Source organism: Streptomyces telluris, from assembly GCF_024519335.1.
In the GTDB taxonomy this organism is placed as follows: domain Bacteria; phylum Actinomycetota; class Actinomycetes; order Streptomycetales; family Streptomycetaceae; genus Streptomyces; species Streptomyces telluris.
In genome coordinates this window covers 56,175-113,845 of sequence record NZ_JANIID010000016.1, presented here as the reverse complement: position 1 = coordinate 113,845, position 57,671 = coordinate 56,175, and the positions used below count along the sequence as shown (strand labels likewise).

41 protein-coding genes and 1 pseudogene (2 of these 42 cut by a window edge) are annotated in these 57,671 nt (G+C 70.5%); 23 read left to right on the top strand and 19 right to left on the bottom strand.

All coding sequences use genetic code 11. The features are described from left to right. The 5 genes from acnA to NQU55_RS18770 all read left to right on the top strand — a co-directional run. On the top strand, positions 1 to 1,769 hold the 3' portion of the coding sequence (gene acnA / locus NQU55_RS18790; protein ID WP_168092121.1) for an aconitate hydratase AcnA. The gene continues 946 nt to the left of window position 1, outside the view; the window shows 1,769 of its 2,715 coding nt (coding positions 947-2,715); its start codon lies off the left edge, out of view; the stop codon is at positions 1,767 to 1,769. A 259-nt stretch (positions 1,770 to 2,028) separates the two neighbouring features. Next, complete coding sequence (locus tag NQU55_RS18785) at positions 2,029 to 2,298, top strand: hypothetical protein (protein WP_168092120.1); 270 nt, start codon at positions 2,029 to 2,031, stop codon at positions 2,296 to 2,298. 39 nt (positions 2,299 to 2,337) lie between these two features. Next, the gene (locus tag NQU55_RS18780; RefSeq protein WP_168092119.1) at positions 2,338 to 2,682 is read left to right on the top strand and encodes a hypothetical protein; all 345 of its coding nucleotides are present in this window, start codon (positions 2,338 to 2,340) and stop codon (positions 2,680 to 2,682) included. A gap of 99 nt (positions 2,683 to 2,781) precedes the next feature. After that, entirely contained in the window at positions 2,782 to 4,026 is a 1,245-nt protein-coding gene (locus tag NQU55_RS18775; RefSeq protein ID WP_168092118.1) for a zinc metalloprotease, read from the top strand. Positions 4,027 to 4,097: 71 nt separating this feature from the next. Next, on the top strand, positions 4,098 to 5,288 hold the full coding sequence (locus NQU55_RS18770; RefSeq protein WP_168092117.1) for a serine hydrolase domain-containing protein: 1,191 nt from the start codon (positions 4,098 to 4,100) through the stop codon (positions 5,286 to 5,288). Positions 5,289 to 5,378: 90 nt separating this feature from the next. On the opposite strand, the gene NQU55_RS18765 is transcribed toward NQU55_RS18770, so the two are convergent. Both NQU55_RS18765 and NQU55_RS18760 read right to left on the bottom strand, forming a co-directional pair. Next, the gene (locus tag NQU55_RS18765) at positions 5,379 to 6,434 is read right to left on the bottom strand and encodes an FG-GAP repeat domain-containing protein (RefSeq protein WP_168092116.1); all 1,056 of its coding nucleotides are present in this window, start codon (positions 6,432 to 6,434) and stop codon (positions 5,379 to 5,381) included. Positions 6,435 to 6,553: 119 nt separating this feature from the next. Further along, positions 6,554 to 10,375 carry a GH92 family glycosyl hydrolase gene (locus tag NQU55_RS18760; RefSeq protein WP_256790870.1) on the bottom strand — a complete coding sequence of 1,274 codons (3,822 nt, stop codon included), beginning with the start codon at positions 10,373 to 10,375 and terminating at the stop codon, positions 6,554 to 6,556. A gap of 744 nt (positions 10,376 to 11,119) precedes the next feature. Here NQU55_RS18760 and ngcE point away from each other — a divergent pair. The 3 genes from ngcE (at position 11,120) to NQU55_RS18745 (ending at position 14,604) form a co-directional block, all read left to right on the top strand. Continuing rightward, positions 11,120 to 12,565: an N-acetylglucosamine/diacetylchitobiose ABC transporter substrate-binding protein gene (gene ngcE / locus NQU55_RS18755; RefSeq protein WP_168095217.1), complete on the top strand. Its 1,446-nt coding sequence runs from the start codon at positions 11,120 to 11,122 to the stop codon at positions 12,563 to 12,565. Between the two features lie 166 nt (positions 12,566 to 12,731). Then, on the top strand, positions 12,732 to 13,649 hold the full coding sequence (locus NQU55_RS18750) for a carbohydrate ABC transporter permease (protein ID WP_168095216.1): 918 nt from the start codon (positions 12,732 to 12,734) through the stop codon (positions 13,647 to 13,649). A gap of 1 nt (position 13,650) precedes the next feature. Next, positions 13,651 to 14,604 (top strand): carbohydrate ABC transporter permease, encoded by a 954-nt coding sequence (locus NQU55_RS18745; protein WP_256790869.1) that lies wholly within the window; start codon positions 13,651 to 13,653, stop codon positions 14,602 to 14,604. A 120-nt stretch (positions 14,605 to 14,724) separates the two neighbouring features. Here the strand turns inward: NQU55_RS18745 and NQU55_RS18740 are convergent, their stop codons facing one another. Next, positions 14,725 to 15,237 carry a hypothetical protein gene (locus NQU55_RS18740; RefSeq protein WP_256790868.1) on the bottom strand — a complete coding sequence of 171 codons (513 nt, stop codon included), beginning with the start codon at positions 15,235 to 15,237 and terminating at the stop codon, positions 14,725 to 14,727. A gap of 338 nt (positions 15,238 to 15,575) precedes the next feature. On the opposite strand from NQU55_RS18740, the gene NQU55_RS18735 reads away from it, so the two are divergent. Beyond that, positions 15,576 to 16,316, top strand: a complete 741-nt coding sequence (locus NQU55_RS18735) for an ALF repeat-containing protein (protein WP_168096668.1) — start codon at positions 15,576 to 15,578, stop codon at positions 16,314 to 16,316. Between the two features lie 96 nt (positions 16,317 to 16,412). Here the strand turns inward: NQU55_RS18735 and NQU55_RS18730 are convergent, their stop codons facing one another. From NQU55_RS18730 to NQU55_RS18720, 3 genes are all read right to left on the bottom strand, one after another. After that, positions 16,413 to 17,849 (bottom strand): FG-GAP-like repeat-containing protein, encoded by a 1,437-nt coding sequence (locus NQU55_RS18730; RefSeq protein ID WP_256790867.1) that lies wholly within the window; start codon positions 17,847 to 17,849, stop codon positions 16,413 to 16,415. 347 nt (positions 17,850 to 18,196) lie between these two features. Continuing rightward, complete coding sequence (locus tag NQU55_RS18725) at positions 18,197 to 19,573, bottom strand: trypsin-like serine protease (protein ID WP_256790866.1); 1,377 nt, start codon at positions 19,571 to 19,573, stop codon at positions 18,197 to 18,199. Positions 19,574 to 20,097: 524 nt separating this feature from the next. After that, positions 20,098 to 23,688 carry an ALF repeat-containing protein gene (locus NQU55_RS18720; RefSeq protein WP_256790865.1) on the bottom strand — a complete coding sequence of 1,197 codons (3,591 nt, stop codon included), beginning with the start codon at positions 23,686 to 23,688 and terminating at the stop codon, positions 20,098 to 20,100. Positions 23,689 to 23,962: 274 nt separating this feature from the next. On the opposite strand from NQU55_RS18720, the gene NQU55_RS18715 reads away from it, so the two are divergent. The 7 genes and pseudogenes from NQU55_RS18715 (at position 23,963) to NQU55_RS18685 (ending at position 33,948) form a co-directional block, all read left to right on the top strand. Further along, positions 23,963 to 24,469 carry a hypothetical protein gene (locus tag NQU55_RS18715; protein WP_206329951.1) on the top strand — a complete coding sequence of 169 codons (507 nt, stop codon included), beginning with the start codon at positions 23,963 to 23,965 and terminating at the stop codon, positions 24,467 to 24,469. A gap of 302 nt (positions 24,470 to 24,771) precedes the next feature. Next, positions 24,772 to 25,971, top strand: a complete 1,200-nt coding sequence (locus NQU55_RS18710; RefSeq protein ID WP_168095620.1) for an ROK family transcriptional regulator — start codon at positions 24,772 to 24,774, stop codon at positions 25,969 to 25,971. 261 nt (positions 25,972 to 26,232) lie between these two features. Continuing rightward, positions 26,233 to 27,339: a substrate-binding domain-containing protein gene (locus tag NQU55_RS18705; RefSeq protein ID WP_256790864.1), complete on the top strand. Its 1,107-nt coding sequence runs from the start codon at positions 26,233 to 26,235 to the stop codon at positions 27,337 to 27,339. Positions 27,340 to 27,350: 11 nt separating this feature from the next. Beyond that, positions 27,351 to 28,166, top strand: a pseudogene (locus tag NQU55_RS18700) (ATP-binding cassette domain-containing protein); the annotation flags it as partial. A gap of 182 nt (positions 28,167 to 28,348) precedes the next feature. Continuing rightward, entirely contained in the window at positions 28,349 to 29,680 is a 1,332-nt protein-coding gene (locus NQU55_RS18695) for a sugar ABC transporter permease (RefSeq protein WP_168093448.1), read from the top strand. 446 nt (positions 29,681 to 30,126) lie between these two features. Further along, complete coding sequence (dxs, locus tag NQU55_RS18690) at positions 30,127 to 32,094, top strand: 1-deoxy-D-xylulose-5-phosphate synthase (protein ID WP_256790863.1); 1,968 nt, start codon at positions 30,127 to 30,129, stop codon at positions 32,092 to 32,094. A 345-nt stretch (positions 32,095 to 32,439) separates the two neighbouring features. Then, positions 32,440 to 33,948 carry an amino acid permease gene (locus tag NQU55_RS18685; protein ID WP_168093449.1) on the top strand — a complete coding sequence of 503 codons (1,509 nt, stop codon included), beginning with the start codon at positions 32,440 to 32,442 and terminating at the stop codon, positions 33,946 to 33,948. A gap of 34 nt (positions 33,949 to 33,982) precedes the next feature. Here NQU55_RS18685 and NQU55_RS18680 read toward each other — a convergent pair whose 3' ends face one another. Next, the gene (locus NQU55_RS18680) at positions 33,983 to 34,369 is read right to left on the bottom strand and encodes a PIN domain-containing protein (protein WP_168093450.1); all 387 of its coding nucleotides are present in this window, start codon (positions 34,367 to 34,369) and stop codon (positions 33,983 to 33,985) included. Between the two features lie 142 nt (positions 34,370 to 34,511). Here NQU55_RS18680 and NQU55_RS18675 point away from each other — a divergent pair, with 142 nt between their 5' ends. Next, positions 34,512 to 35,606, top strand: coding sequence for a PLL family lectin (locus tag NQU55_RS18675; protein ID WP_168093451.1), 1,095 nt, complete (start codon positions 34,512 to 34,514; stop codon positions 35,604 to 35,606). Positions 35,607 to 35,781: 175 nt separating this feature from the next. On the opposite strand, the gene NQU55_RS18670 is transcribed toward NQU55_RS18675, so the two are convergent. From NQU55_RS18670 to NQU55_RS18655, 4 genes are read right to left on the bottom strand one after another with little or no spacing between them, the layout of a single operon-like run. Continuing rightward, the gene (locus tag NQU55_RS18670) at positions 35,782 to 36,888 is read right to left on the bottom strand and encodes a C40 family peptidase (protein ID WP_168093452.1); all 1,107 of its coding nucleotides are present in this window, start codon (positions 36,886 to 36,888) and stop codon (positions 35,782 to 35,784) included. Positions 36,889 to 36,927: 39 nt separating this feature from the next. After that, positions 36,928 to 37,410, bottom strand: coding sequence for a poly-gamma-glutamate biosynthesis protein PgsC/CapC (locus NQU55_RS18665; protein ID WP_168093453.1), 483 nt, complete (start codon positions 37,408 to 37,410; stop codon positions 36,928 to 36,930). Then, positions 37,407 to 38,705 (bottom strand): poly-gamma-glutamate synthase PgsB, encoded by a 1,299-nt coding sequence (gene pgsB / locus NQU55_RS18660; protein WP_168093454.1) that lies wholly within the window; start codon positions 38,703 to 38,705, stop codon positions 37,407 to 37,409. The genes NQU55_RS18665 and pgsB overlap by 4 nt, the downstream gene beginning before the upstream one ends. A gap of 4 nt (positions 38,706 to 38,709) precedes the next feature. Further along, positions 38,710 to 40,941, bottom strand: a complete 2,232-nt coding sequence (locus NQU55_RS18655; protein ID WP_240976432.1) for a HAMP domain-containing protein — start codon at positions 40,939 to 40,941, stop codon at positions 38,710 to 38,712. A 223-nt stretch (positions 40,942 to 41,164) separates the two neighbouring features. Here NQU55_RS18655 and NQU55_RS18650 point away from each other — a divergent pair, with 223 nt between their 5' ends. After that, positions 41,165 to 42,238, top strand: coding sequence for a hypothetical protein (locus NQU55_RS18650; RefSeq protein WP_256790862.1), 1,074 nt, complete (start codon positions 41,165 to 41,167; stop codon positions 42,236 to 42,238). Positions 42,239 to 42,477: 239 nt separating this feature from the next. Next, a complete protein-coding gene (locus tag NQU55_RS18645) occupies positions 42,478 to 45,360 on the top strand; it encodes an NACHT domain-containing protein (RefSeq protein WP_256790861.1) in 2,883 nt (960 codons plus the stop codon). Here NQU55_RS18645 and NQU55_RS18640 read toward each other — a convergent pair. Then, positions 45,353 to 45,958 carry a mycothiol-dependent nitroreductase Rv2466c family protein gene (locus NQU55_RS18640; protein ID WP_168094921.1) on the bottom strand — a complete coding sequence of 202 codons (606 nt, stop codon included), beginning with the start codon at positions 45,956 to 45,958 and terminating at the stop codon, positions 45,353 to 45,355. The two genes, NQU55_RS18645 and NQU55_RS18640, sit on opposite strands and share 8 nt — an antisense overlap. A gap of 305 nt (positions 45,959 to 46,263) precedes the next feature. Here NQU55_RS18640 and NQU55_RS18635 point away from each other — a divergent pair, with 305 nt between their 5' ends. Beyond that, positions 46,264 to 47,100 carry a DUF5753 domain-containing protein gene (locus tag NQU55_RS18635; protein ID WP_168094920.1) on the top strand — a complete coding sequence of 279 codons (837 nt, stop codon included), beginning with the start codon at positions 46,264 to 46,266 and terminating at the stop codon, positions 47,098 to 47,100. Next, entirely contained in the window at positions 47,084 to 47,278 is a 195-nt protein-coding gene (locus NQU55_RS18630) for a DUF397 domain-containing protein (protein WP_168094919.1), read from the top strand. Before NQU55_RS18635 ends, NQU55_RS18630 begins: the two co-directional genes overlap by 17 nt. 53 nt (positions 47,279 to 47,331) lie before the next feature. Here the strand turns inward: NQU55_RS18630 and NQU55_RS18625 are convergent, their stop codons facing one another. From NQU55_RS18625 to NQU55_RS18605, 5 genes are all read right to left on the bottom strand, one after another. Further along, complete coding sequence (locus tag NQU55_RS18625) at positions 47,332 to 49,461, bottom strand: 3-hydroxyacyl-CoA dehydrogenase NAD-binding domain-containing protein (protein WP_168094918.1); 2,130 nt, start codon at positions 49,459 to 49,461, stop codon at positions 47,332 to 47,334. Beyond that, positions 49,458 to 50,678: a thiolase family protein gene (locus NQU55_RS18620; RefSeq protein ID WP_256790860.1), complete on the bottom strand. Its 1,221-nt coding sequence runs from the start codon at positions 50,676 to 50,678 to the stop codon at positions 49,458 to 49,460. Before NQU55_RS18620 ends, NQU55_RS18625 begins: the two co-directional genes overlap by 4 nt. A gap of 493 nt (positions 50,679 to 51,171) precedes the next feature. After that, positions 51,172 to 52,449: an HRDC domain-containing protein gene (locus NQU55_RS18615; RefSeq protein WP_168093413.1), complete on the bottom strand. Its 1,278-nt coding sequence runs from the start codon at positions 52,447 to 52,449 to the stop codon at positions 51,172 to 51,174. Between the two features lie 245 nt (positions 52,450 to 52,694). Further along, positions 52,695 to 53,357, bottom strand: a complete 663-nt coding sequence (locus NQU55_RS18610) for a response regulator transcription factor (RefSeq protein WP_030369345.1) — start codon at positions 53,355 to 53,357, stop codon at positions 52,695 to 52,697. Positions 53,358 to 53,874: 517 nt separating this feature from the next. Further along, positions 53,875 to 54,576, bottom strand: a complete 702-nt coding sequence (locus NQU55_RS18605; protein ID WP_168093414.1) for a DUF3000 domain-containing protein — start codon at positions 54,574 to 54,576, stop codon at positions 53,875 to 53,877. 91 nt (positions 54,577 to 54,667) lie between these two features. Here NQU55_RS18605 and hemE point away from each other — a divergent pair, with 91 nt between their 5' ends. Continuing rightward, on the top strand, positions 54,668 to 55,753 hold the full coding sequence (gene hemE / locus NQU55_RS18600; RefSeq protein WP_168093415.1) for a uroporphyrinogen decarboxylase: 1,086 nt from the start codon (positions 54,668 to 54,670) through the stop codon (positions 55,751 to 55,753). Positions 55,754 to 55,852: 99 nt separating this feature from the next. Here hemE and NQU55_RS18595 read toward each other — a convergent pair whose 3' ends face one another. Next, a complete protein-coding gene (locus tag NQU55_RS18595) occupies positions 55,853 to 56,923 on the bottom strand; it encodes an alkene reductase (RefSeq protein WP_168093416.1) in 1,071 nt (356 codons plus the stop codon). A 176-nt stretch (positions 56,924 to 57,099) separates the two neighbouring features. Between NQU55_RS18595 and NQU55_RS18590 the strand changes: the two genes are divergently transcribed. Further along, a complete protein-coding gene (locus NQU55_RS18590; RefSeq protein WP_168093417.1) occupies positions 57,100 to 57,582 on the top strand; it encodes a MarR family winged helix-turn-helix transcriptional regulator in 483 nt (160 codons plus the stop codon). 54 nt (positions 57,583 to 57,636) lie between these two features. On the opposite strand, the gene NQU55_RS18585 is transcribed toward NQU55_RS18590, so the two are convergent. Further along, positions 57,637 to 57,671, bottom strand: partial view of a nitroreductase/quinone reductase family protein gene (locus NQU55_RS18585; RefSeq protein ID WP_168093418.1) — the 3' portion only. 877 nt of this gene lie beyond the right edge of the window; the window shows 35 of its 912 coding nt (coding positions 878-912); its start codon lies off the right edge, out of view — the gene reads right to left on this strand; its stop codon occupies positions 57,637 to 57,639.

Below are 57,671 nucleotides of genomic sequence, written 5' to 3'. Positions count from 1 at the left end.
ACTACCTCAAGCTCACCGGCCGCTCCGAGCAGCAGGTCGCGCTCGTCGAGGCGTACGCCAAGGAGCAGGGCCTGTGGCTGGACCCGGCCGCCGAGCCGGACTTCTCCGAGAAGCTGGAGCTGGACCTGTCGACGGTCGTCCCGTCGATCGCCGGCCCGAAGCGCCCGCAGGACCGCATCGTCCTCGCCGAGGCCAAGGCCCAGTTCGAGCGTGACGTCCTCAACTACGTCTCCACCGCCGACGAGGCGGGCGAGGAGTCCTTCCCGGCCTCCGACGCCCCGGCCGCCTCGAACGGCGTGCCCAGCCGCCCGACCACGGTCACGGCCCCCGACGGCACGACGTACGAGATCGACCACGGCGCCGTCACCGTCGCCGCGATCACCTCCTGCACCAACACCTCGAACCCCTACGTCATGGTCGCCGCGGCGCTCGTGGCCAAGAAGGCGGTCGAGAAGGGCCTGACCCGCAAGCCGTGGGTCAAGACCACCCTCGCCCCGGGCTCCAAGGTCGTCACCGACTACTTCGACAAGGCGGGCCTGACCCCCTACCTCGACAAGGTCGGCTTCAACCTCGTCGGCTACGGCTGCACCACCTGCATCGGCAACTCCGGCCCGCTGCCGGAGGAGGTCTCCAAGGCGGTCAACGAGCACGACCTCGCGGTCACGTCCGTCCTGTCGGGCAACCGCAACTTCGAGGGCCGCATCAACCCCGACGTCAAGATGAACTACCTGGCCTCCCCGCCGCTGGTCGTCGCGTACGCCATCGCGGGCTCCATGAAGGTGGACATCACCAAGGACGCCCTGGGCGCCGACCAGGACGGCAACCCGGTCTACCTCAAGGACATCTGGCCGACCGAGGCCGAGGTCAACGACGTCGTGGCCCACGCCATCGGCGAGGACATGTTCAACAAGTCCTACAGCGACGTCTTCGCGGGCGACGCCCAGTGGCAGGCGCTGCCGATCCCGACCGGCAACACCTTCGAGTGGGACACCGAGTCCACCTACGTCCGCAAGCCCCCGTACTTCGAGGGCATGACGATGGAGACCACCCCGGTCACCGACATCGAGGGCGCCCGCGTCCTCGCCAAGCTCGGCGACTCGGTCACCACCGACCACATCTCCCCGGCCGGTGCCATCAAGGCCGACACCCCGGCCGGCAAGTACCTCACCGAGCACGGTGTCGAGCGTCGTGACTTCAACAGCTACGGCTCGCGCCGCGGCAACCACGAGGTCATGATCCGCGGCACGTTCGCCAACATCCGCCTGCGCAACCAGATCGCGCCGGGCACCGAGGGCGGCTTCACCCGCGACTTCACGAAGGACGACGCCCCCGTCTCCTTCATCTACGACGCCTCGCGCAACTACATCGAGCAGGGCATCCCGCTGGTCGTCCTGGCCGGCAAGGAGTACGGCTCCGGCTCGTCCCGCGACTGGGCCGCCAAGGGCACCGCGCTCCTGGGCGTCAAGGCCGTCATCGCCGAGTCCTACGAGCGCATCCACCGCTCGAACCTCATCGGCATGGGCGTCCTGCCGCTGCAGTTCCCCGAGGGTGCCTCGGCCGAGTCGCTGGGCCTGACCGGCGAGGAGTCCTTCACCTTCACCGGTGTGACCGAGCTCAACGAGGGCCGCACGCCCCGCACGGTCAAGGTCACCACCGACACGGGCGTGGAGTTCGACGCGGTCGTCCGCATCGACACCCCCGGTGAGGCCGACTACTACCGCAACGGCGGCATCATGCAGTACGTGCTGCGCTCGCTGATCCGCAAGTAAGCGGTTCCGGCGGCACAGCCGAGCGGTCGAGGGCCGCACCCCGTCTCGTACGGGGTGCGGCCCTTCCGCGTTTCGGGGACCTGTATCCCTCGTGTACGCCCCTGGCCCGGTACGCGCGTTCGCCCCTGCACCCTCACGGGGCAAACCGTAACTCGACCGGGTGATAGGGGTGTTGGCGAAGTGTCGGACATTCCCCTCCTGGTTAACCTCCCGCGGGGATCGACGCCGGGACGATGTCGCCCCTAGGGAGGGAACAACCATGGGATCCGCCGTCACTTTCGGGGAGCTCGAACGCCTTTCGGGCGAGGAGCTCCCGCCACGGCTCGCGCTGTCGAGCATGTTGTCGGCGGGGACCGACCAGCCGGTCTATCCGGCCATGGTGAAGACCGACCACGGCACGACGGTCGCCTACGCCTGCCAGTACCGGCAGAACGCGGGAAGTCCTCCGCTCCTCGTCTTCCTGGGACTCGCCTCCCAGGACCCCGGCTACACGACGACGTGCATTCCCGCGGCCATCTCCACCCGTTGAGCACTGATCCGCAATCCGTAATCAGAGAAGGGGAATGGAATGGACAACGCCATCAGCTTCGAGGAACTCGACGGCGTCGCGGGCGAGCTCCTGCCCGAGCGCACGGTCATGGGCATCGTGGCCGCCCCGCTCGCGTACGGCCCCGCCGGGGAGGGCGACGGCGGCGCCGGCGCCGGTGCCGGCAGCTCCAGCAGCAGCGCCGCGACGGCCTCGGGCGGCGGCGTCTACGCTCCGCCCGCCTCCGACCACGGCACCACCATGCTGTCGGCCTGCCAGTCCGTGGACCGGCAGCAGCCGGCCGGCCTGCTGAGCTCGCTCAGCCTGCACTCGCAGAACCCGGCCACCGGCCTCCACTGCGTCCCGGCCGCCGTCTCCAGCCACTGATCCACGGCCCGTACGCACCAGGGGAAGGGCCGGCCGGAAGCGCCCGGTCCTTCCCCGCCCCCTGTCCCCTCACGGACGTCCCCCTACGGAGAGCGCAGAATGACGCTGCCCGCGCTGGTGGCCGGCACGGAACTGGTCGGCGAGTTCGAGGACTCCGGCTACCGCGAGCCGCCGCACCTGGTCTGCCGGCCCGACGGGCAGATCGTCCGGCTCCCCCCTCTGCTGTACCAGGTCGCGCGGGCGCTGGACGGCCGGCCCGTCGCGCGGGTGGCCGAGCAGGTCAGCCGGGAGACCGGCCGGCAGTTCACCACCGAACACGTCGTCTACGTCATCGACAAGAAGCTCGCCCCGCTCGGCATCACCACCTACAGCGACGGCTCGCCGCCTCCGCCCGCGCGGAAGAGCGACCCGTTCCTCGCCTTCCGGTTCCGCCTGGCCGTCCTGCCGGAGCGCGCCACGTGGTTCCTGGCCGGGCTGTTCGCGTGGCTGTTCCGGCCCCCGCTCGTCCTGCTCGCCCTGGGCGCCTTCGCCTTCGGCGAGGTATGGCTGTGGATGACCCAGGACACGGGCGCCGCGCTGCGGTCCGTGCTCTCCTCCCCGGCCGACGTCCTCCTCGTCGTCCTCCTGGCCGTCGCCTCCTGCGTGTTCCACGAGATGGGCCACGGGGCGGCCTGCCGCTACGGCGGCGTGCGGCCCGGCGCGATGGGCTGCGGCATCTACCTGGTGTGGCCCGCCTTCTACACCGACATCACCAGCTCGTACCGGCTCGGCCGGGCCGGGCGCATCCGCGCGGACCTGGGCGGGGTCTACTTCAACGCCCTGTTCGTCCTGGGCCTGCTGGCGCTGTACGACGTGACCGGGAGCCCGCTCCTGCTGGTGGCGATCTTCTCCGTGCACGTGGAGATGGTCCAGCAGCTCCTGCCGACGCTGCGGTTCGACGGCTACTACATCGTGGCCGATCTGGTGGGGATCCCCGACCTGTTCAAGTACATCGCGCCGATCCTGAAGCGGGTCGTCCTGCGCCGCCCCGAGGACGAGCGCCTGAAGGCGCTGAAGCGGTGGCCGCAGATCGTGGTCGCGGCGTGGGTCCTGTTCCTGGTGCCCGCCCTCACGCTGCAGCTGTGCATGGTGCTGGTCAACCTGCCGCAGCTGCTCCGTACGGACTGGCAGACGATCACGCTGCTGGCCGGGCACGTGGGAGCCGACGGCTATCCGGTGCTGGGCCTGATCGCGGCGGCCCTGCAGGTCGTCCTGCTCACGCTGCCGGTGGCGGGCCTGACGCTGGCCCTGTGGAGGCCGGTGCGGTCGCTCTTCCGGCTGGCCCTCGGGGCGCTGCGGGGCTGAAGCGCATGCGGGCGCCCGGGAGTGATCACCTAGGATCGAGGGGACTCGAACTCCTGGGGGAATGTGTGACTTTGAGACTCCGCTCCGTCGTGGCGGCGGCCGCGGCCGCCCTCGCCATCGGCCTCGCCGTCCCGCCGGGCGCGGCCGTGGCCGCGGACAGTGCCCCCGCGGGCGCCGCTCCCGCAGCCGCCGCCCCCGCCGGGCTGGACGCCCGAGCCCTGCAGGCGGCGCTGGACAAGCTGACCGCGGCCGGTGCGCCCGCGGCCCTCGCCGAGGTACGGGTCGGAGACCAGCGCTGGTCCGGGGCCAGCGGCGTGCGGGACGTACGGACCAAGCAGTCCGCCCGCCCCGGCGACCGCTACCGCGTCGCCAGCGTGACCAAGTCGATGGTCGCGACCGTCGTCATGCAACTCGCCGGCGAGGGGCGGCTGAAGCTCGACGACCCGGTCGCGAAGCACCTGCCGGGCGTGCTCCCCTACAAGGAGCCCATCACGCTGCGGCAGTTGCTCAACCACACGAGCGGGATCCCGGACTACTTCGACGACCTGTACGCGACCGGTTCGCTCGAAGAGCATCAGAAGAACCGGTTCCGGTACTTCGCTCCGCAGAGCCTGATCAAGAACGCGGTCAAGAGGCCGCTCGCGGACCCCGCGAGCCCGGACCTGCCGTACTCCAACACCAACTACGCCCTGCTCGGCCTGGTGGTGGAGAAGACCACCGGCCACTCGCTCGGCACCGAGCTGACGCGCCGGGTCTTCCGGCCCGCCGGCATGCGCGACACCTCGTACCCGACCGTGAACCCGTTCCTGAGCGGGCCGCACGTGCATGGATACATCAAGCCGGAGAGCGGGCCGCTCTTCGACGCCACGGACTACACCCCGTCGGTGTGGGGCGCCGCGGCCGCCGTCGTGTCGACCAGCGCCGACGTCAACCGGTTCTTCCGCGCGCTGTCCGACGGCACGCTGCTCTCCCCGGCCGGGCTGGCCGAGATGCGCAAGCAGGACGGCAAGTACCCGTACTACACGCAGGGCCTGATGGCCGGCGGCGACCTGTGTCCCGCGAACCCCGGCGAGCTGCTGTGGGGCAACCGGGGCAACGGCTTCGGCTATCGCACCATGTCCTTCAGCTCCCCGGACGGCCGTCGCCAGGTGAGCTTCGGCTGGACGGTGAGCGTGCCGGGCGTGAGCGGTCCGCCGGCCGTGGAGAAGGCCTGGCAGGAGTTCCTGCTCGCCGCCCTCGGCGCCACGTGCGGCCGCGGCTGAGGGACGGGACCGGCGAAGGGCCGCACCCGGTGGGGTGCGGCCCTTCACGTCACATCGCGTCGCGGCGGATCACTACGCCGTCACGGCGCGTCAGTACATCATGCGGAACTGGTTCCAGCCCGAGTTGCCGATCTTCACCTTGTAGTCGTACGGCTGGGCGGCCTTGCCCGTGCCCTTGTACAGCCACAGGGCGCCGTCCTTGTCGCGCGCGATCAGATCGGCCCTGCCGTCCAGATCGACGTCGCCGGTGCCGACCAGCTTGCTGAACTGGTTCCAGCCGCCGCCGACGCGCTGCTTGTAGTCGAACGGCTTGGTGTAGTCGCCGGTGCCCTTGTAGAGCCACAGCACGCCGTCCTTGTCGCGGGCGACGATGTCGGCCTTGCCGTCACCGGTCAGGTCGCCGCGGCCGGCGATCTCGGTGAACTGGCCCCAGCCCGGACCGACCTTCTTGCGGCCGGTCAGCGTGCCGTCCGGGTAGGCGAGGTAGAGCCACAGGACGCCCTCGCGGTCGCGGACGAGGATGTCGGACTCCTTGCCGCCGCCCAGGTTGCCGGGGGACATGAACTGGTCGTACTGGCCCCAGTCGTCCGCCACGATGCTCGCGTTCCCGCCCGCGGGCGCGAAGATGATGTTCTGGTCGTTGTCGCGGACGTACAGGCCGTCGGCGATGCCGTCGCGGTCGTGGTCGACGCGGGCCGCGGAGTTGATCGCGTTCCAGCCGTTGGTGACGTACTCCTTGGGCGTGATGCCGCCCTTGCCGTCGGGCCAGTAGAAGTACAGGTCGTCGTTGTTGACGGCGCTGAGCGGGAGGAAGGGGGCCTCGGCGGTGGGGCCGTCGGCCTTGACGCCCTTGCGCGGGGCCGCGAGGCCCGGGGCGGGGGCGGCCGAGGGGGCCTTGGGGGCGAGGGGGCCGGACTTCGGGTAGTCGCCGGACTTCGCCTCGCCGCGCAGCGCCTCGGAGCGGTGCTTGAGGGACGTGACGGCGGGCAGCTCGGCCGCCCGCTCGGCCGTGACGGTGACGCGGGAGGACTTGGGGCCGTCGGCCAGGGCCGTGCCGGCGGTGGTGCCGACCAGGGCGGCGGCTATCGCCGCGGTGGCGACGCGCTGCACCGCGCGGGAGCGCGGGCGGCCGGGAAGGTGAGCCACGTGGGTTCTCCAAGAGGGTCTCAGTGAAGAGCGACGGCCCCCGTCAGGAACTCCTGACAGGGGCACGCCACTGGATCCACGTGATCGTTTCACACTCTCTTTACAAGTCAATGGCGCAGTTATGCGGATCTCGGCCCCAATAGTTCGATCTCCGCCAGAGTGCTCTCGTCCGCCGGCCGCAGCCGGTAGTGGAGGTACGAACCGGGCCGCGCCGCCGAGAACACCCGGGTCTGCCGGTCCCAGGAGAAGGCCTCGCCCGTGCGCCGGTCCACCTCCTGCCACCGCTCGCCGTCCGGCGACCCCTCCAGGACCCAGCCCCCGGGCGCCTTGGCCCGGTCGGCCGAGGTCAGCGTGTAGGAGGTCACGCGCGCGCCGGACGGCACCTGCAGCAGGGCCGTGGTGAAGGGGGCCTCCGTGAGCGAGGTGTCGTCGGTGAGCGGGGAGACGCCGGGCAGGGTCACGTCGCCGTCCGGGACCGGCGCCTCGAAGTCCTTGCTCAGCGAGCCCGGCCCGTCGTTCCTGCCACTGCCCCACGACGACGGCCGCGGGCCCATGGCGAACTCCAGCGTCGCCCCCTTCGCGAGGACGGAGTGCGGGAGCGCCGTGGACCGCCACGCCTTGCCGTTGACGCGCAGCCCCTGCACGTACACGTTGCGGGCGCTGTTCCGAGGGGCCTTCACCACCAGGTCGCGGCCGCCCTCCAGGTGGACCGTCGCCTTGGTGAACAGCGGCGACCCCACCGCGTACTCGCCGCCGCCCATCACCAGCGGGTAGAAGCCGAGCGCGCTGAACAGGTACCAGGCCGACATCTCGCCGTTGTCGTCGTCACCCGGGTAGCCCTGGCCGATCTCGCTGCCCAGGTAGAGCCGGGACAGCACCTCGCGCACCTTCTCCTGGGTCTTCCAGGGCTGCCCCGCCGCGTCGTAGAGGTACGCGATGTGGTGCGAGACCTGGTTGCTGTGGCCGTACATGCCCATGCGGACGTCCCGCGCCTCGGTCATCTCGTGGATGACGCCGCCGTACGAACCGGCGAACTCCGGCGCCCCCGTCTCCGGCGTGCCGAAGAACTGGTCGAGCTTGTCGGCCAGGCCCGCCCGGCCGCCGTACAGCCCCGCCAGCCCGCGGGTGTCCTGCGGGGCGTGGAAGGCGAAGTTCCAGCCGTTGGTCTCGGTGTAGTCGTGGCCCCAGACGCGCGGGTCGTACCGCCCCGGCGGCAGCCGCCGCGAGCCGTCGGCGTTGCGGCCCTGGAAGAAGCCGACGGCCGGGTCGAAGAGCTTGACGTAGTTGCGGGCCCGGTTGGCGAAGTACGCGGCCTCGTCCCGGTAGCGCGCCTTGCGGGTCCGCTCGTGGAGCGCCTTGCCCATCGTCGCGAGCCCGTAGTCGTTGAGGTAGCCCTCCAGCGCCCAGGACATGCCCTCGCGCGTCGTGGTGCTCGTGTACCCGAGGAAGACGGAGGTGTCCATGCCCTTGCGCCCGACGCCGGGCTGCGTGGGCACCACCGTCGCGTTCTTGAGCGCCGCCTCGTAGGCCGCCTCCGCGTCGAAGGAGACGCCCTTGGCGTAGGCGTCGGCGAAGGCCACGTCGGAGCTCGTGCCCGTCATCAGGTCGGCGTAGCCGGGGGAGGACCAGCGCGAGATCCAGCCGCCGTCCTTGTACTGCTGGACGAAGCCGTCGACGAGCCGGCCGGCCTGCTTGGGGGTCAGGAGGGAGTAGGCGGGCCACGTGGTGCGGTAGGTGTCCCAGAAGCCGTTGTTGACGTACACCTCGCCGTCGACGACCCGCGCTCCCGTCCGGGTGGGTGTGCTCTCGCCCTCCGGGCGCGAGAAGGGGCTCGCGTAGCGGTGGCGCGGGCGGGCCCGGGTGCCGGTGTTCTCGAAGCCGGAGTTGGGGTAGAGGTAGAGCCGGTAGAGGTTCGAGTAGAGCGTGGTGAGCTGGTCCCGGGTCGCGCCCTCGACCTCGACCCGGCCCAGGACGGCGTCCCACGCGGCGCGGGCGCGGTCGTGGACGCGGTCGAAGGCGGCGCGGCCCGCGCCCTCCGGGACCTCCTGCTCCAGGTTGGCCTTCGCCTGCTCGGTGCCGATGAGGGAGGTCGCGATGCGCAGGGTGACGGTGCGGTCCCGGCCGGGGGTCATCCGCAGGTAGCCCGTCGTGCCGTCCTCGCCGCCCGGGCCCGGCTTGCCGCTCGCCGTGACGGGCGCGTCGAGCACGCCGTAGACGAAGAGCCGGCTCGCGCCGACGGACAGCCCGCTGCGCACGTCCGACCAGGCGGTGAAGGAACGGCTCCCGGGGTCGAGGGTGAGGCCGCCCTGGTTGCGGACGTTGTCGAGGACGAGCGCGGCGGTGTCGGTGGCGTCCCCCGGATAGGTGAAGCGCATGACGGCGGCGTGGTCGGTGGGCGCGATCTCGGCCTTGAGGCCGTTGTCGAAGGTGACGCCGTAGTAGTGGGGGCGCGCCGTCTCGTTGGTGTGGTGGAAGGGGAGGGCCCGGGCGGTGCGCCCGGTGCCGGGAGGGTCCGTGCCGGCGGCGGTGCGCGGCACCACGGCCGGCATCACCTGGAAGGTCTGCCGGTCGCCCATCCAGGGGCTCGGCTGATGGCTCGCGCTGAACGCCTGGATGGTGGGGAGGTTGTCGGCGTTGTTGGCGGCGGCGTACTGGTAGAGCCAGTCCATGGCGCCCGCGTTCGTCACCGGCGTCCAGAAGTTGAAGCCGTGCGGGACGGCGGTCGCGGGGAAGGTGTTGCCGCGCGAGAAGCTCGCGCTGGAGTGGGTTCCGCGCGTCGTCACGGCGTAGTCGGCCAGGTGCGCCGGGGGCCGCTCGGCGGGTGCGGGGGCGAGGGAGACGTCGTCCACCCAGCCGCGGAACTTCGCCGGACCGGACGGGGAGTCGTAGGCGACGAGCACCCGCGCCACGCTCTTCCCCGCGGCGACGGCGCCGATGCGCGACTCCCTGTTGTTCCACTGATTGGCGTAGAGCGTCCGGGACTCGGCCTGCCCCCGCGGGGTGAGCGGCGCACCGTGCTGGTCGACCGCGCCGAGGTCACTCAGATAGGTGCCGTCGGTGAAGGCGAGGTCCAGGGCGACGTGCGTGGCCGGATAGCGCCGGTCGACCTCGGGCATGGACGGGAAGACCTTGTACGACAGGACCGTCTTCGCGGTCACGCGCAGGCCGCCGCCCCCGATCGAGAAGACCTTGTTGTACGAGTACGCGCGGTCCCTGCTCTGGTGCACGCCGCCGTAGCGCAGGGCGTGGGTGCCCGTGAAGCCGGCACGGGCCTTGGCGGTGGGGGAGCCCGGGGGGCCGCTGTCGACGTAGCTGCGCATGTCGGAGGGCGGCGGCGGGCCGGTGTAGTACGGCGCCAGCTGCACCTCGGCCAGCTGGGTGATGTCCGCTCCGCTGTTACGGGCTATGTCGAGCCGGTAGTGCCGGAAGGGGGTGGAGTTGAGGAAGGAGAACTCGCGGGTCTGGAAGCGCTTTTCGAAGGTCTCGCCCTTGCGGGAGTCGAGGGGCGTCCAGTTCCGGCCGTCCTGCGAGCCCTGGAGGGTCCAGTCCCGCGGGTCGCGGCCGGGGGAGTCGTTGGCGGACGTCAGGGCGTAGCGGACGGCGGTGACCGGCTCGGAGAGCTCGAATTCCAGCCAGGCCGCCTTCTCGAAGTCGAGCCACTTGGTCGTGCTCTCGCCGTCGAAGAGGTTCTCCTTGACCTCGCCCGAGCCCGCGTTCTCCCCGCTTGCCCGGACGGCCGTGACGGTGTCGGTGACGTTGCCGGGGATGCCGCGCTCGTCGTTGCCGTCGATGCCGGAGGACCGCTTGTGCCCGCCGGGGGCGGTCTCGACGGTGTTGCGCCAGTCGGGTTGCGGCTGGCCCGGCTCGAAGGAGGAGGCGAAGGAAGGGGTGGCCGGCGCTGCGTGGGCGGCGTGGGGGCGAGTCACCTGAATGGCCGTCATGAGGCTGGAGGCCAGGAGGAAGGCGAGGAGGGAGGCGAGGGGGCGCGTGAGCGAACGGGTGAGACTGGGCCATCGGTGCCGGAGTCCGTGCCGCTGCCTGCCCTGCCGCATCTCAAGTCTCCCAACGAAACCGACAACGTTGTCAAGTGAGTCGCGCAGAGATAAGTAGGGCGTGAGAGGCGGGTGGTGTCAAGGGTCCCGGGGTTGGTGTCGCGGTTGCCCGTGGCCGTACGGGGTCCTGTGGTCCTACGGGGTCGTACGGGGTCGTACGGGGTCGCGGGCGGGCGGGGCCTCGTGCCGCGGGGAGGTCTCAACTAGGGAAAGACTGAAGCTCAAACCTGCTTCTGATCTTGCCCAGTTGATGAGAAGTGGACTATACCTGTCGGCTACCGGGGAGGTCCTGAGGGCCGCCACGGCGGACCCGGGGAGTGCGGCGGGGAAGCGGCGAGGAGCGGCGGGGGGAGAACGCCGCGGGTACGTCACCGCTTCCGGTGCGCGTACCTCCAGCACGCCGGGCGTCCCGTTCAGCACTTCCAGTGGTTCCTGCGCGTCCGGTAATTCCTGTACGTCCAGCAGTTCCTGTACGCCCTGCACTTCCTGCACTTCCTGCACTTCCTGTATACCCAGCACTTCCTGCACACCCAGCTTCAACTGACCCGCGGTGTCGGGCCCTTCGTCAACTCTTGTGAGCAAGGGGAAGTACCGGTGCACCGCCTGAGTCCTGGAGAAGGCGAGGACTTGAGCATGGGATCGAGCACGGGATCCACAGGGGAATTCGGCCGGCGCGACCTGATCAGGAGAGCGGCTGCACTGGGCCTGATCGCGGTGCCGTCGATGGGCGTGCTGAGCGCCTGTGCCAGCGGCGACGGCGACAGCGACAACAAGGTCGACAAGGGCACGAAGAGCGAGAAGAACCCGCTCGCGGTCAACGAGTCCGCCCCGCTCGACGTCGTCATCTTCGACGGCGGCTTCGGCCAGCAGTACGCCAAGGACGCCGAGGCCGAGTACAAGGCGGCGTTCCCGAAGGCCAAGGTCCAGCACGCCGCCACGCAGGAGATCCAGACCCAGCTCCAGCCCCGCTTCAACGGCGGCACCCCGCCCGACCTGATCGACAACTCCGGTGCCAAGCAGATGGACATGGGCACCCTGGTGGGGAAGAAGCAGCTGACCGATCTGAACGCCCTGCTGGACGCGCCGTCGATCGACGACCCGTCGAAGAAGGTGCGGGACACGCTGCGGCCGGGTGTCGTGGAAATGGGTCAGTTCGACGGCCAGGAGACCTGGGTCCTCTTCTACGCCTACACCGTCTACGGCGTCTGGTATTCGAAGACCAATCTGGAGAAGCTGGACGCGCAGTACCCCGAGACGTGGGACGAGATGCTCGCCGTCTGCGAGAAGGCGAAGAAGAAGGGCATCGCCGGCTGGACGTACCCCGGCAAGCACCCGTACTACCTCCCCTTCAGCCTCTACCCGTTCATCGCGAAGATCGGCGGGAAAGAGGTCATCGACCGGATCGACAACCTGGAGCCGAACGCCTGGAAGGACCCGGCCGTCAAGGCCGCCTTCGAGGCCTATTACGAGCTCTACAAGAAGGGCTACATCCTCCAGGGCACCCCCGGCCTCACCCACATCGAGGCGCAGACGGCCTGGAACCAGGGCAAGGCGCTGTTCATCCCGAACGGATCGTGGGTGGAGAACGAGTCGAAGAAGACGACGCCCGCCGATTTCAAGATGGCGGTCGGGGCGCCGTCGAGCCTGGACGCGAAGCGCGACAAGATGCCCTTCGGCACGATCTGGGCCTCGGGCGGCGAGCCCTTCATCGTCCCGAAGAACGCCAAGAACCCGCAGGGCGGCATGGAACTGCTCCGCATCATGCTGGGTAAGAAGTCCTCGCAGAACTTCATCAAGCAGGTCTCGTCGCTGACGTCGCTGAACGGCGGTACGGAGGGTCTTTCCCTGCCTCCGGGCCTCAGCTCCTCGCAGGAGGTCCTCGCCAAGGCCGGTCAGAACGTGATCAATCCGCGGATCGGGGACTGGTACACCGCGCTGCAGAAGGAGAAGATCGGCGTGGCCGCGCTGGGCGAGATGATGGCGGGCCGGATGACCCCGGACGAGACGGTCGCGAAGATCCAGAAGTTCTCGGACGAGGCCCGCGCGGACGACTCGATCAAGAAGTACCGGCATAAGTAGCTCAGGTCAGCTCAGCTCAAGTCAGCTCGGGTCAGCTCAGGTCAGCTCGGGTCAGCTCAGGTCAGCTCAGGTCAGGTCACCGGCGGCGGCGTGGCCACGTGCCCGCCCGCCGCTCCGCGTCTGCGGGACGTCTGCGGAGATCTGCGGGAGATCGGGGTCGAAAGCAATGCAGCACGGCAAGTACCGGTTCATCGTGGGGTTCCTGGTCGTACCCCTGGCGATCTACGCGGTGTTCGTGATCTCGCCGTTCCTCCAGGCCATCTACTACTCCTTCACGGACTGGACCGGACTGAGTCCCGACTTCAAGATGGTCGGGTTCAAGAACTACCGGAAGATGTTCGCCGACGACGTGTTCTGGAAGTCCGTCGGCCACAACGTCCTGCTGTTGCTGGTCCTGCCGCTGGTGACGCTGGGCCTGGGGCTCTTCTTCGCGTTCATGCTGAACGTGGGCGGGCGGAGGAGGAAGAATGCGGCGGTGGCGGGCGTCCGCGGCTCCGGTTTCTACAAGGTCGTCTACTTCTTCCCGCAGGTGCTGTCGATCGCGATCGTGGCCCTGCTGTTCCAGTTCGCGTACAACCCGAACAGCGGCGCGCTGAACTCGTTTCTGGACGCGGTGGGCCTGGACTCCGTCCGGCCGGACTGGCTGGGGGACCCGGATCTCGCGCTGTGGTGCGTGATGGCGGTGATGGTGTGGAGCAACGTCGGCTTCTACGTGGTGCTCTTCTCGGCCGGCATGAGCTCCATTCCCAGGGACTTCTACGAGGCGGCGCTGCTGGACGGTGCGAACCGCCTCCAGACGTTCTTCCGGATCACGCTCCCGCTTCTCTGGGACACCGTCCAGACGGGCTGGGTCTACATGGGCATCATGGCGCTCGACGGCTTCGCGGTCGTCCAGATCATGACCGTCGGCCCCGGTGGACCGGACTATTCGACCGAGGTGCTCGCGTACTTCCTCTACACGAAGGCATTCCGCGACGGGCAGGCGGGATACGCGACCACGCTGGGCGTCGCCCTCCTCATCGTCACCATGATCTTCGCCGGCATCGTGATGAAGCTGGGCCGGCGCGAACGGCTGGAGTTCTGAGATGAGCGCCGCAGAGAGCGAAAGCGCAGTGGAGGGGAAGGTCCCGGGCGGGGCGACGGGCCCTGCGACGGGCCGGGCGACGGGCTCGCCGGAGGCTCGTACCGGATCCGGGGATCGCATCGGCACCGAGGGAAGAGTCCTCAACGTCTTCTCGCACGGAGTGCTGATCCTGTGGGCCCTGATGGTCACGCTGCCGCTGCTGTGGGCGGTGATGAGCGCCCTGAAGGACGACAAGGCCATCTTCACGTCGCCCTGGGCGCTGCCCACGAGCCTGCACTTCGACAACTGGTCGAGGGCGTGGTCGCAGGCGCACATGAGCGAGTACTTCATGAACTCGGTGGTGGTGGTAGCGGGTTCCCTCTTCGGCACGATGCTGCTGGGCTCCATGGCGGCATACGTCTTGGCGCGCTTCGAATTCCCGGGAAACCGCTTCGTCTACTACCTGTTCGTGGGCGGGATGAGCTTCCCGGTGATCCTCGCGCTGGTGCCGTTGTTCTTCGTCCTGAAGAACATGCAGCTGCTGGACACGTACCACGGACTGATCCTGGTCTACATCGCCTATTCGCTGCCCTTCACGATCTTCTTCCTCAGCGGCTTCTTCCGCACCCTGCCCGGTTCGGTGGCCGAGGCCGCGATGATCGACGGGGCTTCGCACACCCGGACCTTCTTCCAGGTGATGCTCCCGATGGCCAAGCCGGGCCTGATCAGCGTCGGGATCTTCAACTTCCTGGGCCAGTGGAACCAGTACCTGCTGCCGGCGGTCCTGAACGTCGGCGACGAGGACAAGAAGCTGCTGCCGCAGGGCCTGGTGGCGCTGGCCGTCAGCCAGGGCTACAAGGGCGACTGGTCGGGCCTCTTCGCGGGCCTGGTCATCGCGATGCTGCCGGTGCTGGCGGCGTACATCGTCTTCCAGCGGCAGGTGCAGGCGGGGCTCACGGCGGGGGCGCTGAAGTAGCCGAAGCAGCCGAAGCAGCCGAAGCAGGGGTGAGCCGGCCCGGCGGGGAATCGGTCCCCCGGCGCTCGCGGACACCGCGGACACCGGGGGACGGCCTGCTGCTGTCCGGCGCCCGAGCGGCTACGAGCGTCGCCCGTAGTCGTGGTCGCCGTGGTGATCGCCGTGGTGGTGGTCGTTGTCGTGACGGTCGCCGCGGTCGTGGCGGTGATCGTCACGACGGTGGTCGTCGTCCCGGCGGTGGTCGCCGTCGTGACGGTGGTCGCCGTCGTGACGGTGGTCGCCGTCATCACGGTGGCCGTCCCAGCGGTGGTCGTCGTTCCAGCCGTGGTCGCCATCCCCGCGGTGATCGTCCCCACGGTGGTGGTCGTCACCGTGGTGGTCGTCGTCGTGACGGTGGATCTCGTACGGGTGCACCCACCAGCCGTTGTGACAGACGCGGCCCTCGGCGTCACGGTCCCCCTCGTCGTAGACGCCGCTGCCTCTGCTCTCCCCACTGGGCCCGGGACGCCCGTGGGAGTAGACGTACCGGCAGTCGAGAGGTGCCGCAGACGCCGCCTGCGCCACCGGGACGACGGGCAGCGCAGCACCGGTCGCACAGAGGACCACCAGCGCCGCACGCGCAATATTTCGCATCGGATCGCCCTTCACTCATCGATGGGCCGCGTCGTCACACGACCCCGGTTGAACCACGATGTCGAAGGAAAGACAGCCATCTGTGACCTATCGGCACCAAACCACACGAATGCGTAATGTGGTGCGCTAGGCGTCAAATGCGATGTATGACGTGCCGGTGACCCCGGGCTCCGGTGTGTCAGGCCGGCATGAAGGCGACACGGAGCCGGCCGAGCCGCGTATCGGACTTCTATTCGGTGGACTGAAGTTCCTCGTGACTCCTAGAGTTGGCAGGTGTACAGAAAGTCAGATGTAGGGAAAGAGTGGGTCCTGTCGTGAAGTTAACCCGAATCGCCGCTATGGCCACCGCCGCTGCTGTCGTTCCGGCAGTCCTGTTCGCCGCGCCGTCCTTCGCAACCGTTGCTGCCCCGTCCCCGTCCGCTCAGTCCGCCGCGGCGCAGCAGTCCGCCGGACAGCAGGGTGAAGAGCCTGCGGGCAAGGACCAGCGGGCCGAGAAGGACCGGGCCGAGATCCAGGGCATCGTCAGCGTCGCGCGGCCGGGTTCCGCGCTGGGCGATGACGCCAAGAAGGCGCTCGACGGCGATGCCGCGGTGATGCGCGAGTTCCTGGAGCGCGGTCAGTATGCGGCCCGGGACAAGGACAACGGAGTTCAGATTGCGCGCATCGTCTCCACCGGCGGCCCGGGGGTGAAGGAGGCGGGTCAGGCGGCGCTGAAGGGAACTCCCGCGGATCGTGTCCGCTTCCTCGAGGTCGGTCAGTTCCAGCAGCGGGACATCGACAACCAGGTTCTGATCGCGGGGTACGTCTCTATCGGCGGTCCCGGGGTGAAGGAGGCCGCCAAGGCGGCGCTGAAGGGGACCCCTGAGGATCGCGTCCGCTTCCTTGAGGTCGGTCAGTTCCAGCAGCGGGACATCGACAACCAGGTTCTGGTCGCGCGGGTCATTTCCTATGGTGGCCCCGCGGTGAAGGAAGCCGGGAAGGCAGCGCTCAAGGGCACTGCTGAGGATCGTGTCCGCTTCCTCGAGACCGGCCAATACGAAGCCCGTGACAAGGACGAGAAGGCAGGCGGCCGACGCTAATCGTTCGAAGGCCCGGTGAATGACGAGAAGCCCAGCCACGCCGTGGCTGGGCTTCACTCATGCGTGCCTCTTGCCAGGTGTCCCTGCCATCCCCGGCTAGATGCGGACCCGGAAACCGGGGCCGGCACCGGTGGCGATGCGGCCGTGGTCGGCCCATGCACCGCGGCCGTCACCGCCCGGATTCACCAGGGCGTCGACGGCGCCGTTGTCGTGGACGACGAGGTGGTCGGCCCTGCCGTCGCCGTCGATGTCGGCGAAGCGGATGCCGGCGCCGGGTACCGGGGTGCGCGAGACGATCCGGCCCCGGGCGGTCCAGCCGCCCTGTCCGTCGCCGCCGTCGTTGATCCAGGCGCGCACTGCGCCGTTGTCTTCGAGGACGAGGTAGTCGGCCTTGCGGTCGCCGTCGATGTCGGCGAAGCGGACCTTGGCGCTCGGTGCTCCCGTGCCGGCGGCGATGCGGCCCTGGCCGGTCCAGCCGCCCTGGTCGTCGCCGCCGTCGTTGATCCAGGCGCGCACTGCGCCGTTGTCTTCGAGGACGAGGTAGTCGGCTTTGCCGTCGGCGTTGATGTCGGCGAAGCGGACCTTGGTTGCAGGGGCGCCGGTCCCCTTGGCGATGACGCCCCGGTTGGTCCAGCCGCCGCGGTTGTCGCCGCCGTCGTTGATGTAGGCGCGGACGGCGCCGTTGTCTTCGAGCACGAGATAGTCGGCTTTGCGGTCGCCGTTGATGTCGGCGAAGCGGACCTTGCTGCCGGGTGCTCCGGCACCCTTGGCGACGATGCCGTAGTCGGACCAGCCGCCCTGTCCGTCGCCGCCGTCGTTGATCCAGGCGCGCACTGCGCCGTTGTCTTCGAGGACGAGGTAGTCGGCTTTGCCGTCGCCGTTGAAGTCCACCTGGTAGTCGCCCAGCGGGGCCTCACGGGGCGGGGCGGGCTTGATGTCCACGCGCTCGCGCACCCAGGCGCTGCCGGCTGCGCGTTCCAGCCCCTCGTAGAAGGCGGTCGCCATCTTTGCGTAGCCGCTGTCGTTGGGGTGGAGACGGTCGTTGAGGTCGGGGACGGTCACGGCACCCATGTCCACGTATCCCACCTTGAAGCCCTTGTTCCGTCGCTCGGTGACCAGGCCCGGAACTTCGGCGTTGAACTTCTCGACGCGCTTCTGCACATCCGCCAACTGTGATGGGACGAGGGAGGAGACCAGCACTGTCATCTCGGGCGCCGCACGGGTGATCTGGTCGATCAGGCGGCCGAGCCGGGCGGGAGCGCCGTCCACGTCATTGTTGCGGTCCATGTCATTGGTGCCGATGTTGAGGAGGACCACGTTCGGGTCTGCCGCCGGGAGCCAGCGTTCGATGTTCTCGGAGAGATCGGAGATCTGCCAGCCCGAGTGGCCTTCGTGTTCCGCACCGTTGGTGCGCACTGAGCCCACGAACCGCAGGGAGCCGGCGTGAGCGGCCAGCTTGTCGTGCAGGGCGATGCGATAACCGTCGCCGGTGGAGCTACCGGCGCCCCGGGTGATCGAGTCTCCCAGGGGCATGACCGCGAGACGCGGAACTTTCCAATTCTGCGGGGCGGCCTGGGCAATCGGGCCGGCCGGGGCGGCCTCCGCAGCCGGCGGCGAGGGAACTGCGGCGGCGGGCGTGGCCGCTGCGACCGCCGCCAGGCTCGTCGCCAGTGCGGCAGCCAGTGCGGGAACGAAAAGCCGCGCTACGGAGTGACGACGCGGGTGAGTACGGGACATCGTGCCGGGGACTTTCCATGAGGGCTGCTGAGGGATCGGGAAGCAGCCGGGACGAAGGCGGAGCCCCGCGCCGGTTCGGCGGCGCGGGGCTCTGTCACATCTGCCGGATGATCCGGCGGATCGAGACGGAAGAAGAGGCGAGGTCAGATGTGGACCTTGCTTGCGGGTGCTCCGGCGCCCTTGGCGATGGTGCCGTAGTTGGTCCAGCCGCCGCGGTTGTCGCCGCCGTCGTTGATGTAGGCGCGGACGGCGCCGTTGTCTTCGACGATGAGGTAGTCGGCTTTGCGGTCGCCGTTGATGTCGGCGAAGCGGACTTTGGTGCCGGGTGCTCCGGCGCCCTTGGCGATGGTGCCGTAGTTGGTCCAGCCGCCGCGGTTGTCGCCGCCGTCGTTGATGTAGGCGCGGACGGCGCCGTTGTCTTCGACGATGAGGTAGTCGGCTTTGCGGTCGCCGTTGATGTCGGCGAAGCGGACTTTGGTGCCGGGTGCTCCGGCGCCCTTGGCGATGGTGCCGTAGTTGGTCCAGCCGCCGCGGTTGTCGCCGCCGTCGTTGATGTAGGCGCGGACGGCGCCGTTGTCTTCGACGATGAGGTAGTCGGCTTTGCCGTCGGCGTTGATGTCGGCGAAGCGGACCTTGCTGCCGGGTGCTCCGGCACCCTTGGCGACGATGCCGTAATCGCTCCAGCCGCCACGGGTGTCGCCGCCCCTGTTCAGCCATGCATGGACGGCGCCGTTGTCTTCGACGACGAGGTAGTCGGCCTTGCCATCACCGTCGAAGTCGACATCGGCGTCCCCCGGAACGTCGCTCGCAGGCTGCGGGGTCGGGACGGAGACGACTCCGCGGATCCACTTCTCGATGTCGTCGACGCGGGTGCCGACGGCGCCGGTGCGGGTCTCTTTCTCGTCGGTGCCGAAGCACCCACCCTGCCAGGAACGGCTGTTGACGCCGACCAGCTCGAACTTTCCGCCGATGTCCCGGAAGGCCGGGCCACCGTTGTCCCCCTGGCAGATGGCGGCGCCCTGGGTCTTTGCCGAATAGTCGACCGTTACTTCCTTCACGGTGCTCACGGAGAACTTCGCGTAGTGCAGACGGTCGGGGATCCACTCGGTCCCGGTACGGCCATAGCCCGAGACCCACAGGTCCTCGCCGGCGAGCGGGATATTGACGCCGAGGTTCACCGGGGCGATCCCGCTGACCGGTTTGGCCAGCTTGGCCAGTACCAGGTCCCGGTCCTCGCGGGGGACGAGCTCCAGGACTTCCCCGACGCTGCCCGTCTCCCCGGTCAGGTCGGCGCGACCTATGGTGGCGATCGTCTTGGGTATCGTGGCGGGGAGCTTGAGGCTCTCAGCGGGATTGTCGGCGAAGCAACTGGCGGCGGTGACCAGCCACTGCGGCGAAACGAGAGCTGCCGAGCAGCTGTGCTTCCCGCCGATGTCGAGCTTTGCGGTGAAGGCGAACGAGTCATTCGCAGGCTGGCCGACGACGGCGTGCGCGGAGGTCGCCGTCAGGGTGTTGGCCATGACTGCAGTTAAAGCCATGATGGCAAACCACGCGGCGCGTGGACGTCTGTCAGACATTCTTATTTCTTTCTTGTTCGAATATATGGCAGGGTCTACAGGGTGGGCCCTACCGATAGATGGTTGCTGCGTGTGCGCCGGGTATCGAAGCCGTATTCTGCGCCTACTAGTCGCCCAGGGTTGCCAGGCCGTAGCACCCGAAGGCGCTGGCGATTACGGCCAGGCAGGCTACGCAGAGCCCCCAGATCGCCCTTTTGTGTCGATATCCCGTGCGCTGGGCCCCGCGGAACTCGCGAACGGCGCACACCAGGCTTGCTGCAGCGAGAAGCGGCGCGAAAACCCATGTGATGTAGATGAACCAAGCGAAGATCGCAGCGAGCCCCAACGGTAATGCAAACCGTCTGGGGTGTGCCGGTCCATCCATCTCATCTTGAATACTCCGCGAACTGTCGGCCTGGTCGCCCTTCATGCTGATTCCCCTCGCTCGCCTGGCCGTAGGGCCGCCGTGTCCTTCGACCGGAAGACTGTCAGTAGTCCATGGCTTCGGTCCAAGAGAAGGACTGTGACCGGGTCCTTGCCGGACCGAGCCAGTTGGCAAAGCCGTTGACCTTGTCCGCCATGTACTTGTCCCACAACCCGTTCAATCCCGGAATGGGAGGGTGCATGAAGGAGTTGAGGCTCGTCTCGTTCTCGATGGTGATCTTCACCTGCGCAGTACTCGTCTTCTCATCTCGTGAGACCACGATGAATTTGTAGCTGTACGAGCCGATGAAGAGGTTCCCTGTGCTGCCGTAACGGCCATGGGAGAACTTCCTGACCACCCACGCGGAACCGCCCAGCGTCAATACATCCATTGCGTCGTCGATCGGCCGGGTCCAGCCCTCCTCCTTCAGGAGATTGTAACCGTGGCTGCGGTCGGGGTCCGGGGTGTTTCTGCCCGCGCCGACCTCCTCGCGAATTCTCTTGCGGACGACGTCCATCGAATGATCCTTGCGAAGCTGCTTGGTGAACTCGTCATCAGGGCCGTATTCCGTGTGGTCCTCCCCGCCGAAGCCGGTCAGCCATTGCAGCCCCGTCATGAACGGCCCGGGCTTGCCCTCGGGATCCGTGATATCCGTCGTCGTCATCATGGCGAGTTGCATCCGCACTTCCACCGGGAGCTTCTCGCGCTCCTTCCACAGCTTCTCCTGCTCCTGGCGTCGTTTTTCCTCCTCCTGGATCTGCAGGTAGCGGTAGTGCTTGTAGGCGTCCTGGTAGGCGCCCTCGGCGGTTGCGGCATCCTTGCCTGCGGTCGTGGCGGAGGTCCGGGCCGCATCAGCGTAGGAATAGGCCGCGTTGGCCGATGCCGTCGCCTGGACGGCGGAGATGTCGGCGCGTGTCGCTGAATACGCGGCTTCGTCGGCATCGTGCTCGGCCGCTGTTGCCGCCGCGTCGGCAACTCGCGCCGACTTGAGCGCGTCTGCTGCCGAGGTCTCGGCCTGCTGAGCGAACCCGCGCGCCTGATCGGCGTAGGTCTTGGCTTCCCCGGCCACCTTGGCGGCCTTCTCGGCATAGGCTTTGGCCTGATCGGCGGCCTGATTGGCCTTGACCGCAACGACGGCGGCTTCAGCGGCGTTCTTCTGCGCGAGCGCAGCGACCCCAGCTGCCTCGGCGATGAGCTGCTGGATCGTGGCGACATGCGTGGCCGTCAGGTGATCCCGTCGGACTGTCGAGTATTGACCGAACTCCACGAAGTCATGCAAGGCGCTGTCGGTTCCCTCGAGGGCGATCCTGGCCGCTGCCTTGGTCTCGGCGCCGTCGCTGCCGAGTAGCCGGGTGGCGGTGATCCGGTCGTCTGCAACCTGGGCCGTGTACTGGCCTTCATCGACGAAGGAGCGGAGCTTGCCGATAGAGCCGTCGCGCAGAGCGGCCTGAGCGGCGCTCTTGAGCTCCTGGCCGCCGCTTCCCATGATCTGTGTCACGCGGATGCGGTAGTCGGTCAGTGCCACGTTGTACTGGCCAGTGCTCAGGAACTCGCTGATCTGCTTCGCATCACCCTTGAGCGCTGCGGCTGCCGCCGTGCGGACGTTCTCCACGTCACTGGTGCTCGCAAGGCGTTCGACCCTTGCGCGCTGGTCCTCCGCGGCGGCCTGTTGCCAACCGCTGCGCAGGTAACTACGCATCGACTCATCCGAACCGGCCAGTGCGGACTTCGCTGCCGACTGGCCCCACGAACCACGGGTTTTGAGGGCCAGGACCGCGACCTTGCGGCCCTTGGCAATCATCTCCTCGGCATCCGTTCCGGGCCTGAGCGCTTCGTCGACGAGGCGCGTGGCTTCGGCATCCAGGTCCTTGGCCGTCTTGGCCGCCTGATCCGCCTTCGCGACCTCCAACTCCTGGGCCTTCTTCTCGGCCCGGGCCGTCTCGATCCCGGCCGCGGTCCTGGCCTTCAGCTCCTCGGCCTCGATCTTCACCGCGACGTCGTGGACCTTCTTGGCCGTGGCGACCGCATCCGATGCCTTGTCGGCAGCCTGTTTCGCCGCAGTGGCGTGCTCCGAGGTCTCCTTCGCGGCTGTGGTCGCCTCGCCCGCGTGCTCCGCGGCCCGCCGCGCGGCTGCGGCTGCCTGCTTGGCGTGATCGGCGGCCGAGTGTGCGGCTTGACGTGCCTCGCCGGCAGCGCCTGCGGCCTCGTAGGCCAGGTCCCGCGCCGCGACGGCGGCCCTGCGCGACTCCCGCGCCTGGGTGCGGGCATTGGCCGCCCATGCCTTGGCCTGGGCGGCCTCGGCCCCGGCCGCCCCGGCGTAACCACCGGCTTCGTCGGCGGCGTTCGCCGCCTCGTCCGCGTTGGCACTGGCACTGAGCGCCGCGTCGGCAGCGACGCCGGCGGCCCGGGCCGCCGCCTCGACCTGTCCGGCGACCTTCTCCGCCGCCTCAGCCGCGCGCACGGCCGCATCCGCTTCCTCGGCGGCCTGCCGGGCGGCTGAGGCCATTCCTGCGTCCGAGGCGGCGTCTGCCGCCGCGTTTCGGGCCCGCGCCGCCGCCGAGGCGGCAGCCGAAGCCGCGGCAGCGGCGTTCGCGGCGGCGTTGGCGGCCATGCGTGCCGCATAGTTGGCCGCCTGAGCCGCGCCTATGGCCTCCTGCGCGGCACTCGCGGCACCCTTCGCGGACTGCGCCGCACTCCGTGCCCAGCCGGCCGCCCGCCCGGCGTCCTTGCCGGCCGCCTTCGTCTCCTCGGCGGCCTTCTTCGCGTCTTCCTTCGCCAGTTCGGACGCCTTCACCGCACGCGCCGAGGCGCTCTTGGCGGCAGCCGTCTGCTGCTTGGCGACCTCGCCCGCCTCCTTGGCCTGCTGAGCCAGCTGAGCTGCAGTGGCGCGCTCCTGGTCACGGGAACGAGCGATGTTCTGTCCGACCGCGAGGAACTCGCGGATGTCGTTCGCCGACCCCCGGAGCGCGACCTTCGCGGCTTCCTTGGTCGCCGGACCGCCCGCGCTCATGATCTGCGTGACCTTCAGGCGGTCGTCATTGATGCGAGTCGTGTACTGGCCCTGGTTGAGGAACTTGCGGACGTCGTCGATCGAGCCCCGCAGCGCCGTCTGAGCGGCCTCCTTGGTCGCCGGGCCGTCCGACTCCATGATCTGTGTGACACGGATCCGCATATCCGTCTCGAACGGTGCCTTCCAACCATCCTTCAGGAAGGCGCGCAACTTCTCCTTCGAACCGGAGCGCAGCGCTTCGTGGGCCACCTCACGCACCGTCACGCCGCCGGCCATGAACATGCGTGTCGCATCGGCGCGGTCGTCGGTGTACTCGGCGAAGTCCTTTTCGCTGCCGAGGAACTTGCGGACATCGTCATCGGTACCCATGAGCGCGGCCTCGGCCGCCGCCTTGACCGCGGGACCGCCCGACGTCCACAACTGGACGACACGGCCGCGATCGGTCGCCGGATCCGTAGCTTCGTCCGCTGCTGCCGGGGAGTTCCCGAGCAAACCTGCGAGAAGCGCACAAGGCAGTACGCCGAGGCTCAGGGTACGTAAGCCGAGCTTCCGTCTGTGCCTGCTTCTCGTTAAGAAGAGGTTCTCTCTCACCAGTCGCTTCTTCCTGGCCACTTGCAAATCGCCGCACTTCGGCGGCGTGAGCATAGCCAGCGTCCGGGAGGTGACGCTCTGTCATGGATGCTCTTTCCGTGCCTTTCCGGTGAGCGGCAAGGGGAAGGTGTGTCATGTTCACGACTTTGCGTACCGGCGGTAAACCCCTGGATTGCCGGGAAAATCAAGTTGAGGAACCGTCAGATGCAGGCAAAGTCGGTGGGGGTGATAGGTTCCCGCGCAGTTGTCTTTATTTCGCCGTTACGCACGGCCTCCGCCGATGCGTGACCATCGGAAGGATTCCTTGGTGTTACTTCGCGCGCGTCGCATGCTGATCGCCGGTGCCATCGGGGCCGGCTCCGTCATCGCCGGCATCTCGGCTTCGGGTCTCGCTGCCGCTGCACCCACTCCCGCTGCTACGGACGACGCCACGCCTCCGTTCGCGGTGGAGAACTTCGACTACCCGAACGCGGCGAAGATTTTCCAGGAGCAGGGCATCGCGCTCCGTAAGGGGGATGGTCGCATCCTGCTCGTCGACTGCAAGGTCTCGCGGCAAATCCAGGTCCTGACCTCGGTGAACCACCCCGGGCAGAGTGAACCGGGCGTGTACTGCTTCAAGGTCGCCGGAACTGGTAAGACCGGTTATCTCGAGCTGCAAGTCCCCAGCGTCTACAGCATCATGACCGGCGACGTCGCCGTGCGAGCCAAGCTCAGGGTGGACGGCAAGGATCAGGAGCCCGTCGTCTTGAGCAAGAACGACGCGGTGGGGGTCGGCGTCGGTGCACCGGTGCCCGGTCCGGCCACCACACTGGTCGAGCTTCGCGTCACCGGCTGATCACGGGACCGGCCTGCTCCGGTTTGAGCTGTGGCCGCCGCCCCGGCTCGTGCCGGGACCGGGTGTCACCCGGGGCTGGATGCGGTGCATAGTGAGATTAGGTCCACCTTTTCCTTTTCGGGGGAGGGTGGACCTACTGGCTCCCAATGGAGCTCTCGATGCGGTTCAAGGGCTTGACGGGGTCTGGGGCGGACGGCTCTGCTTAGGGTTCATATGTTGTATGGATGGCCGGGCTCCAGTGTTGTGGTCCGGTTGAGGGGACGGCCGGCGTGCCGTGTCCGGCTAGGCGGGAGTGGATGGGCGTGGAGACTCCGGGGTCGCAGTCGTCGCTGCACCGGGCCAACCTCGAGCGGGTCGTGCGCGCGGTGCGCAGGGCGGGGTCGCTCACGCAGGCCGAGATCGCCCGGGCTACCGGGCTGTCGGCCGCTACCGTCTCCAATATCGTTCGGGAGCTGAAGGACGGCGGGACCGTCGAGGTCACGCCCACCTCCTCCGGGGGGCGGCGGGCCCGGAGTGTGTCCCTGTCCGGGGACGCCGGGATCGTCGTCGGGGTGGATTTCGGGCACACCCACCTGCGGGTCGCGGTCGGGAACCTTGCCCAGCGTGTGCTTGCCGAGGATGCCGAGCCGCTGGATGTGGACGCGTCCGCCGCGCAGGGGCTGGAGCGGGCCGAGCGGCTGGTCAGGCGGTTGATCGCGGGGACCGGGATCGATCCGTCCAAGATCATTGGGGTGGGGCTCGGCGTGCCCGGGCCCATCGACGTCGAGACCGGGACCCTGGGGTCCACCGCCATCCTGCCGGGGTGGGCCGGGACCAATCCGCGGGATGAGCTCGCGGAGCGGCTCAGGGTGCCCGTTCATGTGGACAATGACGCCAACCTTGGCGCGCTCGGCGAGCTCGTGTGGGGGGCCGGGCGCGGGGCTGCCGATCTTGCTTACATCAAGGTCGCCAGCGGTGTGGGTGCAGGGCTTGTCATCAATGGGCAGATCTATCGCGGGCCCGGGGGCACTGCGGGTGAAATCGGGCATATTACGCTTGACGAGTCCGGGCCCGTCTGCCGCTGCGGTAACCGGGGGTGTCTTGAGACCTTTACGGCTGCCCGCTATGTCCTTCCCCTGCTCCATTCGGCCCACGGCACCGATCTGACCGTCACCCGCATGGTCCAGCTCGCCCGTGAAGGCGACCCCGGATGTCGACGGGTGATTTCGGACGTCGGGCGGCATATTGGTAGTGGTGTCGCCAACCTCTGCAACCTCCTCAACCCCCGCCGCGTCGTGCTCGGCGGCGACCTCGCCGATTCCGGCGAGCTCGTCCTCGCGCCGATCCGCGAATCCGTCTCGCGCTACGCGATCCCCAGCGCCGCACGGCAGTTGGAGGTCGTGCCCGGTGCGCTCGGCGGTCGCGCCGAGGTGCTCGGTGCGCTCGCCCTAGTGCTGAGCGAGATGGGTGATTCCACCCTGCTGGAGGGGCATGCTCCGGTGGGTGCTCCGCTGCCCTCCTGAGGCCCCGCCTGAGGCTCGCCCGAGTTCGGTACCAGTCGTTCCAGTCGTTCCAGTCGTTCCAGTCGTTCCAGCCGGTTCCCGGCGGCTTCATCCCACTTTTGGGTCAAGCCGCTTCAAGCTCCTCCTTGAGTTCACGTAGATAACGAATGGCACCGTTGCCATCTCGTTAAGGATTTACTTCTTGACGGCCCCTTTGCGGCCGAGTTGACTTCCAGCCACCTCGGCCGCAACGACGCGGCCTCGTCAGGGAGGTTTCTGCAAGTGAACACGCATCTGCGTCGTGCAGCCGTGGCCGTGGCGGCCATGTCGATGGCGGCCGGTCTCGCCGCCTGTGGCAGTGCCAAGGAGGCCGGCGGCGGGGAGACCAAGAAGGACACGAAGGGCCCGCTCACCATCGGGCTCCTCCTTCCGGAGAACCAGACCGCGCGCTACGAGCGCTTCGACAAGCCGCTGATCGAGAAGAAGATCAAGGAATTGGCGGGCGCCGACACCGTCGTCCTTTACGAGAACGCCAAGCAGGACGCCTCCGTCCAGCAGCAGCAGGTCGACACGATGATCACCAAGAAGGTCGACGCGCTGATCGTCGATGCGGTGGACGCGAAGTCGATAGCTTCCTCGGTGAAGAAGGCGAACGACAAGGGCATTCCCGTCGTCGCCTACGACCGTCTGGCCGAGGGCCCGATCAAGGCGTACACCTCCGTCGACAACGAGCGCGTCGGCAAGATCCAGGGCGAGTCGCTGCTCAAGGAGCTCGGCGACAACGCGTCCAAGGGCGAGATCGTCATGATGAACGGGTCGGTCACCGACCCGAACGCCAAGATGTACAAGGACGGCGCCCACTCCGTGCTCGACGGCAAGGCCAAGGTCGGAAAGGAGTACGACACCAAGGAGTGGAAGCCGGAGAACGCCAACGAGAACATGAAGGGCGCGATCTCCTCGCTGGGCAAGGAGAACATCGTCGGCGTCTACTCCGCCAACGACGGCATGGCCGGCGGCATCATCACCGCCCTCAAGAGCGCCGGCTTCGAAAAGCTCCCGCCCGTCACCGGCCAGGACGCCGAGCTCTCCGCCGTCCAGCGGATCCTCTCCGACGAGCAGTTCATGAGCGTCTACAAGCCCTACAAGCCCGAGGCCGACGCCGCTGCCGAGATGGCCGTTGCGCTCGCCAAGGGGAAGTCGCTCGACGGAATCGCCAAGAGCACCGTCGACAGCGGCACCCAGAAGAAGGTTCCTTCCATCATCGTCACCCCCTTCGCGCTCACCAAGGCCGACATCGGGAAGTACGTGGGTCAGGAAGGCTTCTTCAACCGCGACGAGATCTGCACTGAGAAGTACAAGGCTCAGTGCGACTCCGCCGGGATCAAGTAGGGATTCCGCAGATGTCCGCCACCACCGCCACCACGGCCGCAACGGCCCGGTCCGGCGCCACCCCCGTTCTCGCCCTGCGCGGGATCTCCAAGCGCTTCGGTGCCGTCCAGGCGCTCACCGACGTCGACCTGGAGATCCACGCCGGCGAGGTGGTCGCCCTCGTCGGCGACAACGGCGCCGGCAAGTCCACCCTCGTCAAGACGATCGCCGGCGTCGGCCCCGCCGACGACGGGGTCGTCGAGTGGGAGGGGCGCCCGGTCACCGTGGACCGGCCGCACGCCGCCCAGGAGCTCGGCATCGCGACCGTCTACCAGGACCTCGCGCTCTGCGACAACCTCGACGTCGTCGGCAACCTCTTCCTCGGCCGCGAAATCACCCGCGCCGGGGTGCTCGACGAGGTCGAGATGGAGCGCCGCGCCCGTGAGCTGCTCTCCACCCTGTCCATCCGGATCCCCAGCGTCCGTATCCCCATCGCCTCGCTCTCCGGCGGGCAGCGGCAGACCGTCGCCATCGCCCGCTCGCTGCTCGGCGAGCCCAAGATCGTCATCCTCGACGAGCCGACCGCGGCGCTCGGCGTCGAGCAGACCGCGCAGGTCCTGGACCTGGTCGAGCGGCTGCGCGAGCGCGGCCTCGGCGTCATCCTCATCAGCCACAACATGGCCGACGTGAAGGCCGTCGCCGACCGCGTCGCCGTCCTGCGCCTCGGCCGCAACAACGGCACGTTCGAGGTGGCGAGCACCACCCAGGAAGAGATCATCTCCGCGATCACCGGCGCCACCGACAACGCTGTCACCCGGCGCCGGGCCCGCTCCGCGGAGGCCACCAAGGCGGCGGGGGCGGCGGAGGCGGCGGAGGCCGCGGAGGCTGCGAAGGCCGGCGGTGCCGGCGAGGCCGCCGAGGCTGCCGGTGCCGGCCAGGCCGATCACGCCGACCGCGCCGGCCAGGCCGATCACGCCGACCGCGCCGGCCAGGCCGATCACGCCGACCAGCCCGAGAAGGAGGCGGGCGCATGACCACCAAGCTGCCCACGTCCACGTCGTCCACCGAGCCGCCCGCCAACGGCAATGGCAATGCCAATAGCAACGGCAACGGAAACGGCCAGGCCCCCGCCCACGACGCCGTCCCCGCCGTCGACCCCCGTCTCCTCGTCCGCGAGGAAGGCTTCGCCGGCTACTGGGGCGAGTTCCTCCGCAAGCTCCGCAGCGGCGAGCTCGGCTCCCTCCCCGTGATCGTCGGCCTGATCGTCATCGCCCTGGTCTTCCAGCTGCGGGACCCGGCGTTCCTCGGCGCGGAGAACCTCAACAACCTCTTCGTCACCGCCGCCGGCACCGGCCTGATCGCCGTCGGCATCGTCTTCGTGCTGATCCTCGGCGAGATCGACCTCTCCGTGGGCTCGGTCAGCGGGCTCGCGGCCGCCGTCTTCGCCGTGCTCAACGTGAGCCACGGCATGCCGGAGTGGCTGGCCCTCGTCCTCGCGATCCTCTCGGGCACCCTCATCGGCGCCCTGCACGGCTTCTTCTTCGCCCGGATCGGCGTACCCGCCTTCGTCGTCACCCTGGCGGGCCTCCTCGGCTGGAACGGCCTCATGCTCCAGGTGCTCGGCTCCAACGGCACCATCAACCTCGACGACTCCGGCATCGTCGCCGGTCTCACCAACCACTACTTCACCGACATCGCCGCCGCGTACGGGCTCGCGACGCTCGCCGTGGCCGCGTTCTTCCTGGTGTCCTTCCGGGACAGCAGGCGCCGCGAGGCCGCGGGCGTGCCCAGCAGGCCGCTCAGCGAGATCGTGCTGCGCACGGTGGCGCTGGCCGTGCCCGCCTACGTGGTGGCCTGGCTTTTCAACCAGTACAAGGGCCTGCCGCTGGCCGTGGTGATCTTCCTCGGTGTCGTCGTGGCGCTCGACCTCGTGCTGCGCCGCACGGCGTACGGGCGGAAGGTCTTCGCCCTCGGCGGCAGCGTGGAGGCGGCCAGCCGCGCCGGCATCAACGTCGCCGCGGTCCGGATCTCCGTCTTCGCCCTCTCCGGGACGATGGCCGCCGTCGGCGGCATGTTCCTGGCGTCGCAGATCAACGCCGCGAACCAGTCCTCCGGGGCCGGCAGCCTGCTGATGAACGCGATCGCCGCGGCCGTCATCGGCGGCACCAGCCTCTTCGGCGGGCGCGGCAAGACCTGGTCCGCCCTGCTGGGCGTGCTGGTGATCCAGTCGATCGCGTCGGGCATGGCGCTGCTGGGCATCGCCTCGGCGGTCCAGTACATGATCACGGGAGCGGTGCTGCTGGCCGCCGTCGTGATCGACTCGGTCTCCCGGCGGACGCAGAAGACGGCCGGCCGGGCGTAGGCCCCTGCGGGCTGCTCTCTCCCTGCGGGGCACCGCCGTCCGCCGACCACCCGGGTCTGCGGGCGGCGGTGCCCTTGCGTACGGGTGCGCCCGCCGTACGGGTGTACCGACGGGTGTACCCGTACGTACGAGCCTCTCCGTCGTACGAGCCTCTTCGTCGTACGGGCGCGCACGTGCGGGCGTGCACGCCCGTCGTCGTCTGCCCGCGCGTCGTGGCTGGTCGCGCAGTTCCCCGCGCCCCTTCGGGGCACGGCTGTGCAGCCGGACCACGTCCTATGAGGCGTTTTGTCGCGCCGCCGGGTCGCTCATGCGTCCGGTCGGGTGACTCAGGTCGCATCACCCGTTCATCGCCACTGCGGGCGGAACATTAGACTCGACGGATCTAGAGGTTCTCAAGACTTCTACATGTTTCTACAAGCCGACAGCTCGACGAAGAGGAGGCACGGGTGGCCCTGCTGACCCGCATCAGGGAACCGCGCGACCTGGACCGGCTCAGCCCGGAGCAGCTCGACCGGCTCGCCGCGGAGATCCGCACCTTCCTCGTCGACGCCGTCTCCAAGACCGGCGGACACCTCGGGCCGAACCTGGGCGTGGTCGAGCTGACCATCGCCATGCACCGGGTCTTCGACTCGCCCAAGGACAAGATCCTCTTCGACACCGGGCACCAGGCCTACGTCCACAAGCTGCTCACCGGCCGCCAGGACTTCTCGAAGCTGCGCGCCAAGGAGGGCCTCTCCGGCTACCCCTCGCGTGCCGAGTCCGCGCACGACGTCATCGAGAACAGCCACGCCTCGACCGTGCTCGGCTGGGCCGACGGCCTCGCCAAGGCCAACCAGGTCCTGGGCAAGGACGACCACGTCGTCGCGGTCATCGGTGACGGCGCGCTCACCGGCGGCATGGCCTGGGAGGCGCTGAACAACATCGCCGTCGCCAAGGACCGCCCGCTCGTGATCGTCGTCAACGACAACGAGCGCTCCTACGAGCCCACCATCGGCGGCCTCGCCAACCACCTGGCCACCCTGCGCACCACGGACGGCTACGAGCGCTTCCTGGCCCGCGGCAAGGACATCCTTGAGCGCACCCCGGTCGTCGGCAAGCCGCTGTACGAGACGCTGCACGGCGCGAAGAAGGGCCTGAAGGACTTCATCGCCCCGCAGGGCATGTTCGAGGACCTGGGCCTGAAGTACGTCGGCCCGATCGACGGCCACGACATCGAGGCCCTGGAGTCCGCCCTGCAGCGCGCCAAGCGCTTCGGCGGCCCCGTCCTCGTGCACTGCCTGACGCAGAAGGGCCGCGGCTACAAGCACGCCGAGCAGAACGAGGCGGACCGCTTCCACGGCATCGGCGCGATCCACCCCGACACCGGCCTGCCCGTCGCCTCCGGCGGCGCCAGCTGGACCTCCGTCTTCGCCGACGAGATGGTCAAGCTCGGCAAGGAGCGCGAGGACATCGTCGCCATCACGGCGGCCATGATGCAGCCGGTCGGCCTCGGCAAGTTCGCCAAGGCCTTCCCCGAGCGCGTCTACGACGTCGGCATCGCCGAGCAGCACGCCGCCACCTCCGCGGCCGGCCTGGCCACCGGCGGACTGCACCCGGTCTTCGCCGTCTACGCCACGTTCCTGAACCGCGCCTTCGACCAGGTGCTCATGGACGTCGCCCTGCACAAGTGCGGCGTGACGTTCGTCCTGGACCGCGCCGGTGTCACCGGCGACGACGGCGCCTCGCACAACGGCATGTGGGACATGTCGATCCTGCAGGTCGTCCCCGGCCTGCGGATCGCCGCCCCGCGCGACGCCGACCAGGTCCGCGCCCAGCTGCGCGAGGCCGTCGAGGTCAAGGACGCCCCCACCGTCGTCCGCTACTCCAAGGGCACCGTCGGCCCGGCCGTCGAGGCCGTCGGCACCGTCGGCGGCATGGACGTGCTGCGCCGCCCCGCCGAGGGCGTCGTACGGCCGGACGTCCTCCTCGTGTCCGTCGGCGCGCTCGCCCCGATGTGCCTGGAGATCGCCGACCTCCTCGACAAGCAGGGCATCTCCACGACCGTGGTCGACCCGCGCTGGGTCAAGCCGGTCGACGAGGCGCTGCCCGGCCTGGCCGCCGAGCACCGCGTCGTCGTCACCGTCGAGGACAACGGCCGCGTCGGCGGTGTCGGCTCGGCGGTCGCGCAGGCGCTGCGCGACGCCGGCGTGGACCTGCCGCTGCGCGACTTCGGCATCCCGCCGCGCTTCCTCGACCACGCCTCCCGCAAGGAGGTCATGGCGGAGATCGGGCTGACCGCGCCGGACATCGCCCGTCAGGTCACCGGGCTTGTCGCCAAGCTCGACGGGCGGCTGGAGGATGCGCCCGGGGCGGCCCCGGTGCCTGAGGCGGCCCCGGCGGCCTCTGAGGCGGCGGTGGAGCCGGCGCGCGACTAGGCTCCGCCTTCGCTCCGGGTCTTTTGCCTCAGCTGGCTGCCGGCTGTGCGTGGCTGGTCGCGCAGTTCCCCGCGCCCCTTACGGGCGCGCGGGCTGGTCGGCCGGCCGACGGCCGTGTGTGGCTGGTCGTGCAGTTCCCCGCGCCCCTATGGGGCGGCTCTTCCGGGCCGGTCGGTCCACCTATCCGGGTGGTCCGACCGGTCCGTCTGCATATGGTCCGGTGCGTCCCATCGGGTGAATCCTGTTGAGGGTGGCCGGTCAGGCCCCTGCCCGGCCCGGATCATCGCGGACACTCGCTCAGTTCATGGTGAGCACGCGAGCAGGTGGACAGGTGGAGGTGGGCCGATGAGCACGAGCGAACAGCAACCTCTCGGGGAGCCCCGCGGCAAGAGCAAGCGCGGAATCTTCCGGACCAAATCGGTGGAGCAGTCCATCCGGGACACCGAGGAGCCCGAGCACGTCCTCAAGAAGTCCCTGACGGCCTTCGACCTGACCGTCTTCGGTGTCGGCGTCGTCATCGGCACCGGCATCTTCGTCCTCACCGGCAAGGTCGCCAAGGAGAACGCCGGCCCGTCGGTGGCGCTGGCCTTCGTTCTCGGCGGCATCGTCTGCGGGCTCGCGGCGCTGTGCTACGCGGAGTTCGCCTCCACCGTGCCGGTCGCCGGCTCCGCGTACACCTTCTCCTACGCCTCCCTCGGCGAACTGCCCGCCTGGATCATCGGCTGGGACCTGATCCTGGAGCTGGCACTGGGCTGTGCCGTCGTCGCCGTCGGCTGGTCCGGCTACATCCAGTCGCTGATGGACAACGCGGGCTGGCATCTGCCCGTCGTCCTGCAAGGCACGCACGAAGGCCGCTTCGGCTTCGACCTCCTCGCCTGCATCCTCGTCCTGGTGCTGACGGCGATCCTCGTCCTCGGCATGAAGCTGTCCTCGCGCGTGACGGCCGTAGTGGTCGCGATCAAGGTCACCGTCGTCCTGATCGTGATCGTCGTCGGGGCCTTCTTCATCACCGGCTCCAACTACGACCCGTTCATCCCCGAATCCCAGGGCACCACGGCGGGCAGCGACATCCAGGCCCCGCTCATCCAGCTCATGTTCGGCTTCTCCCCGTCGAACTTCGGCGTCATGGGCATCTTCTCGGCCGCCGCCGTCGTCTTCTTCGCCTTCATCGGCTTCGACATCGTCGCCACCGCCGCCGAGGAGACCCGCAACCCCCAGCGCGACGTGCCGCGCGGCATCCTCGGCTCCCTCGCCATCTGCACGCTGCTCTACGTGGCCGTGTCCGTCGTCGTCACCGGCATGCAGAAGTACACCGAGCTGTCCACGGACGCGCCCCTGGCCGACGCCTTCAAGGCCACCGGGCACCCGTTCTGGGCCGGGCTCATCAGCTTCGGCGCGGCCGTCGGCCTCACGACCGTCTGCATGATCCTGCTGCTCGGGCAGAGCCGGGTGTTCTTCGCGATGAGCCGCGACGGGCTGCTGCCGAGGATCTTCTCCCGCGTGCACCCGCACTACGGCACGCCCTACCGGTCCACGATCCTGCTCGGCGTGGTCGTGGCCGTGCTCGCGGGGTTCACCTCGATCGACGTCCTCGCCGAGCTCGTCAACATCGGCACGCTCTTCGCGTTCGTCGTCGTGGCCCTCGGTGTCATCATCCTCCGCCGCACGCGGCCGGACCTGCCCCGGGCCTTCCGCACCCCGCTCGTGCCCCTGGTGCCCGTCCTGTCGGTGCTGGCCTCGCTGTGGCTGATGCTCAACCTGACGGCCGAGACGTGGGTGCGGTTCGCCGTGTGGATGGTCGTCGGCGTCGTCGTCTATTTCGTGTACGGGCGGCAGCACAGCCGCGTCCCGTAGCCCGCTCGCCTTCTCCACAGGTCTCTACGGATCTCTACGGACGCACCGCGCTCGGGCCCGCCACCTCCGCTCCACAGGAGGTCACGCGGGCCCGCAGCGCGCGGTCGGCGGTGACGACCACGCACCGGCGGCCCGGCTCCCGGGCCGCCACGAGCTCCACGATCCGGTCGTCACCGCTCCCCGCGGCCTCCTCGATCCGCACGCCCGGCACCGGGCCGGCGCCCCGCGCCTTTCCCTCCACCACGAGGACGACCTCGGGGGTGCCCGCGAACAGCTCCCCCTCGCCCCGCGCCGCGCGGTCCGCGAGGTGGTCCCGGAGCCTTTCGGTGGCCGCACGGCGGTCGCGCCACCAGCCGTCCGGCACCGAGCCGACGACGTTCGCGGAGTCCACGACCAGAAGGACCGGGAGGAGGGTGCTCATGCCCACAGCCTCGCACGCCAACTGCGGGCGGAGGCCCTGACCGGCCACGATGTTATTGTCGAGGGTCGACAAACGGGCTCCGAGCGCAGCGCGACCGAGGCCGAGTGCGAGAGCCGCATGCGAGAAAGGCTGGCAGCGAGTCATGGCAGTGCGTACGGCCACCCCGGTCACCGGCTGGCTACTGAGGGGGAGCGACGGCCGCCTGACGGCCTACGCACCGGCCGAGGGCGGTGTCGTGCGCTGGACCGAGACCCGGCCCGGCGGCCCCGAGTGGACGGGTCCGGAGCTGCTCGCGGTGCCCGGCCTGGAGGCGTGCCTGTCCATAGCGCAGAGCCCGCAGGGCTACGTGTACCTCGTCGGCGTGCGGCAGCGCGAGACCGAGGCGGGCGAGGTCGACACCGACATCGTGTACGCCACCCAGTTCCAGCCCGGCCGCCCGCCCACGAACTGGCGGTCGATCGGCTCGCCCCACGGCCCGGACCGGCAGCGCTCCGCCCAGCTCGGCGTTCCCACCGCCGCCGTCGACTCCACCGGCCTGCAGGTCTTCGTCCGCAACTCCGGCGGCGGCGTCTGCGGCCGCCGGCAGGACGCCCGCGGCATCTGGGGCCCCTGGACCGACATGAAGGGCAGTCACGTCCTCGACGGCCTGACCGCTTCCGCGACGCCGTCGGGGCGCATCGAACTGCTCGCCCCCGCGTCCGAATTCGTGCTGCGATGGCGGCAGGAACAGCCGGGCGGGCCCGTGCGGCGCGTGCGCAACGTCCCCGCGAAGCCGGGGGCTTGCTCGGCGACGGCCGGGGTCACCGGCGAGGACCGCATCACCCACTTCTGGCGTGACGCCGTCGACGGCGAACTGCACACGCTGGCGGCGGAGACCGCGGCCGCGGCCGAGGCCGGCGGCGACGCCGACGCCGAGCCCGCCACCGCCTCGGTCGGTGGCACCGGCAGCGGCGCGGTCGCCGTGCTGCACGCCGTCCTCGACGGGCACGAGTGCACGGTCCTGGCCCAGCGGGCGGCTTCCGGCCTGCCGGCCGTCGCCGTGTGCCCCAGCGGGGACGAGGTGCTGGCCGCGCAGTGGTCGGAGACCGGTGAGGAGTTCGCCGGGGCGCCGGCGCTGGCGCTGGATGCGGCGGGGCGGGTGACGGTTGCTGTGCTCGGTATGGACGGTCACTTGCGGGTGGCTCGGCAGCGGGGCGATGCGGCGGGGTTGGCGCTGGGGGCCTGGGAGCGGGTGTAGGGGGCGGGGGCATCCCCTACCCGCCCCTTCCCCAACCGGGGGCAAGCCCCCGGGCCCCCGGATCGCGCTGAACGCGCTCGTCCTCAAACGCCGGACGGGCTTTGATGGTGGTGCCGGAACCGGCCTGTGAAGCAAGCCGCGCCGACCGGCGCTGCAAGCCCGACGTGCCCGCCCCCTACAACCGCTTCGCGCTCCGCAGCCCCGTCGCGTAGAAGCCGTTGCCGTCCAGGCGGGCCGTGCCGCCCTTGTCGCCGAAGGTGGGGCCGTTGGCCTCTTCGCGGCTGGAGATGAAGCGGGGTTTGCCGTCGGTGTCGAGGCCCATGTAGATGCCGACGTGGTCCAGGCGTTCGCCGGTGCGCTTGTCGATGTCGAAGAAGACCAGGTCGCCCGGCTGCAGGCGGTCCGTGGCGTCGGGGCGCTTGCCGGTGAGTTCCAGGACGGGTACGCCGGGGGAGAGGCGTGCCATGCCGTTGGCGGTGCGGGGGAGGCCGTCGCCCTTGATGTCCTTGGCCATGAGGGGATAGCGGGCGCGGTAGCCGAAGACGGTGCGGATGAAGCCCGAGCAGTCCATGGCGCGGAAGCGTGCCGGTTCGGGGCGTTCGACGGTGCCGTCGCGGAAGCGGTACGGGATGCCGAGGTAGTCGTAGAAGTCGGATTCTTCCAGGCGCATGTCGCCGGCCGCGGATCCGTTGGGGTTCGGGGGGCCGAACTGGGCGTCGCCGGAGTAGGGGATGCCCTGGGCGTCCTTCTTCTGCGGGGCGCCTTCGAGGTATTCCATCGCGAAGGCGAAGATGTCGGGTTCCTTGCTGCCCAGGGACTTGCTGAACCAGTCCTTGAACCAGGCGGACTTCTCGGAGCCCTCCTTCCAGGCCTCCGGCAGCAGCCGCACCCAGCTGTCCGTGGTCACCTTGGCCGAGGTGTACTTGGGCTCGGTGAAGGTGCGGCCGGCGCCGGTGAGGACGGCGGTGCGGGCGCCGTCGGTGAAGGTGCCGAGCACTCCGCCGTCGGCCGCGCGCACGACGGTGCGGGCGGGGTTGGCCAGCCGTTCGAAGCGGCGTTCGCCGGAGGCCGGCTTGCTGCCGGTGGTCGCGCCGGAGCCCGCGACGGACTGCACCGGCGGCACGTCGACGTCCTGCTTCTCGCGCAGCTCGACCGTGAGGTACGCGCTGGTGCCGAGCAGGCCGAGCACGACCAGGGTGTGGACGGCGTGGCGGCCGGTCGGGCCCTTCTTCGGGCCCTTCCTCGGGCTCGTCGTCCGGCCCTTGCTCCGGTCCTTCGTCATGAGGCTGCGCTCCGTGGGGTCGGGTCGGGTCGGGAAGGCTCAGGCGGTGGGCATGAAGCCCAGCAGGATGCCGGCGGTCAGGACGACGTAGTTGGCGAGGGAGACGGTGCCGGTGGCCAGCAGGGTCGCGCCGCGCGGCTGGCGCACGAGCTGGTAGGCGATCAGGCCGGGGACGATGAAGCCCAGCGTCTGGTTCGCGTACATCAGCGGGAACTGCTGCTGCAGGATCACGTAGAGCGTCGCCTGCAGCACCACGCCGGTCAGGACGACCGCCGCGAACAGGCGCTTGCCGTAGAGGATCACGTAGCGCTGCAGCAGCAGGGTGCACAGGTACGTCAGGACGGTGATGCCGACGACCATGGCGGCGCGCTGCAGGCTCTCGACGAGGGTGAGGGCCAGCCAGCCGGGGGTGATCATGCCGCCGGGGGAGAGGTTGGTCGTGAGGTAGCAGACGAGGGAGAACAGCAGGCCGAGGGCGATCCCGATGGCGGCGATCTCCGGGGTGAGGACGGCGGGGATCAACGGAAGTCTCCTGTGGGATCTATGTAGGTCGGCACGTACACCGGGGGCTCTTCCCGCTGCGGACTCAGCTCCTCCGGCCGCTGAGTCTGCGACGTCTGCGACGTCTGCGGCGTCTCGTCCGCGGGCAGTTCCGCCAGCCGCTCCAGCAGCAGTTCGCCCTGGCCGTGGATGTTGCCGATGGCGATGAGCGAGGCGCCGGGGCCGAGCCGGTCCAGGATCTCCCGCTCCAGTTCGGCCGGATCGCGGCGGTCGCCGCCCAGGTCGACGATCTTCGAGCGCCACTCGGCGGGGATCGCGTCGGCGGCGCTCTTCGTCGGGTGGCCGATCAGGAAGACCGATTCCGGTTCGAGGCGGGGGATCAGCTCGCCCATCTGCCCGTTGCGCTCGACGCGGTCGGGGCGGCAGTTGATGAGGACGTGCAGGGGGCGCTCGATCGCGCCGAGGCTCAGCAGCTGCTCGACGTTCATCAGCGTCGACTCGGGGTCGTTGGCCGCGAAGATGTTGGCGAAGCGGAACGGCTTGCCGTCGGGGGTGAGGTAGCGCTCGACGGAGAGCACGCCGGGGTCCGGCGGCGCGTCGTACATGCCCTGCAGCGCGGTGGCCCGGTCGACGCCGAGGAGCTCGGCGACGGCCAGGGCGATGGCCACGTTCTCCTTGAACGTGAACCAGCTGAAGCCGCGCAGCTCGGCGTCGGTGACGGTCTCCGGGTCCACGGCGATCAGCCGGCAGTCGCGCTTGCCGGCCTCCTCGCGCAGGATGTGCAGCCGGTCGCGCTCGGCGGTGACGCAGATGCCGCCGTGCGGCATGGACCGGCTCAGCGACCGGGCCACGTCGTCCAGGGTGGGGCCCATCTCCGCCAGGTGGTCCTCGCGGACGTTGCACAGGACGCCGATCGTGGAGCGGATCAGCTTGGTCTGGTTGACCTCCTGCAGGGCCGGCATGACCGCCATGCACTCGATGACGAGCGCGTGCGGCCGGTACGCGGCGGCGCGCCGCACGATGCCGATCTGCTCGACGACGTTCGCGATGCCGAACTTGCGGTAGACGGGCTCCTCGGTGGCGTCCGGGTGGATGAAGCGCGCCGCGGTGCCGGTGGTCTTGGCGACCGTGACCAGGCCGCCGCCGCGCAGCGCGCCCGCGCACAGCCGGGTGATGGAGCTCTTGCCGCGGATGCCGTTGATCAGCACCCGGGTGGGGATCATGTCCAGGTTGGTGAAGTGGCGGCGCTGCTCGACGACGCCCGCGACCAGGACGATCGCGCAGCAGATCACCAGGACCGTGTAGAGGAAGAGCACCGGGTCAGTTCCTTCCGGAGGGGCGCGCCGGCTGCTTCTGGGCGAGTTGCTGCCGGATCAGTTCGAGGTTGCGGACGACCGCGCCCGCCTCGTCGTGGTGCTGCGGGAACAGCACCGTCCTGCGGTCGCCGCCGGCCAGGGCCTCGGCCTGGTCGGCGAGCTTGCGCAGCGGGCGGATGACGAGGATGTGCAGCCAGCCCAGGCAGGCGACGGCGGCGGTGACGCCGAGCAGTCCGGCGAGCATGGTGTGCCGCTGCGCGGTGTACTCGGGCAGCTCCAGCCAGGACGCCGGCTGTTCGCTGACGACCTGCCAGCCGAGGTCGCGGACGGCTCCGCCGCCGGTGAAGGGCGCGGCGGCCGCGAGGGAGGAGCCGTCTCCGGTGCGGTGCAGCAGCGCGGTGCCGTTGGTGGCCTTGCGCGCCTTGAACGCGAGGGCGTCCAGGTGCCGGCCGGGCAGCTTCGAGAAGGCGCGGAAGCCGTGCTGGCGGTCGGCGGCGATGATGCGGTGCTTGTCGTCCACGAGCCAGACCTGGCCGAGGCCGGGCCGGGTGACCATGGAGATCAGGAACTGCGGGTCGTACTCGCCGACGACGGTGCGGCCCTTGCCGCCGGGCACGGCCGCGTACGCGGCGACCGCCGGTTCCTTGCCCGAGGTGTTGAGCTGGGCGACGGAGTCCGCGTACGGCTTCCGGCCGCCCGGGTGGCGCGGGGAGGCCCCGGCGCGGGTGAGGACCTTGCCGTCGGCGTCGAGGACGTAGACGGAGCGGTAGCGGGGGTGCTCGCGCAGCGTCGTCTGCAGGACGGCCTTGTCGGCGGCGTCGTCCTTGCCGCCGCCCGCCCCGACGATCTGCGCGACGGAGGCGACGTCGGCCCAGCCCTCGTTGAGCGCCTTGCGGACGCGGTCGGCGGCGGTGTCGGTGCGCCGGCGCTGGTCCTCGACGAGCTGCTTGGGCACGGTGACGCCGCTGCCGGCGCGGTTGAGGAGCAGCATGAGCGGCGCGGCCCAGGCGAGCAGGACGACGCCGCAGACGATGACGGTGGCGCGGGTGCCGAAGCCGCCGCGCGCCCGGCCGGTGCGGGTGGGCCGCCCGCCGAGCAGCTGGCCGCGCAGGCTCTCCAGGGCGGCGCCGATCCGGGCCGGCTCGCGGCCGCGGAACCTGCGCACCGGCCGGTCGAGCTCGCCGCGGCCGATCCTGCGGCTCTCCAGGTACAGCTGGATCAGCGGGCGCTGGACCGTGCGGACCAGGATCCAGGTGACGAGCACGGCGAGGACGAGCAGGACGGCGGCGGCCACCAGCCCGAAGGCCTGGGTGCGCACGGCCTTGGCGTCCTCGGTGACCTTGACGGAGGTGACCACGGACAGGCCGAGGCCGCCCGCGGGGCTGGTCTCGCCGGGGGAGCGGCCCGCGGCCGCGTAGCCCACGGCGGTGCGGTGCTTCTTGTCCGGGCCGCCCATGAGGTTGCCGCTGGCGCCCGGGTGGCCGCCGGGCTCGGGGGTCTTGCCGAAGGCGGTGGCGGCCGTCTTCGCGGCGCGCTTGGCCCACGCCGTGCGGGTGATCGAGGGGCCGTCCTTGGCGAGGACCGTGCCGGCGGAGTCGACGACGAGCAGGGAGCGGTTCTCGCCGGTGGAGATCCCCGGCACGTTGAGGGTGCCGGAGGCGACGAGCAGCCGCAGCTTGCCGCCGTCGCGCAGGGCGGCGGTGACGAGCATGCGGGTCTCGCCGGAGGGAAGTTTCACGAGCCGGGGCGCGAGGCCGCCGTCCTTGTCGCTCTTGTTCCCGTTATCGGCGTTTTTGCTCGACCCGTCCTTGACGGCGTCGGCCAGAGGGATCGTTTCGCCACGGGCGGCGAGAAGGCTGCCGCTCGCGGGGTCGATGACCGCGAGGCCGCGCCACTTGTTGTAGACCTTGCCGAGCTTGTCCAGGACGGTGTCGGCCGGTACGGCCTGGGGCCCGGTGAACAGCGCGGCGGCGCGCTGGAGGTCGGTGACGCTCTCGTCCAGGGAGGCCCGCAGCGCGAGCGCGCCGTCCTCCGCCACCCGCTGCTGCGAACTGAGCACGGCCTTGTCGACGGCGGTCCGGTCGTGGTCGCCCAGCACCAGGGCGGTCGCCCCCGCCACCAGCAGCAGCAGCGCCAGGAGCGCGGCGATCGGCGGGCGGGCGCCGCCGAGCAGGGGCATGTCGGCACGCCGGCGTATCTTGCGCCGACGCGCGCCGCGCGGTGCGGTGGGCGGCATTCCTGGGTATTCCTTTCGGCCGCGGCACGGCATGCTGCCCGGGACGGCGGAATACCTTGTTCTGCTTGCCGCTCATCAGGATGGGCTAAGGGGAACTGCAGAATCCTAAGTGGAAGCTAAAGTATTGACAAAATCTCAACGACATGTCCTTCATGTGCGTGCGTATCGGGTGCAGTTGAAGTAAAGGCGGGAAGGCGTGCGGCTCCGGGGTACTTTTGCCGGCATGACGGGCCAGCCGGAGACCGCCCGCAGCGAGCGCACGGTCCGCATCGCGCGTACGGCCCGTGCGGCCCGCGCCTCCCGTGCGGCCCGCGCCGTGCGGACGGCGCTGCTCTGCGCGCTGCTCGGCGCCCCGCTCCTGGCCGGGGCGGCCGCCTGCGGGGGCCCGTCGGCCGGGGACGGGGACGGCCGCAAGGACACGACCAGGTCCCGCAGGGCCGCGCCGCATCCCCACGCCACCGGGACCGTCGACCTCGCCCGGCGCATCACCGACTACACCGACGGCATGACCGCCGACGGCAGCTACCGCATCCCCACCGAGCGCGAGCGCCGCGCCGTCGCCGACGGCGTCCGCGCCCTCCTCGACGGGGACCGTGCCGCGGCCGGGCGCCGGCTGAGCGGCGTCGGCTACGCCGTGCGCGACCTCGTCGACAGCAGCGGCACCCGGTACGCGGAGATCGCCGACGCCACGCGGGAGGGCGAGGTCCGGCGCGGCTGGGGCCGCGTCTACGTCGACCTGCGCGGCCCGGTCCGCTGGCAGGTCCAGGTCCCGCACCCCTCCGCCGACCAGCGCACCGAACAGCTCGGCATCGGGCTCCTGCGCGGCACCCCGGGCGGTGTGCTCGTCCTGGCCGGCGCCCACCGCGCGGCGGACTCCGGCGACGGCCCGGACGCCGCGGACGTCGCCCACCGCCGCGACTCCGTCTTCGCCGCCGTCTCCGACGCCCTCGCCGACCGCCGCCTCCCGGCCCTCCAGGTCCACGGCTTCGCCGACAGCAGCCTGCCCGAGCACGACGTCGTCGTCTCCCCGGGCAGCGGTGAGGCGGGCCTCCCCTCCGCCCGCGGCCTCGCCGCCGCCTACCGCGCGCAGGGCATGCGCGTGTGCGAGGTCTGGGAGCGCTACTGCGGCCGCCTCGAAGGCCGTACGAACGTGGAGGGCGAGTACGCGGGCGAGGCCGGCGTGCCGTTCGTGCACGTGGAGCACAACCGGCGGATCCGGGACGACGACGCACTGATCGCGAAGGCGGTGCGGGCGCTGGCGGAGGTGGCCGGACGCTGGGGGACGGGGCGGGGCTGACGGCCCGCGCCGCGGCGGTTCGCTCCGCCCGTGCTTCGCTGCGCCGAGCGGCCCCGCGGTCGCCCTGCCGGGTGTCCTTCCGGTGATTTTCGCCCCGGTGGCCGTGGGGAAAGGGTTACCTGATTCCTGTACCGGACGGCGGGCCGCCCGGGCGGCCGGTGCCGCCCACCGGGGCGGGAGGATGCGGATGCGGGGGGTGGGAGCCTATGGGGCCGGGGGTGCCACTGCGCCGGACGCGCGTGCAACGGCGCATCGGGCTGGGGCTGGCCTGCGCGGCCCTGGTCACGCTGGCCGTCGTGCTGTGGCGCGGCGACGTCGAAAGCCCCGGGACGGCGACGTGGATCTCCGTCGTCTCGGCCGTCGTCTCGGCGTGCGCCTTCGTCGCCGATCTCCTGAACGGCTTCCGGGACGGCACCCCGAACCAGGGCGACCGGGGGCGGCAGGCGGCCGACGCCCTCGCCGAAGCCGTACGCGGCCAGTGGGCGGCGGAGGCGCAGCTGCGCAGGCTCCAGGACCCGGAACCGCTGAACGTCCGCTGGTCGCGCGTCGGCCCGCCCCTCGCCGACCACCAGGACAACATCCACAGGGGACGGCCGGTGCCCCCGCCGCGCGACGGCGACCAGCAGCTCAGCCGGATCGCCGAGGCGTTCGCCGCGGTGCCGTCGCACCGGCTGGTGGTCCTGGGCGGCCCGGGGGCGGGGAAGAGCATCCTCGCCGTGCAGTTCGTCCTCGACGTGCTCAAAGCCCGCGAGCCGGGCGGCCCGGTGCCCGTTCTCTTCCCGCTCGCCGGGTGGAATCCGCAGTCCCTCACCCTGCGCGAATGGCTGGCCGAACGGCTGTCCGCCGAGTACCGCACGCTGACCGTCTCGGCCGGAGACTCCATCCTGGCCCACCAGCTGCTGGCATCCGGTCTCATCCTGCCCGTGCTCGACGGCTTCGACGAGCTTTCCCCGCCGGCGCAGGGCGAGGCGTTGCGGCGGCTCAACGCGGAGCTGGACGACCGGCTGCCCGTCCTGCTCACCTCCCGCACCACCGCCTGGAGCCGCGCCGTGCAGGCCGGCGACGTCCTGACCGCCGCGGAGGTCGTGGAGCTGCGACGGCTCGACTTCGGCACGGCACGCACCTACCTGGAGCGCACGGCGCGGCCCGACGGCCGGGGCTCGACCTCGTGGACGCCGGTGCTGCGGGCGGTGCCCCCGGGGCCGCTGACCGAGGTGCTGGGCACGCCGCTGATGGTGGCCCTTGCCCGCACCGTCTACGGGGACACCTCCCGCGATCCGGCCGAACTCCTGGACGCGGGGCGCTTCCCGACGGCCGAGAGCATCGAGGAACACCTGCTGGACGCCTTCGTCCCGGCGGCCTTCGGCGACGCGCCCGGAAGCACCTGGCGGCCGGACGCGGCCCACCGCTGGCTCCGCCGCCTCGCCCGCGGCCTGGACGGCCCCGCCCCGGACCGGCACGCCCCGGACGGCCACGACCGCCGGCGCGGCACGTGGCGGCTCGCCTGGTGGGAGCTGCCGGACGCGATGCCGAGGGCTCTGCGCGTGATCGGCCCCGCCCTGACGGCCCTCCTCGCGACGGCCGCGCTGCTGGTGCCGCTGGCCTGGTACGGCAAGGGGGTCGTCGGCAACTGGGACAGCCCCCTGTCGATGGTCCTCCACCTCACGGGCATCTTCGCGGGCCTGTGCTGTGGATTCGCCTGCCTGCTGCCCGCGCGGGCGGACACGCCGCAAGGGCCGCGCCGGCTGGCCCGCACGGCGGTGACGCTGATCGCCGTCGCCGCACCCCTCGCCGTCGTGGCCGGACTCCTGGCGCCACCGCTCTTCGGCTTGAGGCTGGGGGACGCGATCACGCCCCGGCCCGTCTGGTTCTTCAACGGGTGCGCCTTCGGGCTGATCCTGTCGATGCTCTTCGCCGTCGCCGGTCTGCCCCGGCGCCCGCCCCCGCTGGGCCTGCCGTGGGCCGGCAGCGCGAGCGGCCTGGGGACCGTCCGAGCGCTGGCGGGCGGCCTCGCCGTCGCCGGGACGGTCCTCCTGACCGTCCGGCTGGTCGTACCGGCCATGACCTGTCTCGCGGCGGGGCTGCTCCTGTTCCTGGCCGGACTGCGCCACGCCGAGCGGGCCGCAACCCAGTTCGCGGGCCCCGCCGCCGTTCTCCGCGGCTTCGGGACCGGTCTCCTGCGCGGGTTCCTCGTCTGCTCACTCATCGGAGTGGCTGCTTCCGCGGTCGTCGGAGGCATCGTGGGGGCGTTCGCGGCGTACGAGGTCCGCTCCGCTCCCTCACTCGGGAACGGCCAGCGGATCGACGGCTGGTACGTCCGGGTGGCAGCCGACGGCATCCGCACCGTCGAGTCCCGGAAGCAGTACGCGGGCGAGCTGCTGCCCCGCGGCCCCCGCATCATGCCGCTCGCCGTACCGCGTCACGCCGGCATCGCGTACAACGGGCGCACGCCCGAACCCTTCCACCAGCCGGTCCGCATCCGCATGGAGCGCGGCGGACCGGTGCTCATCACGGCCGGCCGCCCCCGTGCCGACGCCTGGAACGTGGTGTCCGAACTGCCGCCCGGTGTCCGGCGGTGGCTCGCGTACCGCAGCACGCCGGCCGTCATCGCCGACGTCGTCGTCCCGCTCGCCGAATTCGGCGTGCTGATCGGCGCCATCGGAGGCTGCGCCTCCGGCGTCTACCGCGCCCTGAGCACCCCCTCCGACACCCTGCGGGCCGCCGGCCCGCAGAGCACCCTGCGCACCGACCGCGCCGCCACCGCGGCGCGCAGCGCCATCGCCGCCGTGCTCGCGGGCGGGATCTGCCTGGCACTGATCCCGGTGGTCGGGAGCGGCGGCGCGCTGGGCACCATGCACACCGAACTGTGGGTGCCCGTCGGCACGTCCGCGCTCGCGCTGAGCGCCTGGGGCCGTCTGCTGACGGCCCGGATCTGGCTGGCCGTCACCGGCCGTGCGCCGTGGCGGCTCATGGCCTTCCTCGAAGAGGCCCACCGGCGCGGGGTGCTGCGCCAGTCGGGCGCGCACTACGAGTTCCGCCACCTGCGGCTCCAGCAGCGCCTCGCGGGCGCGGCCGATCACACCAGCCCGGTCGCCAGCCCGGCCGGCAGCCCGGTCAGCTGAAGTCCAGGCTTCCCGTACGGGTGCGCTTGAGCTCGAAGAAGTTCGGGTAACCGGCCAGCAGCCGCACGCCGTCGAAGATCCGGGCGGCTTCCTCGCCCCGCGGGATCGCGGTCAGGACGGGCCCGAAGAAGGCGACCCCGTCGACGTGGATGGTCGGCGTGCCGACCTCTTCGCCGACCGGGTCCATGCCCTCGTGGTGGCTCTTGCGCAGCGCCTCGTCGTACTCCGTCGTGTGCGCCGCCTCGGCCAGCGACTCCGGCAGGCCGACGTCGGCCAGCGCCTTCCTGATCAGCTCGTCGGAGGGCTCGCCGCCGCCGTTGTGAATCCGCGTGCCCAGCGCCGTGTACAGGTCGCGCAGTACGCCCTCCCCGTGCTCCTGTGCCGCGGCGGTGCACACGCGCACCGGGCCCCAGCCCACGTCGAGCAGTCTCCGGTAGCGCTCGGGCAGATCGGCGCGGCCCTCGTTGAGCACGGACAGGCTCATGACGCGGAACCGCAGATCGAGGTCGCGGTGACGCTCCACCTCCAGGATCCAGCGGGAGGTGATCCAGGCGAACGGGCAGACGGGGTCGAAGTAGAAGTCCACTTTGTGTGTCATGACCATGAGCCTACGGGGGGAGTGGACCGGCGGATAGGTCCACTTCCCCGCGCGGATCGTGGGCCAATGCCTATTGCTTGCGCCCTTGCGGAGGTGCTCCCTGCGTCGCCGCTCGACGTCTTCGACCGCCCTCTTCTTCGTGCGGGTGGGTATTCGCACGCGCGTTCATTGTGTCCGGCCTCCGTTGTGTCTTGCTCGTTGCCAGCGGGCAACTCCCCTTCAGGTAACTAGGGTTGCCGGGCAGAGGCCTCGACCACCAGGACTTGATGTCCCCGGCGCACGCAGGGGAGATGGGAGGTAGGTGCATGCCCGCACGACCACGCACGCTGACGCCGGACCGGTCGGCCCGGCATCTGTTCGGCGCGAAGATGCGCGCGTACCGCGGCAGCATGACCTTGGAACGGCTCGCCGAGATCGTGAACTTCAGCAAGAGTCATTTGGCGCGGGTGGAGACGGCGGAGTCGATGCCGCCGCCGGAGCTTCCGGGGCTGCTGGACACCGAGTTCGGCACGGACGGCATCTTCGTTGAGCTGTACCAGCTCGCTCGGAAGGAGATCCATCCGGACAAGTACCGGCGCCGGATGGAGTTGGAGTCGCAGGCGCGCCTCATTCAGCAGTACACCGGGCAGATCGTCCCGGGTCTGGTGCAGACGGAAGAATATGCGAGGGCTCTGTTCGAGGCGTACAACCCCCGGGCGACACAGGACGAGATCGCGGAACTGGTCATGGCCCGGCTGTCCCGGCAGGCACTCCTGAGGGAGGATCCGGAGCCGGACATTTCCTTCATCCTCGACGAGGGCGTGATCCGGCGCTCTTTCGGTGGCCCGAAGGTCATGCGTGCTCAACTCGACCGGCTGGCCGGGCTGGCTCTCACCTCGACCACCACTGTGCAGATCCTGCCGTTCTCACACGGTGGCCACGGCCTGGTGGGCGGCACGCTGACCTTGCTGACCCTGCGCGATGGGACACAGGTCGCCTACGAGGAGTCGATCTCCACCGGGACCCTGCTGGAAGACACAACCGACTTCATCACACGTGACCGTGCTTACGATCTCCTGAGCGCCAGCGCCCTGTCGCCGACAGACTCGGCAGCATTCATCAGGTCCGTCATGGAGGCATTACCCGATGAGCACCATCCCTGACATATCCCGCGCGGAATGGGCCAAGTCCAGCTACAGCGGCGATGGTGGTGACAACTGCCTTGAATGGGCGCCATCCGTATCTCCAGGCATCATCCCCGTCCGCGACAGCAAAACCCCGGACGGGCCCGTCCTCGCCTTTTCTCCAGCGGCCTGGGCCGCCTTTGTCCGCTCCGTCTGACGCAACGCAAACGAGGGCCGTACGGGGAAACCCCGTACGGCCCTCGTACCGCATTACGCCGGGACGCTCGCAACACCCACCGGCAGGAACCGCCGGCCGGCGGCGCGCTCGGAGATGCCCTCACGGTCCAGGTACGGCGTGATGCCGCCCAGGTGGAAGGGCCAGCCCGCGCCGGTGATCAGGCACAGGTCGATGTCCTGCGCCTCGGCGACGACGCCCTCGTCGAGCATGAGGCCGATCTCCTGCGCGACCGCCTCCAGGACGCGGGCCCGGACCTGCTCCTCCGTCAGGACGGAGTCGCCCTGGACCAGAAGGGCGGCGACCTCGGGGTCCAGCTCCGGCTTGCCGGAGTCGTAGACGTAGAAGCCGCGCTTGCCGGCCTTGACGACCGCGGCGAGGTTCGGGGAGACCTTGAAGCGGTCGGGGAACGCACCAGCCAGCGTCTCGGAGACGTGGAGGCCGATGGCGGGGCCGACGAGCTCCAGGAGCACCAGCGGGGACATCGGCAGGCCGAGCGGCTCGACGGCCTTCTCCGCCACCGCGACCGGCGTGCCCTCGTCGATGACGTTCTGGATCTCGCCCATGAAGCGGGTGAGGATGCGGTTGACGACGAACGCCGGGGCGTCCTTCACCAGGACCGCGCTCTTCTTGAGCTTCTTGGCGACGGCGAAGGCCGTGGCCAGGGAGGCGTCGTCGGTCTTCTCGCCGCGGACGATCTCCAGCAGCGGGAGGATGGCGACCGGGTTGAAGAAGTGGAAGCCGACGACCCGCTCGGGGTGCTTGAGCTTCGACGCCATCTCGGTGACGGACAGCGAGGAGGTGTTCGTGGCGAGGATGGTGTGCGCGGGCACGACCGCCTCGACCTCGGCGAACACCTGCTGCTTGACGCCCATCTCCTCGAAGACGGCCTCGATGACGAAGTCCGCGTCGCCGAAGCCGGCGGCCTTGTCGAGGGAGCCGGTGACGGCGGCCTTGAGGCGGTTGGCCTTGTCGTTGCCGATGCGGCCCTTGGCGAGGAGCTTGTCGATCTCGCCGTGGACGTAGCCGACGCCCTTGTCGATGCGCTCCTGGTCGATGTCGGTGAGGACGACCTGGACCTCCAGGCGGCGCGCGAAGAGGAGCGCGAGCTGGGAGGCCATCAGACCGGCGCCGACGACGCCCACCTTGGTGACGGGGCGGGCCAGCGAGCGGTCGGGGGCACCGGCCGGGCGCTTGGCGCGCTTCTGCACCAGGTTGAAGGAGTAGATGCCGCTGCGCAGCTCCTCGCCCATGATCAGGTCCGCGAGGGCCTGGTCCTCGGCGTCGAAGCCCTGGCGCAGGTCGCCGTTCTTCGCCGCGGAGATGATGTCCAGGGCGCGGTAGGCGGCCGGGGCGGCGCCGTGCACCTTGGAGTCGGCGATGAAGCGGCCGCGCTCGACGGCCTGGTCCCAGGCCTCGCCGCGGTCGATCTCGGCGCGCTCGACCTGGATGTCGCCCTTGAGGACGGAGGCCGTCCACACGAGGGACTGCTCCAGGAAGTCGGCGCCCTCGAAGAGGGCGTCGGCGATGCCGAGCTCGAAGACCTGCTTGCCCTTGAGCTGGCGGTTCTGGTTGAGCGAGTTCTCGATGATGACCGAGACCGCGCGGTCGGCGCCGATGAGGTTCGGCAGCAGGGCGCAGCCGCCCCAGCCGGGGACCAGGCCGAGGAAGACCTCGGGGAGGGAGAAGGCCGGGATGGCCTTCGAGACGGTGCGGTAGGTGCAGTGCAGGCCGACCTCGACGCCGCCGCCCATGGCCGCGCCGTTGTAGTACGCGAAGGTCGGGACGGCGAGGGAGGACAGGCGCTTGAAGACGTCGTGGCCGCCCTTGCCGATGGCGAGCGCGTCCTCGTGGCGCTTGAGGAGCTCGACGCCCTTGAGGTCGGCGCCGACGGCGAAGATGAACGGCTTGCCGGTGAGGCCGATGCCGGTGATCGCGCCCTCGGCGGCCTCCTTCTCGACCTGGTCGATCGCGGCGTTGAGGTTCGCGAGCGACTGCGGGCCGAAGGTGGTCGGCTTGGTGTGGTCCAGGCCGTTGTCCAGCGTGATGAGCGCGAAGCGCCCGGCGCCGAAGGGGAGGTCGAAGTGGCGGACGTGCGCCTGGGTCACGACCTCGCCGGGGAACAGCTCCGCCGCGCCCTTGAGAAGTTCAGCGGTGGTGCTCACTTGTTGCCTCCGTCGAAGTGCGGGTTCTCCCAGATGACCGTGCCGCCCATGCCGAGGCCGACACACATCGAGGTGAGGCCGTAGCGGACGTGCGGCTGCTCCTCGAACTGGCGGGCCAGCTGGGTCATCAGGCGGACGCCGGACGAGGCCAGCGGGTGGCCGAAGGCGATGGCGCCGCCGTACTGGTTGACGCGCGGGTCGTCGTCCGCGATGCCGTAGTGGTCCAGGAGCGCGAGCACCTGCACGGCGTAGGCCTCGTTCAGCTCGAACAGGCCGATGTCGTCGATGGTCAGGCCGGCCTTGGCGAGGGCCTTCTCGGTGGCCGGGATCGGGCCGTAGCCCATGACCTCGGGCTCGACGCCGACGAAGGCGTACGAGACGAGGCGCATCCGGACCGGCAGGCCCAGCTCGCGCGCGACGTCCTCGGAGGCGATCAGCGAGGCGGTGGCGCCGTCGTTGAGGCCCGAGGCGTTGCCGGGGGTGACCCGGCCGTGCGGGCGGAACGGCGTCTTGAGGCCCGCCAGGCCCTCCATGGTGGTGCCCGGGCGCATCGGCTCGTCGGCCGTGACCAGGCCCCAGCCCAGCTCCCCGCCCTCGGGGGTGGTGCGGCGCACGGAGATCGGCACGAGGTCGGCCTGGATCTTGCCGTCGGCGTAGGCCTTGGCGGCCTTCTCCTGGCTGCGGACGGCGTAGGCGTCCGAGCGCTCCTTGGTCAGCTGCGGGTAGCGGTCGTGCAGGTTCTCCGCGGTCATGCCCATGACGAGGGCGGACTCGTCGACGAGCTTCTCCGAGAGGAAGCGCGGGTTGGGGTCGACGCCCTCGCCCATGGGGTGGCGGCCCATGTGCTCGACGCCGCCCGCGAGGGCGATGTCGTAGGCACCGAAGGCGACGCCGCCGGCGACGGTGGTCACGGCGGTCATGGCACCGGCGCACATGCGGTCGATGGACATGCCGGGCACGGTCTGGGGCAGGCCCGCGAGCATGCCGGCCGTACGGCCCAGGGTCAGGCCCTGGTCGCCGATCTGCGTGGTCGCGGCGATGGCGACCTCGTCGATCTTGGCGGGGTCGAGGTTGGGGTTCCGGCGCAGCAGCTCACGGATGCACTTGATGACGAGGTCGTCGGCGCGGGTCTCGTGGTAGATGCCCTTCGGGCCCGCCTTGCCGAACGGGGTGCGGACGCCGTCGACGAAAACGACGTCCCTAGCGGTACGAGGCACTTGGCTCTCCTCCTGTGCGGGATCGCTGCGCGCGCGGGCATGCCGGGACGGCTCCGCCGCGGTGCGGGCTGACACCGGTCATGCTACTTGCGGGTAACCAAGCTGCACAGACCCACCGGCGGGAGCGGTGAAGGTCACATTGCGTGGGTGGGGGCGGGGGTGGCTGCGCCTGCGGGTGCGGCTGCGGCTGAGGTGGCGGTCGCGCCTTGCGGCCGGGGGTGCGGCGGGCTCGGCACCGCCGGGCACCGAGCGGTGGGCCGGTCGCCGTTGCGGCGGGAAAGGCCCCGGCCCCGCCCTTTCACCGTTTCCCAGGGGCAAGCCCCCGGCCCCCGAGGGGCTGAGGGCTCGGCCCGGGGCCCGGGGACTTGCCCCCGGTTTCGGGAAAGGGCGGGGCCGGGGAACACCGCCCGCCGCGACGGTGGGTAACCACCGTCGACGCTGTCGGCGGTGCCGAGCCGGCGGCTGTCCGCCGCCGACCGGCCTGCACCGGACGTCAGGCCACGGCCTCCGTGAGGGCCTTCACCAGGGCCGGGGTCACCTGTTCCACCTGCCACGGGCGCGCTCCGTGCGCGGAGAGGATCTCCGCCACCGCCTCCGGCGTCGGACGCGCGGGCGGCTCCCAGCACAGCCTCCGCACCGTGTCCGGAGTGATCAGGTTCTCCTGCGGCATGGTGAGGCGCTCGGCGAGCTCGGAGACGGCCGTGCGGGCCGCGGTGAGCCGGGCCGCGGCCTCCGGGTCCTTGTCCGCCCAGGCGCGCGGCGGCGGAGGGCCGGTCAGGGGCTGGCCGGGCTGCGGCAGTTCGGCGTCCGGGATCGCGCGGGCGCGGTCGATCGCCGCCTGCCACTGCTCCAGCTGCTTGCGGCTCATGCGGTGCCCGTAGCCGGGCAGGGCCGCCAGGGCCTGGGCGTTCGGCGGCATGTTGAGCGCGGCCTCGACGATCGCGGCGTCGCCCAGCACCTTGCCGGGGGAGACGTCGCGCCGCTGCGCCACGTGGTCACGGGCGGTCCACAGCTCGCGCACCACCGCCATCTGGCGGCGCCTGCGCACCTTGTGCATCCCGGACGTGCGGCGCCAGGGGTCCTTGCGGGGCGGGGCGGGCGGGGCGGAGGCGATGGCGTCGAACTCCTGCCGGGCCCACTCCAGCTTGCCCTGGCGGTCCAGCTCCTCCTCCAGCGCGTCGCGCAGGTCGACGAGGAGTTCCACGTCGAGGGCGGCGTAGCGCAGCCAGGGGTCGGGCAGGGGGCGGGTCGACCAGTCGACGGCGGAGTGCCCCTTCTCCAGGGCGTACCCCAGGACGTTCTCCACCATGGCTCCGAGACCCACCCGTGCGAACCCGGCGAGCCGTCCGGCCAGCTCGGTGTCGAACAGCCGCGTCGGCGTCATCCCTATCTCGCGCAGGCACGGCAGGTCCTGGGTGGCTGCGTGCAGCACCCACTCGGCGTCGGCGATGGCGTCGCCGAGCGCGGACAGGTCGGGGCAGCCGACCGGGTCGATGAGCGCGCTGCCGGCGCCTTCACGGCGCAGCTGGACGAGGTAGGCGCGCTGGCCGTAGCGGTATCCGGAGGCGCGCTCGGCGTCGACGGCGACGGGGCCGGTGCCGGCGGCGAACGCGGCGACGACCCGCTGCAGGGCATCGTTGTCAGCGACGACCGGCGGGATGCCCTCGCGTGGCTCCAGTAGGGGGATCGGCGCCGAAACGACGTCGTCCGGGGGAGCGCCCCCGGTGGTTCGCAGTGGTGTGTCTGCTGCGGTTTCTTGGGCGTCGGTCACCGGTCAAGGGTATCTGTGTATGGCAAGCGCCCGTCGACGGAACGTCCCGTCGACGGGCGCGGCGTGTGGGTCCGGCGGGTGGGAAGGGGGTGTGTGCGGGCGTGTGTACGGGCGTACGGCCGTGGCTGCCCGCGGGGCTGCCGTCCGGGTGATCCACGGGCTTGGGGGGAGCCGTGGTGGATCTTCGGGTCGGTGGATCCGGTGGATCCGGTGGATCCGGGGGGTCCGGGGGTCCGGTGGATCTGTCAGTGGATGATGCCGGTGCGCAGGGCCACGGCGACCATGCCGGCCCGGTCCCCGGTGCCGAGCTTGCGGGCGATCCGGGCGAGGTGGCTCTTCACGGTGAGCGCGGACAGCCCCATGGAGACGCCGATGGCCTTGTTGGACTGGCCCTCCGCGACCAGTCGCAGCACCTCGACCTCGCGGCCGGAGAGCTCGCGGTAGCCGCCGGGGTGGCCGGGGGCGCCGGGCGGGCGGCGGTGCAGCCGGGCAGCGGCCGCGGAACCGATGGGGGCGGCGCCGGGGCGGCCCGGGACGCCGAGGTTGGTGCGGGTGCCGGTGACGACGTAGCCCTTGACGCCGCCCGCGAGGGCGTTGCGCACGGCGCCGATGTCGTCGGCGGCGGACAGGGCCAGGCCGTTGGGCCAGCCCGCGGCGCGGGTCTCGGACAGGAGCGTGAGCCCGGAGCCGTCGGGGAGGTGGACGTCGGCCACGCAGATGTCGCGCGGGTTGCCGACGCGGGGGCGGGCCTCCGCGATGGACGACGCCTCGATCACATCTCGCACCCCCAGCGCCCACAGGTGCCGGGTGACGGTGGAGCGGACGCGGGGGTCGGCGACGACGACCATGGCCGTCGGTTTATTGGGGCGGTAGGCGAGGCTCGCAGGTTGCTCGAGGAGAACGGACACCAAGCCTCCAGGGGGGAGTGGCGGGGGGACGGGTGCCGGCTATTCGGGGTAAGCCGGGGCGATCCGTATGGGAAGGGTCACAAGCCTCTTCGGCACCGAAGCGTTCCGGCTTTAGGGAATGATCACGAATTGATGAGTAACAATTCGGGCAATTCGGATGCGATCGATCAACAACCGATCAAATTACCGATCGAAACATTGCCCGCGACCGGCAGAAACCGATCACGGGTACGGCATCCGGGTGACCGTTCCGCTGCGCGGGGCGCGACGACGACGGGGGTCCGCCCGTCGCCCCGTGGGCCGCGGGCGGCCGGCGCGGCGGGAGCCGGTGAAGGGGCCTGCCCCTTCAAGACCGCCGCGGTGGCGCTCAGCCACAGCGGTGCTGTCCGGCGGTGCCGGGCCCGCCTGAGCTCGTACGGCACCGCCGGGTTCCACCGTCGTGGCCGGTCGCCGTCGCGGCGGATTTCAAGGATGCTGCGCATCCTTGCCCGGCCCGGCCCGGCCCGGCGCGTCGCCGTCAGCGGCTTTGCGGGTCCCTTCGCTGGGGGAGTGTCACTACCCCAGCGTCCGCGCCGCCGCCCGGCGGCAGGCCCGCGATCTGGCACAACAGGTCGCACCACGCGGCCAGGTGGGCCGCCGTGTCGGGGACCCCGGCGGCGCCCTCCGGCGCGTCTCCCTCGGCCTTTCCGCCGTGGACCGCCCGTACGGGCTTCCCCGCGGGGGGTACGGGCGACCACGAGGCCCGGATCTCGATGCGTGTCGACGGCTCGCGGTCCCGCAGGCCGCCGAAGTAGTGCGACCCGGCACGCGTCACCGTCCCGCTCGGCGCCTCGTAGGGCACGCGCCGCGCCTCCAGGGCGCCGGTCAGCCAGGACCAGCACACCTCGGGCAGCAGCGGGTCGGCCGCCATCTCCGGCTCCAGGTCCGCGTGGACGAGCGTGACGAGCCGGAAGGTGCCGCCCCAGGCCTCGTGGCCGGCCGGGTCGTGCAGCAGGATCAGCCGCCCGTCGGCCAGTTCCTGGTCGTCGACGACGACCGCGGCCTCCAGCGCGTACGAGTAGGGGGCGAGCCGCTGGGGCGGCGGGGTCGCGTCGAGTTCGATCTCCGGCCGCAGGCGCACTCCTTGCAGCCCGGCGACCGCTTGCCGGAAGACGGACGGGGAGTCCTCCCCATCCGCGTCGTCCGGACCGTCCGAGAGGTGTCCCTGCGCCGCAGCCATGCCCGGAAGACTAGGCGGAAGGGAGCGCGGTTCCGGGTAGGGACACCCACATGGGCGGGTCACTCGTTCGGCCCGTGCGAAGATTTGGGGCATGAGTGAGCGCAGGGATGCCGGCCAGCCCGCCGGCCAGCAGCAGACCGGCCGCACGGCGGCGTACGACTCGGCGTTCCTGCGGGCGTGCCGGCGCGAGCCGGTGCCGCACACGCCGGTGTGGTTCATGCGGCAGGCCGGACGGTCCCTGCCGGAGTACCGCAAGGTGCGCGAGGGCATTCCGATGCTGGAGTCCTGCATGCGGCCCGAGCTGGTCACGGAGATCACCCTGCAGCCCGTGCGCCGGCACAACGTCGACGCCGCGATCTTCTTCAGCGACATCGTGGTGCCGCTGAAGGCCGTCGGCATCGACCTCGACATCAAGCCGGGCGTGGGCCCGGTCGTCGCCGAGCCGATCCGCACCCGCGCCGACCTGGACCGGCTCCGCCCGCTGGACGCCTCCGACGTCTCCTACGTCACCGAGGCCGTCCGCATGCTGACGGCCGAGCTGGGCACGACCCCGCTCATCGGCTTCGCCGGTGCGCCGTTCACGCTCGCGAGCTACCTCATCGAGGGCGGCCCGTCGCGGACGTACGAGAACACCAAGGCCATGATGTACGGCGACCCGGAGCTGTGGGCCGACCTCGTCGACCGCCTCGCCGGCATCACGTCCGCCTTCCTCGACGTCCAGATCGCGGCCGGCGCCTCCGCCGTCCAGCTCTTCGACTCCTGGGCCGGCGCCCTCGCCCCGGCCGAGTACCGCAAGTACGTCATGCCGGCCTCGGCCAAGGTCTTCGACGCGGTCGCCCACCACGGCGTGCCCCGCATCCACTTCGGCGTGGGCACCGGCGAGCTCCTCAACCTCATGGGCGAGGCCGGCGCGGACGTCGTCGGCGTCGACTGGCGCGTCCCGATGGACGAGGCCGCCCGCCGCGTCGGCCCCGGCAGGGCCCTGCAGGGCAACCTCGACCCGGCCGTCCTCTTCGCCGGTCACAAGGCGGTGGAGCTGAAGGCCCGTGAGGTCCTGGACGCGGCGTCCGGCCTGGAGGGCCACATCTTCAACCTGGGTCACGGCGTCATGCCGAACACCAACCCGGAAGCGCTGACGCGCCTGGTGGAGTACGTCCACGAGCAGACCGCGCGCTAGCAGACCGCGCGCTAGCGGTAGCGGCAGCGGCGGGAGCGGACATACGAGAGCGGGCGGCCATTCCGGCCGCCCGCTTCGTGTCATCCTTCGCTCGATCGCTCAGCTGCTCAGCGCCGGGTAGTCGGTGTACCCCTTGGCGCCCTCGCCGCCGTAGAACGTCGCGCGGTCCGCGGCGTTGAACGGGCCACCGGTCTTGAGGCGGGCGGGCAGGTCGGGGTTGGAGATGAACAGCTGCCCGTAGCTGATGATGTCGGCGGTGCCGTCCTCGACGAGCGAGAGGGCGTCCGGGCCGGTCGGGCCGTCGGTGAAGGCGTTGAGGACCAGGGCCCCGGAGAACCGCTTGCGCAGCTCCAGGGTGAGCTCGCGGATGTCGAGGCCCTCCATGATGTGCAGGTAGGCCAGGCCCAGCGGTTCGAGGGCGTCGACCAGCGCGGTGTAGGTGGCCGCGGCGTCGGGCTCCTCGATCGAGTGCAGCGGGTTCGCGGGGGAGATCCGCAGGGCGGTCCTGGCGGCCCCGATCTCGGCGACGACGGCCTTGACCGTCTCGACGGCGAAGCGGATGCGGTTCTCGACGCCGCCGCCCCACTCGTCGGTGCGCCGGTTGGAGCCGGGCGCGAGGAACTGGTGGATCAGGTAGCCGTTGGCGCCGTGCAGCTCCACGCCGTCGAAGCCGGCCTCGATCGCGTTGCGCGCGGCGGTGGCGTAGTCGGCGATGGTGGCGCGGACCTCGTCGCCGGTCAGCTCGCGGGGCGTGACGAAGTCCTTCATGCCCTCGGGGGTGAAGGTGCTGCCCTGGGCGGCGACCGCGGAGGGGCCCACCGGCGTCAGGCCCTCGGGCAGCAGCACCGGGTGCCCGATGCGGCCGGTGTGCATGAGCTGCGCGAAGATCCGGCCGCCCGCGGCGTGCACGGCATCGGTGACCTTGCGCCAGGCGGCGACCTGCTCGGCGCTGTGCAGCCCCGGGGTCCAGGGGTAGCCCTGGCCGACGACGGAGGGCTGGACACCCTCGGTGACGATCAGGCCGGCCGAGGCGCGCTGCGCGTAGTACTCGGCGGTCAGGTCCGTGGCCGTGCCGCCGTGACCGGCGCGGCTGCGGGTCATCGGCGCCATCGCTATGCGGTTGGCGAGGCGGAGGCCGGCGAGGTCGATCGGGTCGAAAGCGGTGGTCATGGCTGTCCCCTCGATGGAGCAACGGCAGGTTGCGGATACTTGGCCGACCATTATTGGTCGGCCAAGCTTTGGGCTCGGACGCCACTGTAGCGCATTACTTGGCCGGCCAACATAATGGAGATGAGAGGATCTCCCACCGCCCCGCAGACCCGCCCCCACCCGAAGGAGGCCCGCACATGTCCGGCCCCACCCCGCCGATCTGTCCCGACCCCGCCGCCGCCCTTCCGCTGTGTTCCGGGGGCGGTGGCCAGGTCAGCCACGCCATCGCCCGCGTCGCCCGGGCCCACCGCATCACCGCCGGCAACCTGCTGCGCAAGCTCGGGCTCTACGCCGGGCAGGAGCTGCTGATGATGCGGCTGTGGGAGGCCGGCCCGCAGCGCCAGGCCGAGCTGATCAAGCTGATGGGGCTCGACCCCTCGACCGTGACCCGCATGGTCCAGCGCCTGGAGCAGGCCGGCCTGGTCACCCGGTCCCCCTGCCCCGGCGACCGCCGCGCCGTCCTGGTGGAGACCACGGCCGCGGGCGAGGCCCTGCGCAAGGAGGTGGAGCAGGTGTGGCAGGAGCTGGAGGAGCGCACCCTCGCCGGCCTCCCCGAGGACGACCGCAAGGAGCTGACCCGGCTCCTGTCGCACCTGGAGGGCAACCTCACGGGCTGCTGAGCGCGCGCCTCGCCCTGCGCGGGCCCCTCTCCCCGCGCGCCCTCCTCGCGTCCGCTACGGGACCGGCGGGAAGGGGACCCCGCCCAGGA

What these genes read in the sequence shown, in the direction of transcription:
- NQU55_RS18785 (WP_168092120.1), top strand. Translation starts at nt 2,029, where the DNA reads ATGGGATCCGCCGTCACTTTCGGGGAGCTCGAACGCCTTTCGGGCGAG.
- NQU55_RS18780 (WP_168092119.1), top strand. Translation starts at nt 2,338, where the DNA reads ATGGACAACGCCATCAGCTTCGAGGAACTCGACGGCGTCGCGGGCGAG.
- NQU55_RS18775 (WP_168092118.1), top strand. Translation starts at nt 2,782, where the DNA reads ATGACGCTGCCCGCGCTGGTGGCCGGCACGGAACTGGTCGGCGAGTTC.
- NQU55_RS18760 (WP_256790870.1), bottom strand. Translation starts at nt 10,375, where the DNA reads ATGACGGCCATTCAGGTGACTCGCCCCCACGCCGCCCACGCAGCGCCG.
- ngcE (WP_168095217.1), top strand. Translation starts at nt 11,120, where the DNA reads ATGGGATCGAGCACGGGATCCACAGGGGAATTCGGCCGGCGCGACCTG.
- NQU55_RS18750 (WP_168095216.1), top strand. Translation starts at nt 12,732, where the DNA reads ATGCAGCACGGCAAGTACCGGTTCATCGTGGGGTTCCTGGTCGTACCC.
- NQU55_RS18745 (WP_256790869.1), top strand. Translation starts at nt 13,651, where the DNA reads ATGAGCGCCGCAGAGAGCGAAAGCGCAGTGGAGGGGAAGGTCCCGGGC.
- NQU55_RS18740 (WP_256790868.1), bottom strand. Translation starts at nt 15,237, where the DNA reads ATGCGAAATATTGCGCGTGCGGCGCTGGTGGTCCTCTGTGCGACCGGT.
- NQU55_RS18735 (WP_168096668.1), top strand. Translation starts at nt 15,576, where the DNA reads ATGGCCACCGCCGCTGCTGTCGTTCCGGCAGTCCTGTTCGCCGCGCCG.
- NQU55_RS18730 (WP_256790867.1), bottom strand. Translation starts at nt 17,849, where the DNA reads ATGCCCCTGGGAGACTCGATCACCCGGGGCGCCGGTAGCTCCACCGGC.
- NQU55_RS18725 (WP_256790866.1), bottom strand. Translation starts at nt 19,573, where the DNA reads ATGGCCAACACCCTGACGGCGACCTCCGCGCACGCCGTCGTCGGCCAG.
- NQU55_RS18720 (WP_256790865.1), bottom strand. Translation starts at nt 23,688, where the DNA reads ATGCTCACGCCGCCGAAGTGCGGCGATTTGCAAGTGGCCAGGAAGAAG.
- NQU55_RS18715 (WP_206329951.1), top strand. Translation starts at nt 23,963, where the DNA reads ATGCTGATCGCCGGTGCCATCGGGGCCGGCTCCGTCATCGCCGGCATC.
- NQU55_RS18695 (WP_168093448.1), top strand. Translation starts at nt 28,349, where the DNA reads ATGACCACCAAGCTGCCCACGTCCACGTCGTCCACCGAGCCGCCCGCC.
- NQU55_RS18685 (WP_168093449.1), top strand. Translation starts at nt 32,440, where the DNA reads ATGAGCACGAGCGAACAGCAACCTCTCGGGGAGCCCCGCGGCAAGAGC.
- NQU55_RS18680 (WP_168093450.1), bottom strand. Translation starts at nt 34,369, where the DNA reads ATGAGCACCCTCCTCCCGGTCCTTCTGGTCGTGGACTCCGCGAACGTC.
- NQU55_RS18675 (WP_168093451.1), top strand. Translation starts at nt 34,512, where the DNA reads ATGGCAGTGCGTACGGCCACCCCGGTCACCGGCTGGCTACTGAGGGGG.
- NQU55_RS18670 (WP_168093452.1), bottom strand. Translation starts at nt 36,888, where the DNA reads ATGACGAAGGACCGGAGCAAGGGCCGGACGACGAGCCCGAGGAAGGGC.
- NQU55_RS18655 (WP_240976432.1), bottom strand. Translation starts at nt 40,941, where the DNA reads ATGCCGCCCACCGCACCGCGCGGCGCGCGTCGGCGCAAGATACGCCGG.
- NQU55_RS18650 (WP_256790862.1), top strand. Translation starts at nt 41,165, where the DNA reads ATGACGGGCCAGCCGGAGACCGCCCGCAGCGAGCGCACGGTCCGCATC.
- NQU55_RS18640 (WP_168094921.1), bottom strand. Translation starts at nt 45,958, where the DNA reads ATGACACACAAAGTGGACTTCTACTTCGACCCCGTCTGCCCGTTCGCC.
- NQU55_RS18635 (WP_168094920.1), top strand. Translation starts at nt 46,264, where the DNA reads ATGCCCGCACGACCACGCACGCTGACGCCGGACCGGTCGGCCCGGCAT.
- NQU55_RS18630 (WP_168094919.1), top strand. Translation starts at nt 47,084, where the DNA reads ATGAGCACCATCCCTGACATATCCCGCGCGGAATGGGCCAAGTCCAGC.
- NQU55_RS18605 (WP_168093414.1), bottom strand. Translation starts at nt 54,576, where the DNA reads ATGGCTGCGGCGCAGGGACACCTCTCGGACGGTCCGGACGACGCGGAT.
- hemE (WP_168093415.1), top strand. Translation starts at nt 54,668, where the DNA reads ATGAGTGAGCGCAGGGATGCCGGCCAGCCCGCCGGCCAGCAGCAGACC.
- NQU55_RS18595 (WP_168093416.1), bottom strand. Translation starts at nt 56,923, where the DNA reads ATGACCACCGCTTTCGACCCGATCGACCTCGCCGGCCTCCGCCTCGCC.
- NQU55_RS18590 (WP_168093417.1), top strand. Translation starts at nt 57,100, where the DNA reads ATGTCCGGCCCCACCCCGCCGATCTGTCCCGACCCCGCCGCCGCCCTT.